This is a genomic window from Asticcacaulis sp. (assembly GCF_051954415.1).
Classification (GTDB): Bacteria; Pseudomonadota; Alphaproteobacteria; order Caulobacterales; family Caulobacteraceae; genus Asticcacaulis.
Map to the genome: position 1 here is coordinate 1 of NZ_JBQCHT010000025.1, position 57,546 is coordinate 57,546.

51 protein-coding genes and 1 pseudogene (1 of these 52 only partly in view) are annotated in these 57,546 nt (G+C 61.3%); 29 read left to right on the forward strand and 23 right to left on the reverse strand.

The window, feature by feature from the left end; genetic code table 11:
* The 4 genes from ACTHND_RS08485 to ACTHND_RS08500 form a co-directional block, all read right to left on the reverse strand.
* A partial coding sequence (locus tag ACTHND_RS08485; RefSeq protein WP_440177510.1) for an aminotransferase class I/II-fold pyridoxal phosphate-dependent enzyme occupies positions 1-445 on the reverse strand: 445 nt, incomplete at its 3' end.
* A gap of 15 nt (positions 446-460) precedes the next feature.
* Positions 461-1,255: a chorismate mutase gene (locus ACTHND_RS08490; protein WP_440177511.1), complete on the reverse strand. Its 795-nt coding sequence runs from the start codon at positions 1,253-1,255 to the stop codon at positions 461-463.
* A 94-nt stretch (positions 1,256-1,349) separates the two neighbouring features.
* A complete protein-coding gene (locus tag ACTHND_RS08495) occupies positions 1,350-2,468 on the reverse strand; it encodes a DUF2125 domain-containing protein (protein WP_440177512.1) in 1,119 nt (372 codons plus the stop codon).
* Positions 2,469-2,680: 212 nt separating this feature from the next.
* Positions 2,681-5,623: an ATP-dependent DNA helicase gene (locus tag ACTHND_RS08500; protein WP_440177513.1), complete on the reverse strand. Its 2,943-nt coding sequence runs from the start codon at positions 5,621-5,623 to the stop codon at positions 2,681-2,683.
* A gap of 204 nt (positions 5,624-5,827) precedes the next feature.
* Between ACTHND_RS08500 and ACTHND_RS08505 the strand changes: the two genes are divergently transcribed.
* Positions 5,828-6,829 (forward strand): ankyrin repeat domain-containing protein, encoded by a 1,002-nt coding sequence (locus ACTHND_RS08505; RefSeq protein WP_440177514.1) that lies wholly within the window; start codon positions 5,828-5,830, stop codon positions 6,827-6,829.
* A 210-nt stretch (positions 6,830-7,039) separates the two neighbouring features.
* On the opposite strand, the pseudogene ACTHND_RS08510 reads toward ACTHND_RS08505, so the two are convergent.
* A pseudogene (locus ACTHND_RS08510) lies at positions 7,040-9,934 on the reverse strand (hypothetical protein); the annotation flags it as partial.
* A gap of 215 nt (positions 9,935-10,149) precedes the next feature.
* Here ACTHND_RS08510 and ACTHND_RS08515 point away from each other — a divergent pair.
* Positions 10,150-10,380, forward strand: coding sequence for a hypothetical protein (locus ACTHND_RS08515; RefSeq protein WP_369682504.1), 231 nt, complete (start codon positions 10,150-10,152; stop codon positions 10,378-10,380).
* Positions 10,381-10,472: 92 nt separating this feature from the next.
* On the opposite strand, the gene argF is transcribed toward ACTHND_RS08515, so the two are convergent.
* The 6 genes from argF to ACTHND_RS08545 all read right to left on the reverse strand — a co-directional run bounded on the left by argF (position 10,473) and on the right by ACTHND_RS08545 (position 15,374).
* Positions 10,473-11,411, reverse strand: coding sequence for an ornithine carbamoyltransferase (gene argF, locus ACTHND_RS08520; RefSeq protein WP_440177515.1), 939 nt, complete (start codon positions 11,409-11,411; stop codon positions 10,473-10,475).
* A 166-nt stretch (positions 11,412-11,577) separates the two neighbouring features.
* The gene (locus ACTHND_RS08525) at positions 11,578-12,780 is read right to left on the reverse strand and encodes an aspartate aminotransferase family protein (protein WP_440177516.1); all 1,203 of its coding nucleotides are present in this window, start codon (positions 12,778-12,780) and stop codon (positions 11,578-11,580) included.
* A gap of 144 nt (positions 12,781-12,924) precedes the next feature.
* Positions 12,925-13,746, reverse strand: coding sequence for a TraB/GumN family protein (locus tag ACTHND_RS08530; protein WP_440177517.1), 822 nt, complete (start codon positions 13,744-13,746; stop codon positions 12,925-12,927).
* A gap of 89 nt (positions 13,747-13,835) precedes the next feature.
* Positions 13,836-14,735: a TraB/GumN family protein gene (locus tag ACTHND_RS08535; RefSeq protein WP_440177518.1), complete on the reverse strand. Its 900-nt coding sequence runs from the start codon at positions 14,733-14,735 to the stop codon at positions 13,836-13,838.
* Positions 14,736-14,751: 16 nt separating this feature from the next.
* Positions 14,752-14,943, reverse strand: coding sequence for a helix-turn-helix transcriptional regulator (locus ACTHND_RS08540; RefSeq protein WP_440177519.1), 192 nt, complete (start codon positions 14,941-14,943; stop codon positions 14,752-14,754).
* Positions 14,943-15,374, reverse strand: coding sequence for a hypothetical protein (locus tag ACTHND_RS08545; protein WP_440177520.1), 432 nt, complete (start codon positions 15,372-15,374; stop codon positions 14,943-14,945). Before ACTHND_RS08545 ends, ACTHND_RS08540 begins: the two co-directional genes overlap by 1 nt.
* A gap of 230 nt (positions 15,375-15,604) precedes the next feature.
* On the opposite strand from ACTHND_RS08545, the gene ACTHND_RS08550 reads away from it, so the two are divergent.
* From ACTHND_RS08550 to ACTHND_RS08570, 5 genes are read left to right on the forward strand one after another with little or no spacing between them, the layout of a single operon-like run.
* Complete coding sequence (locus ACTHND_RS08550) at positions 15,605-16,582, forward strand: glycosyltransferase family 2 protein (protein WP_440177521.1); 978 nt, start codon at positions 15,605-15,607, stop codon at positions 16,580-16,582.
* A complete protein-coding gene (locus ACTHND_RS08555) occupies positions 16,579-17,028 on the forward strand; it encodes a hypothetical protein (RefSeq protein WP_440177522.1) in 450 nt (149 codons plus the stop codon). Before ACTHND_RS08550 ends, ACTHND_RS08555 begins: the two co-directional genes overlap by 4 nt.
* A 44-nt stretch (positions 17,029-17,072) precedes the next feature.
* Positions 17,073-18,188 (forward strand): PA0069 family radical SAM protein, encoded by a 1,116-nt coding sequence (locus tag ACTHND_RS08560; RefSeq protein ID WP_440177523.1) that lies wholly within the window; start codon positions 17,073-17,075, stop codon positions 18,186-18,188.
* A gap of 11 nt (positions 18,189-18,199) precedes the next feature.
* A complete protein-coding gene (locus ACTHND_RS08565; RefSeq protein WP_440177524.1) occupies positions 18,200-18,754 on the forward strand; it encodes a sugar O-acetyltransferase in 555 nt (184 codons plus the stop codon).
* A 60-nt stretch (positions 18,755-18,814) separates the two neighbouring features.
* The gene (locus ACTHND_RS08570; protein WP_440177525.1) at positions 18,815-20,251 is read left to right on the forward strand and encodes a DHA2 family efflux MFS transporter permease subunit; all 1,437 of its coding nucleotides are present in this window, start codon (positions 18,815-18,817) and stop codon (positions 20,249-20,251) included.
* Between the two features lie 2 nt (positions 20,252-20,253).
* On the opposite strand, the gene ACTHND_RS08575 is transcribed toward ACTHND_RS08570, so the two are convergent.
* Positions 20,254-21,258, reverse strand: a complete 1,005-nt coding sequence (locus tag ACTHND_RS08575) for a PfkB family carbohydrate kinase (protein ID WP_440177526.1) — start codon at positions 21,256-21,258, stop codon at positions 20,254-20,256.
* A gap of 33 nt (positions 21,259-21,291) precedes the next feature.
* Positions 21,292-22,128: a 2-keto-4-pentenoate hydratase gene (locus ACTHND_RS08580; RefSeq protein ID WP_440177527.1), complete on the reverse strand. Its 837-nt coding sequence runs from the start codon at positions 22,126-22,128 to the stop codon at positions 21,292-21,294.
* A gap of 151 nt (positions 22,129-22,279) precedes the next feature.
* On the opposite strand from ACTHND_RS08580, the gene ACTHND_RS08585 reads away from it, so the two are divergent.
* Positions 22,280-22,735: a carboxymuconolactone decarboxylase family protein gene (locus tag ACTHND_RS08585; RefSeq protein WP_440177528.1), complete on the forward strand. Its 456-nt coding sequence runs from the start codon at positions 22,280-22,282 to the stop codon at positions 22,733-22,735.
* Positions 22,736-22,894: 159 nt separating this feature from the next.
* Positions 22,895-23,776, forward strand: coding sequence for a sigma-70 family RNA polymerase sigma factor (locus ACTHND_RS08590; protein ID WP_440177529.1), 882 nt, complete (start codon positions 22,895-22,897; stop codon positions 23,774-23,776).
* A gap of 112 nt (positions 23,777-23,888) precedes the next feature.
* On the opposite strand, the gene uxaC is transcribed toward ACTHND_RS08590, so the two are convergent.
* Both uxaC and ACTHND_RS08600 read right to left on the reverse strand, forming a co-directional pair.
* The gene (gene uxaC / locus ACTHND_RS08595) at positions 23,889-25,301 is read right to left on the reverse strand and encodes a glucuronate isomerase (RefSeq protein ID WP_440177530.1); all 1,413 of its coding nucleotides are present in this window, start codon (positions 25,299-25,301) and stop codon (positions 23,889-23,891) included.
* Between the two features lie 91 nt (positions 25,302-25,392).
* On the reverse strand, positions 25,393-26,436 hold the full coding sequence (locus ACTHND_RS08600) for a LacI family DNA-binding transcriptional regulator (protein ID WP_440177531.1): 1,044 nt from the start codon (positions 26,434-26,436) through the stop codon (positions 25,393-25,395).
* 156 nt (positions 26,437-26,592) lie between these two features.
* Between ACTHND_RS08600 and ACTHND_RS08605 the strand changes: the two genes are divergently transcribed.
* From ACTHND_RS08605 to ACTHND_RS08625, 5 genes are all read left to right on the forward strand, one after another.
* Positions 26,593-28,098, forward strand: a complete 1,506-nt coding sequence (locus tag ACTHND_RS08605; protein WP_440177532.1) for a UxaA family hydrolase — start codon at positions 26,593-26,595, stop codon at positions 28,096-28,098.
* A complete protein-coding gene (locus ACTHND_RS08610; protein WP_440177533.1) occupies positions 28,099-29,529 on the forward strand; it encodes a mannitol dehydrogenase family protein in 1,431 nt (476 codons plus the stop codon).
* Positions 29,530-29,582: 53 nt separating this feature from the next.
* The gene (gene moaB, locus ACTHND_RS08615; protein WP_440177534.1) at positions 29,583-30,152 is read left to right on the forward strand and encodes a molybdenum cofactor biosynthesis protein B; all 570 of its coding nucleotides are present in this window, start codon (positions 29,583-29,585) and stop codon (positions 30,150-30,152) included.
* A gap of 14 nt (positions 30,153-30,166) precedes the next feature.
* Entirely contained in the window at positions 30,167-31,387 is a 1,221-nt protein-coding gene (locus ACTHND_RS08620; protein WP_440177535.1) for a molybdopterin molybdotransferase MoeA, read from the forward strand.
* 76 nt (positions 31,388-31,463) lie between these two features.
* Positions 31,464-33,254: a protein kinase domain-containing protein gene (locus ACTHND_RS08625; protein ID WP_440177536.1), complete on the forward strand. Its 1,791-nt coding sequence runs from the start codon at positions 31,464-31,466 to the stop codon at positions 33,252-33,254.
* A 7-nt stretch (positions 33,255-33,261) separates the two neighbouring features.
* On the opposite strand, the gene ACTHND_RS08630 is transcribed toward ACTHND_RS08625, so the two are convergent.
* The gene (locus ACTHND_RS08630; protein ID WP_440177537.1) at positions 33,262-33,720 is read right to left on the reverse strand and encodes a group I truncated hemoglobin; all 459 of its coding nucleotides are present in this window, start codon (positions 33,718-33,720) and stop codon (positions 33,262-33,264) included.
* Positions 33,721-33,729: 9 nt separating this feature from the next.
* Complete coding sequence (locus ACTHND_RS08635) at positions 33,730-34,608, reverse strand: DUF3034 family protein (protein ID WP_440177538.1); 879 nt, start codon at positions 34,606-34,608, stop codon at positions 33,730-33,732.
* Between the two features lie 262 nt (positions 34,609-34,870).
* On the opposite strand from ACTHND_RS08635, the gene ACTHND_RS08640 reads away from it, so the two are divergent.
* From ACTHND_RS08640 to ACTHND_RS08650, 3 genes are all read left to right on the forward strand, one after another.
* Entirely contained in the window at positions 34,871-37,531 is a 2,661-nt protein-coding gene (locus ACTHND_RS08640) for a M1 family metallopeptidase (protein WP_440177539.1), read from the forward strand.
* A gap of 214 nt (positions 37,532-37,745) precedes the next feature.
* A complete protein-coding gene (locus ACTHND_RS08645; protein ID WP_440177540.1) occupies positions 37,746-39,365 on the forward strand; it encodes an MFS transporter in 1,620 nt (539 codons plus the stop codon).
* A gap of 149 nt (positions 39,366-39,514) precedes the next feature.
* A complete protein-coding gene (locus tag ACTHND_RS08650) occupies positions 39,515-40,759 on the forward strand; it encodes a Yip1 family protein (protein ID WP_440177541.1) in 1,245 nt (414 codons plus the stop codon).
* A 13-nt stretch (positions 40,760-40,772) separates the two neighbouring features.
* Here the strand turns inward: ACTHND_RS08650 and ACTHND_RS08655 are convergent, their stop codons facing one another.
* Positions 40,773-41,663, reverse strand: coding sequence for an alpha/beta hydrolase (locus tag ACTHND_RS08655; RefSeq protein WP_440177542.1), 891 nt, complete (start codon positions 41,661-41,663; stop codon positions 40,773-40,775).
* 136 nt (positions 41,664-41,799) lie between these two features.
* On the opposite strand from ACTHND_RS08655, the gene ACTHND_RS08660 reads away from it, so the two are divergent.
* From ACTHND_RS08660 to ACTHND_RS08675, 4 genes are read left to right on the forward strand one after another with little or no spacing between them, the layout of a single operon-like run.
* Positions 41,800-43,035: an acyltransferase family protein gene (locus tag ACTHND_RS08660; protein ID WP_440177543.1), complete on the forward strand. Its 1,236-nt coding sequence runs from the start codon at positions 41,800-41,802 to the stop codon at positions 43,033-43,035.
* Positions 43,032-43,664, forward strand: coding sequence for a hypothetical protein (locus tag ACTHND_RS08665; RefSeq protein WP_440177544.1), 633 nt, complete (start codon positions 43,032-43,034; stop codon positions 43,662-43,664). The genes ACTHND_RS08660 and ACTHND_RS08665 overlap by 4 nt, the downstream gene beginning before the upstream one ends.
* Positions 43,661-44,263 (forward strand): hypothetical protein, encoded by a 603-nt coding sequence (locus ACTHND_RS08670; RefSeq protein ID WP_440177545.1) that lies wholly within the window; start codon positions 43,661-43,663, stop codon positions 44,261-44,263. The genes ACTHND_RS08665 and ACTHND_RS08670 overlap by 4 nt, the downstream gene beginning before the upstream one ends.
* Before the next feature lie 2 nt (positions 44,264-44,265).
* A complete protein-coding gene (locus ACTHND_RS08675) occupies positions 44,266-44,565 on the forward strand; it encodes a winged helix-turn-helix domain-containing protein (RefSeq protein WP_440177546.1) in 300 nt (99 codons plus the stop codon).
* On the opposite strand, the gene ACTHND_RS08680 is transcribed toward ACTHND_RS08675, so the two are convergent.
* Both ACTHND_RS08680 and ACTHND_RS08685 read right to left on the reverse strand, forming a co-directional pair.
* Positions 44,562-45,194 carry a DUF4328 domain-containing protein gene (locus ACTHND_RS08680; protein ID WP_440177547.1) on the reverse strand — a complete coding sequence of 211 codons (633 nt, stop codon included), beginning with the start codon at positions 45,192-45,194 and terminating at the stop codon, positions 44,562-44,564. The genes ACTHND_RS08675 and ACTHND_RS08680 overlap by 4 nt on opposite strands.
* The gene (locus tag ACTHND_RS08685; RefSeq protein ID WP_440177548.1) at positions 45,152-46,066 is read right to left on the reverse strand and encodes a DUF817 domain-containing protein; all 915 of its coding nucleotides are present in this window, start codon (positions 46,064-46,066) and stop codon (positions 45,152-45,154) included. Before ACTHND_RS08685 ends, ACTHND_RS08680 begins: the two co-directional genes overlap by 43 nt.
* A gap of 106 nt (positions 46,067-46,172) precedes the next feature.
* On the opposite strand from ACTHND_RS08685, the gene ACTHND_RS08690 reads away from it, so the two are divergent.
* The 4 genes from ACTHND_RS08690 (at position 46,173) to kdsA (ending at position 49,651) form a co-directional block, all read left to right on the forward strand.
* Positions 46,173-46,919: a hypothetical protein gene (locus tag ACTHND_RS08690; RefSeq protein ID WP_440177549.1), complete on the forward strand. Its 747-nt coding sequence runs from the start codon at positions 46,173-46,175 to the stop codon at positions 46,917-46,919.
* An 86-nt stretch (positions 46,920-47,005) separates the two neighbouring features.
* Positions 47,006-47,992, forward strand: coding sequence for a KpsF/GutQ family sugar-phosphate isomerase (locus tag ACTHND_RS08695; protein WP_440177550.1), 987 nt, complete (start codon positions 47,006-47,008; stop codon positions 47,990-47,992).
* On the forward strand, positions 47,993-48,775 hold the full coding sequence (locus ACTHND_RS08700; protein ID WP_440177551.1) for a 3-deoxy-manno-octulosonate cytidylyltransferase: 783 nt from the start codon (positions 47,993-47,995) through the stop codon (positions 48,773-48,775).
* A gap of 12 nt (positions 48,776-48,787) precedes the next feature.
* Entirely contained in the window at positions 48,788-49,651 is an 864-nt protein-coding gene (kdsA, locus tag ACTHND_RS08705) for a 3-deoxy-8-phosphooctulonate synthase (protein WP_440177552.1), read from the forward strand.
* A 44-nt stretch (positions 49,652-49,695) separates the two neighbouring features.
* Here kdsA and ACTHND_RS08710 read toward each other — a convergent pair whose 3' ends face one another.
* Together ACTHND_RS08710 and phnD are read right to left on the reverse strand one after the other, a co-directional pair.
* A complete protein-coding gene (locus ACTHND_RS08710; RefSeq protein ID WP_440177553.1) occupies positions 49,696-51,219 on the reverse strand; it encodes a tryptophan halogenase family protein in 1,524 nt (507 codons plus the stop codon).
* Positions 51,220-51,307: 88 nt separating this feature from the next.
* Complete coding sequence (gene phnD, locus ACTHND_RS08715) at positions 51,308-52,306, reverse strand: phosphate/phosphite/phosphonate ABC transporter substrate-binding protein (protein WP_440177554.1); 999 nt, start codon at positions 52,304-52,306, stop codon at positions 51,308-51,310.
* 187 nt (positions 52,307-52,493) lie between these two features.
* Here phnD and ACTHND_RS08720 point away from each other — a divergent pair, with 187 nt between their 5' ends.
* The 4 genes from ACTHND_RS08720 to ACTHND_RS08735 all read left to right on the forward strand — a co-directional run bounded on the left by ACTHND_RS08720 (position 52,494) and on the right by ACTHND_RS08735 (position 56,918).
* Entirely contained in the window at positions 52,494-53,927 is a 1,434-nt protein-coding gene (locus tag ACTHND_RS08720; RefSeq protein WP_440177555.1) for a hypothetical protein, read from the forward strand.
* Positions 53,928-54,130: 203 nt separating this feature from the next.
* Positions 54,131-55,411 (forward strand): type III PLP-dependent enzyme, encoded by a 1,281-nt coding sequence (locus tag ACTHND_RS08725; RefSeq protein WP_440177556.1) that lies wholly within the window; start codon positions 54,131-54,133, stop codon positions 55,409-55,411.
* A 147-nt stretch (positions 55,412-55,558) separates the two neighbouring features.
* Positions 55,559-56,020: an Rrf2 family transcriptional regulator gene (locus tag ACTHND_RS08730; RefSeq protein ID WP_440177557.1), complete on the forward strand. Its 462-nt coding sequence runs from the start codon at positions 55,559-55,561 to the stop codon at positions 56,018-56,020.
* Positions 56,010-56,918 carry an NAD(P)/FAD-dependent oxidoreductase gene (locus tag ACTHND_RS08735; protein ID WP_440177558.1) on the forward strand — a complete coding sequence of 303 codons (909 nt, stop codon included), beginning with the start codon at positions 56,010-56,012 and terminating at the stop codon, positions 56,916-56,918. The genes ACTHND_RS08730 and ACTHND_RS08735 overlap by 11 nt, the downstream gene beginning before the upstream one ends.
* Here the strand turns inward: ACTHND_RS08735 and ACTHND_RS08740 are convergent.
* Positions 56,915-57,546: the 3' portion of an AraC family transcriptional regulator gene (locus ACTHND_RS08740; protein WP_440177559.1), read on the reverse strand. The gene runs 379 nt beyond the window's last position; the window shows 632 of its 1,011 coding nt (coding positions 380-1,011); its start codon lies beyond the right edge, outside the window — the gene reads right to left on this strand; its stop codon occupies positions 56,915-56,917. The two genes, ACTHND_RS08735 and ACTHND_RS08740, sit on opposite strands and share 4 nt — an antisense overlap.

Sequence of the window (57,546 nt, forward strand, 5' to 3'; positions counted from 1 at the left end):
CCACCAGTTCGAGCAGCTTTTCGATGCTGATACGCTGGTCCGGCTCCTCCGCCAGCTTCACCTCGGCCTGACAGGCGAGCGCCGAAATGCGATAGGCCAGGAAGCCATGCTCACCGGTGACGATATTATCGCCGGCTTCGAGATAGACCTGGTTTAGCAGCGCGAAGACCTCGTCCGAGCCATTGCCGAAGATCAGGCGCTCCGGCTCCAGGCCGTGATATTCGGCAACGGCGGCGCGCAGGGGCGCCGCATGGCCATCAGGGTAGCGGAAGAGCTTTTCCTTCGCCTTTTCATAGGCTTCTATTGCCTTGGCCGAACAGCCCAGCGCATTTTCATTGGAAGACAGCTTGATCGGTTCGGCCACACCCTCGATCTTCGACTTGCCGCCGACATAGGGGGCGATATCCAGTATGCCCGCTTTAGGCGCGGGTGCGGTCTTGGTCATAGTAGAGTCTCTAACTTAAATCCGGGGTGCGGCGCCGATAATGCCCGACAGGCTGCCGAGTGTTTTTGTCGTCAACCGCTCGTCATGTTCCTGCACATAGCCGATGAGGCCGAACAGCTTCAAGCCCTGGGCGGTGCAAAGCCATTCGGCAGCAAAGCCTCGCTGGCCAAGCGCTTCGATGATCTTGTTTTCGTGTTCGGCGGAATCGCTGACCCAGAAGGTCATGTCGTCTCCGGTGGGTTCCGGTGCAATGGCCGCCAGCGCCACGGCGTGCGGCCGGGCTGTAGAGAGTTCGGGGAGCGCGGCGATAATGCGCACCTTCGGCTCCGCCAGCAGGCGCGCCCACCAAGCGCCGCCGCGGGGATCGAGGCTCAGGACGGAGATGTGACGCACATCGCGCGCCGCCTGGATGGCCGCCGTCGCATCGTTGACATAGCCGAAACTGGGCGCAATGCCGAAGCGCTCACGCGCCCACACCAAGACCTCTTTCGAGTGTTCGGCGGTGCTCAGATTCAAATGAAGGCCCCCATTACTGGAGGCCCCCTGAATGCGCAGGTTTTCGGAAATCAGCTCGCGCCAGATGCGCACGACCACGCCATCGCTGGCGGCCTGACGCGGCATGGCCAGCAGCTTGCGGATCAGCATGGCTTCACGATCCGGACGCAGGAGCGACACCTGGGTGTTGGCCGGTTCTTCCTTTGCCTTGGCCTCACCTATGGCCTTACCCAGCGCCGCGCGGGCATCAACAAGACGCAGTAATTCCGCATCCAGGGCGTCAATCTGCGTGCGGAGGTCGGCAAGCGTACTCAATAAACCACATCCTATTAGGCGACAGGAAGCCGGGACTTTAGGCTTCCGCCACCTCTACCACAAGTCTTGTTTGGCAAAATGTCAGTATAAAAGCCTAGTAAGGCAGTATAGGTGCATCTGAAACTTTCAACGGGCCGATATAGGCGCCGCCATCATGAAATTCGACGTTGAATTTTTGCGGCCCCTGCGTCGCCAGGGTCATATTCAGCAAGGGCCTGGCAATCGTCATGTTTTCCTGAGAAATGAGGTTCAGCGCGCCCAGCACGTCGATCGGGTTGAACGTGCCCGACATTTCGATATTCAGCTTGCCCTTGACGTGCCCGGCCGTATCCGGGATCAGAAGGTCACTGCTGGCGCAGACATTGAGATCGCCGGCACTGGCCGCCTTGCAGTCCGTGGTAAAGGTATCGGCCGACAGAGGCGCCAGGCCGCCCTGCACCAGTTTCAGGCGAAAAGCCGAGACCTGCCCGCCCTTCGCCGCCCAGGTACTGGAAACGCCGGTGTCACGCAAAATCGAGACATGGCTGATCGCGCCCTCCACCTGCATCGACAAAGCCTTGCTGGCGCCGAAATCACCGGCCAGGCTCTTCGGCTGCCCCTGCGCGCCGGTGAAATTCAGCATGATATCGGCGCTGTCGGGTACATTGTTGGTCGGGCGCAAATGCGCTTCAAGCGTTTTCGCCGTGGTGAAGGGCAAGGGATAACCGGCATCCGAAGCGGCCAGGATCAGGTCATCGCCTTCAATGGCGACGGTCGGAACCGGTTTCGAGAGGTTGAAGGCGCTGGCCCGCAAGCCGTTGCCCATGACCGAGACCTTGCCGCGATCGATCCCGCCGGTTCGCCCGCGATAGAGGGTCAGGCCTTGCGGCGCCGCAGCCACCCAGTTATCCAGCGCATAGGCATTGGCCTCGGCACGGAGTTCGGGGGCGGAGAAGCCTTTCCCGTTTGGCGAGATGATGTTCAGGCGGTGGAAATCGATGACCATGCGGTACGGAAAACCCGTCACCTGGATGGGGTCAAAACTGGCCTGATAACCGGCGGCAATCAGCGCCTTCTGGTGTTGCAGCACCTGCGTCTGGATGCGCCCGGCGGTATAGAACCAGTAGCCGCTCCATGCCGCGCAGATCAGGGCCAGCAGCAGTACAGGACCGAACAGCCCCCAGCGGCTGGCCTTCTTTTGCGGCTTGGCGGGTAAGGTCAGGTCGTCTGTCACGGTGCGGTCCTCGGATTACCCCGCCTGCCCCATTTATGGGAAAGGTGGCATTGAGCGGAGCGAAACACAGTTCGGCGTAGCCAAATGACGGAAGGGGCAATTCCAAAGACAATAGCCCCTCCCACCATCGCAAGCGATGGTCCCCCCCTCCCCGTAAACGGGGCGGGCGAAGACCGATTGAGCATTAACCAAACACGCCGCCCTGAACAAAGTCAATTCGGATACAAAAACATCTCAATGGCAGCAATCGCCTCGGCCAGGGTGCATCTCTGCACCAGCACGCCTTCCGGCAGGCCGGAAAACAGGCGCGTCGGGGCGGCGGAATCGAGCATGACGAAGACACCCTTGTCGTCCTTGCGACGGATCAGACGGCCGAACGCCTGGGCCAGTTTGGCGCGCGTCAGGGCATCGTCATAGATCTTCTGGCCGAAATGCTGGCGGCGGGCACGGTGCAGTGTATCCGGGCGTGGCCACGGAATGCGGTCAAAGGCAATCAGCCGAAGGGCCTGGCCCGGTACATCGACGCCGTCACGGATGGCATCCGTGCCCAATAGGCAGGAATGATGCTCGGCGCGGAAGACGCTGATCAGGTCAGAGACATCGAGCGGATCGACATGCTGGGCATAAAGCGACAGGCCCTGCTCGCTCAAAGGTTTGTTAATCTGCTCATAGACCGCCTTCAGGCGGCGGATGGCGGTGAAAAGCCCCAGCGCGCCGCCCTTCGCCGCCACGAACAGGGCCTGCATAGCCGCCCCCACCGAGCGCGCGTCCTCGCGGCTGACATCGGTGACGACGAACAGACGCGCCTGTGAGGCATAATCGAACGGCGAGGCGACGCGGATCGCCTTGGCGCCCATGACCAGATGATTGGCGCCGGTGCGCTGACGGGCTAGGGCAAAAATGTCCCGGCTCTCCCCCTCTTCCACCTTAATGCCGTCGCTCAGGGTGGCGGAGGCCACCAGCACACCATGCGCCGGCTTGAGGACATATTCGGCCAGCGGCAGGGACGGATCGACATAATGGCGATTGAGGCAGACATCGACGACCCGGCCGCGGATCACTTCGGTCGAAAACCAGTCGATGGTCTGCGCCCCCTCCGGGGTCGGTTCATCATCCAGCGTCAGTTGCTGCAACAAGGCCCGCCACGCCGGCAGCAGCATCCGCGCCCGGCGCTCCAGCCCGCGCAGCGCACCTTCGATACGGATACGGTCGGCCGGCTCGATATCTTCCTTGCCGCTGCTTAAGCGATCTTCCAGTGCGCGGACCAGGGCCAGCAGGGGCGCCTCGATGGCCGCCAGGGCGCGCGCCGCGGTCTTCGCCGCCAGGGCCACGCCCTCCAGACACGGATGGGCCTCGCATTCGCCGCCCTGATCGGCATCCTGCGAAAAGCGGGAGCGAAGGCGCGCCTCACCCAGTCGGACATCAATCTGCCGGTAGACCTCGACCAGCAGGGCCTCGATCGGCCCCACCGGATCGAGACCGCCGCCATTTTGCGTGCGCACGGTGATGCGTTGCGAAAAACCCTCCGCCGGCAGGACAGCGGCGGCGCGCATCAGTTCCTGCATGGCCTGTTTCGAGGTTTCGTCGCCGGAGAGCAGGTCGCCCAGTCGCGCCTCCAGTCCGCGCCCGCGCCGCGACCGGCCTTCATTGCCGCGTATCCAGCGCCGCAGCTCGAAAGCCTCCAGCCCGGAAAGCCGCGTGGCGAAGGCGCTGTCCGCCGCCTCGAAGACATGGTGGCCTTCGTCGAAGATCAGCCGCGACAGGGCAGGCACCGCCACCTCGTCCTGCATATCCTCGCCGTTCAGTTCGGCTTCCATTTCAGCCCGCGCCGTATCCCGCAGATCATAGGCGGCCTGCGCCATGACGAGGGCGTGATTGGCGATGACCAGGGTGGCCGATTTCGCCTTGCGCACCGACTTTTCGATGAAGCAGACGCGATAATGGGGGCAGGCGGCATAGGTGCATTCGCCGCGCCGATCGACAAGCGCTGAAGGCGTCAGGGTCTGGAAGACATGGGCCGGCGATGAGGGCGGCAAAAGCGACGGCAGCCAGGTCGGGAAATCGCCGCTCATGATGTCGCCGTCGCGGCTATAGAGCACCCAGCGCGCCATCAGCACGGCCATAATGATCTCGGGCTGGCTGTGGGCGCCATTCAGCCTTTCCTGGAAATTGAGCAGGCAGAGATAGTTTTCCCGCCCTTTGCGCACCACCACCTGTTCGGCGCGCTCGTGCGGGCTGTCGAACAGGGCGCGGGTGTCGTTATAGATCTGCTTTTGCAGCGCCTTGGTATAGGTCGAGACCCACACCTGCCCTTGCGCCTTGCGCGCCCAGGCGTGGGCTGGCGCCAGATAGCCCAGCGTCTTGCCGACGCCAGTGCCCGCCTCCGCCAGCAGCATGTTGGGCTGGTCCTTGACGAATTTCGGCGCGAAAATATCCTTGGCCTTCATGGCGAATTCGCGCTGTTCCGGCCGCCGTTCATCGAGCCCGGCGCGGGCCAGATTGGCATCCAGTGCCGCACCGACCTCCTCTTCATTCAGCGAAACGGCGCGCGCCTGGCCTTCCGGCGGCTGATCCTCCCACTCTTCCAGCAGGGTCCAGACATCGAGCGCCGGCGGCGGCACGTAATCGGCCGGTATCTGGCTCTGGTCGAGCACAGCCTGAAGCAGAGGCGCCCACGGCCAGCCCTGCTTTTCCATCAGCCGCACACCCGATTGCGCCACCAGCCGGAAGCCGAGCGGCGTGGTCTTCAGGTCTTCACACAGGCGGGTGACGACATCGAACAACACCTGTGCTTGAGCCTCCGGCGTCTGGGGTTCCGGATAGCCGCAGGCCAGGGCCAGGCCGGCCACGGAGGGCGCGCAAAACTGGGCCGGGCGGACGAAGGCAAACAGTTCCAGGACGTCGAAATGGCGCGCCTCGCGGTGCTGGCGATTACCGAACAGGCGTGTCCGAACCAGGGCGGCATTGGCGACGATCAGGGGCTCACGGCCCCACAGTTCCCGCAGTTCATTGACGGAAAGCGCGCGGGTGTCCTCCCCCGCGATAAAGGCGCGCGTTGACGAATATCCCAACGCTCCTTTCGGCGCGTGGTCACGCCACCAGACCGGCGTCCCGACAGGCGTTTCAGGGGATTTAAGGGTTACGTCTTCACTCACAGACAAAGCTTAACGTGCGCCGGGGACGTGGCCAAGATGAAAAGGAACAAAATGTGAAACAGAATTTTTCTATCCGTAATGCGAAACAACGTCTGAAAATGCGAAGAAAAAGACAGCGTGCCATCCGCATTTTACCGGGAAAAGCGTTTGCCGCCTTTACCCTGTCTCAGGCGCATATTAGGTTTTCGTCAGGGAGGGAACCGAATGAAAAAATTTGCCATATTTGCCGCCGCCGGTCTTTTCGCCGGATGCCTGGTCGTGGGGACCATCGGTGCCGGGTCCGGACCGGCCGCTATTGCCGCCACCTACACCAAGGGCGGCGCCTGCGAAGCGGTCGTGAACACACCCAATGACGGCGTGGTCAAGCAGGCCACCGATCCGCGGCTTCGGGCGCGCGAGGATGTGTTTTTCAACAATGACGATGAACTGACCGCGCTCCTGGAAGACTGCGTCGATATCAATTCGCGCGATTCATCCGGCAATACGCTGCTGCACACCGCGATCGACGGCAACAAGCTTAGCGCGGTCAAGATTTTGCTGGCGCACGGCGCGCGGCTGGATATCAAAAACACATCCGGCAAGACACCTGCGCAATATGCCTATGACAGCACCATGAAGGCTTATCTCGCCAGCCTGCCGCCGCAACCGCCCGCAGCGCCAAAGGCGAAGCCCGCGCCGGTCAGTCCAGCGACCGCCCTGGCATCCAACCAGGGGCCTCATCAGGGCACGGACGAGATGGGATATTGCGAGCGCGCAGCCACCGCAACCACGAATGACGGCCGCACGCCGCAGAACCGCGCACGCCTGCGCGCCCGCGACGCCATATGGTACAATCATCCGGATGAACTGACCGCCTATATCGAGAACTGTGTCGGGGTGAACGACAAGGACAATACCGGCTCGACACTTCTGCACACCGCCGCTGAACGCGACCGGGTGGAAATGGCGAAAATCCTCGTCGCTCATGGCGCCAGCCTTTCAGCCACCGACACCTTCGGCAAGAATCCCGCCAGCTATGCCACATCCCCCGAAATGAAGGCCCTGCTGGGCGCGCCTAAGTCGGTTCAGGCCGCGGGCGATAATCCCAACAAACTGCAATGCGCCCAGAAGCACCAGGCCGACGCCGCCCTGTGTTCGGATACGGCCTGCCGGATGCGCGCCAACAGTCACTGGCAGAAGTGCCTGAAAACAGGCAGTTACTGGTAAAAGAAAGGCCGCGCCTTGGCAGCGCGGCCTTGAAGGATTTATCGCTCAATCGGCTCAGCCGGCCGATTCCGAACCGGCCGTCACCTGGCCGCCGTCGCTTATGGGCGTGAACCGCGCCACCGCATCATCCGCACGGGCGCGCTGCTCGTCGCTCAGTTGCGACCCCAGGTCGGCGGCGTAAGCCTTGGCGCCATCAGCGCCATTATTGGCGGCGATCTTCATCCACTTGTAGGCTTCGCTCGGGTTAAGCGGCACACCCTTGCCGCTCTGGTAGAGCTGGGCGAGATTATACTGGCCGTCGACGACACCGCGTTCGGCGGCCTTGCGGAACCACAGCGCCGCCGTCGGGCGATCCTGGTCGCCGCCTTCACCATTATAGAACATGTAGCCGTATTCGTTCATGGCTTCGGGCACGCCGCCTTCGGCCGCGCGCTTCATCCAGGTGCGCGCCTCGGCCTTGTCGGCGGTGACAAGCGTACCGCCCTTATAGAGGATACCAAGCTGGTATTGGGCCGGTGCATAGCCCTGGTTGGCCACCATCTTCATCAGATCGACCGATTTCGGATCGCGGGCCTGCAAGGCTTGCAGCGCCAGGTCATAGCGCGTTTTCAGTGCCTGCTGGTCCTGGACCGCCGGCGCGCTGACCGTCAGGGCCGACGCCGCGATGGGCGTGGGGGCTTTTTGCTCATTGGCCAGTTTGTTGACGACAACCCAGCCGGCTGTACCGACCGCAACCAGACCCATGGCCACCGAGGACGCCTTGACGGCATTCAGGAAGGTGCTGCCGCCCTTGGCTTTCGCAGCGGCTTCCGGTTTGACGCCCTTGGCCTTTGACGGACCGGCGCGCAGGAGGCCCAGCCCCAGCCCGCCCGACTTGCGGTCCTCATTGCCTTCTATGCTGGCGCGCACCGCCGCCCGTGCCGCCGCCAGGGCGTCACGCGTCGAAACCGAAACCGGCGTCGCATCAAAATCGCTCTCATCCTCATCATCGAACGGATTGCGCGCGGCCTCTGCCGGCACCTCGGCGTGAATCATCGGCTGCTGCGGAATGCTTTCCATATGCACGGCCTGGCGCGGCGCCGTCTTGCGCGACACCTCGATATCGGCAAACGGATCGCTGTCGTCGTCATCTTCAAGAGTCGAAAGCGGCGCCTGAAGCTGCGGCGCGGCTGATGACACTGGGGCCATCAGCGGTTCATTCATCACCAGATCGGCTTCCAGATCCTCTTCCTCAAACGGATCGAAATCAGGCTTGAACTGCGGCTCGCCGAAATCAAGCAGGCGGCCGGTCAGGTCGATAGCTTCCTCTTCGGCTGGTGCCTTGGCCGGTTCCGGGGCCTCCGCCCGCGTATCCTGCGGCGTGGCGGCGAATGGATTGGGCAGGCCGCCGTCCATATCATCATCATGACGGGCGGACGGCTTAGCCGGTTTCGCTTCGGCTTCGGCCAGGAGGCTTTCCGTCTGCACCTTGGCGAGCCGCGAATCGATACGGGCGCGCGTTTCTTCCAGCAGTTTCGCTGTGCGTTCCTCACTGGCGCGAATACGATCGGACAGGTCCGTGCGCTGGCGCTCGAACTGCTCGCCGACCGCACCGACGACTTCCGCGGCGCGGCGTTCGGATTCGGCCATCTTGCCGGTCAGGCGTTCGGAAATGCGTGCGATCTCGCCGCCGAGACGTTCCAGCGCCTGGGCATGGCTGCCTTCAATGCGGTTGAAGCGGCCATCGACCGTATCGGCGATGCGCTGGACATCACGGCTGACGCGGGTCAGGCCGTCATGATTGCTGGTCTCGACCCCCGCCATGCGGCGGTTGAGATTATCGGCAATGCGCAGCACGTCCTGGCCCATGCGCTCAATGGCACCGGCAGAGCGCTTTTCCGACTGCTCGATGCGCTCACCCACAACCTTGACCGCCAGTTCGATCGTTTCCTGCTTGCCCGTCTGCAAGGCGCTGAACAGATCCTGGCGTGATTCCTCGACGCGGCGCGACAGGTCGGCGGCCAGTCCGCTCAGGGACTTCATGGCTTCCGGATCGGTGACATCGCCGCCCGCTTCCACCTGGCTCAGGCGGCCCTCAAGCGCCTTGAACGCCTGTTCGAGCGTGCGAATGGCGCCACTGGTATTGGCTTCGGCGGCATCGAGACGATGCGCCAGTTGCGCCACCACCTTGTCTATCAATCCTTGCGCCGCGCGGTCGGGATCACGCAGTTCCATCTGCGACAGGCGATGCGACAGGCCGACCATATCCTCGCGCACGCCGGTCAGGCTGTCGCGGGTCCGGGCTTCGCCTTCATACAATTGGTTGGCCAGCTTGCCGAGCGTGGCCTCGACGGCGCGGACCGTTTCGTTTACCTGCGGTGAAGCCAGTTCCTTCTCGATTTTCGCAGCCCGTTCCCGCGCTTCACGCACATGACCGGACAAGCCTTCGAGACGCTCGGCCTGGGCGTCGATCAGGCGCTCCGCCTGCTCCAGCCGCTCGGCGAACAGGCCGTGATCCTCCTCGGTGCGCGCCAGTCGTTCAAACGACGACACAACCGCTTCGGACTGCTCTTCGATCCGGCCCTGGACCTCGGCGTGCGCCGCTTCGCTGCGCTCCAGCCGGCTCAAAACCGATTCGACGGCGTGGGAGACGCCGCGCACGGCGCTGGCCGAACGCGCTTCCGAATTTTCCATGCGCGCGCCCAGAGATTCAAGCGCGCGAGCCACCCGACTGAGATCACTGGAAGCGGCCTCGTAACGCGCCTCTTCAGCGGCATAACCGTCATCATAAGCCGGGCGCTCGTCAAAGATCGAACGACGGCGCAAATCACGCGAACTGAGGGGCTGTGCGGCGGATGAATAGGGCGTGGCCAGCTTGCGCGGCGCATCCTTGTGTCTCTGGGCCATGCGCCCTCCCGTTTCGGGTTCGTTATAATTATCACGATAAACAGGGCGCTCAGCACGCGCGCTTTCGCGGCTGATCAATGCCCCGACATCCTCGCCTTCGAGAATCATCTGATTGAGCCATTCGCCGAGAGTCAGGCCGGAGCGGCGCGCCAGATCCTTGGCGACTTCGCGCGCCCTGGCGTCAATACCCTTCACACTCCACGGTGCGTTCGCGCTCATGCGATTCCCCTAACTTCGTCAGGTGGCGAGCGTAGACAACATTATGTGGGGTGTAAACACCTTGTTAACCACTATATATGGCAGGACGTTAATCTTCTGGGGAAAACTGGCAAGACCAGTCACCGAATGCGGGAAATGCCACAGTCAGGCGGAAATGCGCGATAAAATCGCCCCGCGGCCTTGCCCGAAATGCCGTTCCACGACATATGCGACGGATGGAACTGACCTTATCCCTTACCGTGATTCTCACGATTGTCAGCGGGCTTTTTACCGCATTGTTCGGTTATCTCGGCGCCCGGCCGATGGACCCGAACAAGGGCCCGCGCATGGTGCCCTGGCGCTTCCTGATGCTGTTGACCTTTACGGCCGCCCTGCTGCTGGTCGTGCATCTGCTGAACCTGGTCGGCATCCAGACCAAGCCGCCGGAACAGTTCCCGCACCCTTAAATATGGCCGCGATTTTAGCCGCCAGCCTTGAGACGAATAATAGCCGGCAAGCGACGCGGGTACATTTAGTACCCGCTAGCGCAGACTGCGTATTAGTCGGCCAAGGATGGCGCGCTAAAACACCAGGCCAGGATGGCTTTTTGAGCATGTATCCGGTTTTCAGCCTCGTCCCAAATGACCGATTGCGGACCGTCTATGACATCCTCGGTCACTTCCTCGCCGCGGTGGGCCGGCAGGCAGTGCAGGAACAAGGCATTGTCCTTGGCCAGCTTCATCAGGTCGGCATTGACCTGATACGGCTGGAAGGCTTCGAGACGCTCGTCGTGATCGAGATCACCCATGCTGACCCAGGTATCGGCCAGCACGACATCGGCGCCGCGCACCGCTTCTTCCGGATCCTGCGTGACCGTAACGTGGGCGCGCGATTCTGAGGCAAAGACCATGGCGTCCTGGGACGGTTTGTAGGCCGCCGGGCAGGCGATTTTCAGGGTGAAGCCAAAGCGCGCCGCGGCATGGATCAGGCTGTTGCAGACATTGTTGCCATCGCTGATCCAGGCGAGAGTCTTGCCCTCGATGGCGCCGCGATGCTCCTCGATCGTCTGGATATCGGCGATGATCTGGCAGGGATGCGAGGCGTTGGTCAGGCCGTTGATGACCGGCACGGTCGAAGCGGCAGCCAGACGCACCACGTCATCGTGCTCATTGGCGCGGATCATGATGGCATCGACCATGCGCGACAGCACTTTCGCGGTATCCTCGATCGGCTCGCCGCGGCCGAGCTGCATGTCGTTGGAGGTCGAGATGATGGCCTGACCGCCAAGCTGACGGATGGCGGCATCGAACGAAAAGCGCGTGCGCGTCGAGTTCTTCTGGAAGATCATGGCCAGCACGCGATCCCTCGCCGGCACGTCGGCATCCGGCTTGCCCTTGGGCCAGTCGCGGCGCAGGCGCTTGCGGGCGTGGGCGTCATCGACGATGGCGCGCAGCTCTTCGGTGGTCAGGTCGCAGATATCGAGAAAATGCCGGGTCATGGAGGACTCCCTCAAATTTATTTTCTCTTCGCCCGCCCCATTTTATGGGGAGGGGGGACCATCGCTTGCGATGGTGGGAGGGGCTAAGGACGATGGAATTGCCCCTTCCGTCACGACGCAAGCGCCGTGCCACCTTCCCCATGAATGGGGCAGGCGAAGATATGGATTATGCGGTTTCTTTTGCCTTTTCGCGGGCGGCGACAAACGTCTTTTCCAGACGCTCCAGCGCCTCGCGGGCATCGGCCTCGGTAAGGTTCAGCGCCGGCAGCATACGGATGCAGTTTTCACCGCCGCCGGCCACCAGCAGGCCGTTATCCCGCGCCAGGGCCATCATTTCGCGGTTGTTCGGCTTCAGCTTGATGCCGATCAGAAGCCCCTTGCCACGCACATCCGCGATCATGTCCGGATAGGTCTGCTTCAGTCCCTCAAGCTGCTGCTTGAGATAGCCCGATACCTTGACGACGTTTTCCAGCAGTTCCGGTTTCGAGATTTCACCGAAAGCCGCGAGACCGACCGCCATAGCGAGCGGATTGCCGCCAAAGGTCGAGCCGTGCGAACCGACCACCATGCCGGACGCCGCCTCACGCGTGGCGAGGCAGGCGCCGATCGGGAAACCGCCGCCGAGCGCCTTGGCGATACACATGACATCGGGCGTGACGCCGGAATGTTCATAGGCCCACAGCTTGCCGCTCCGACCCATGCCGCACTGGATTTCATCGAAGATCAGCAGCAGACCGTTTTGATCGCACAGATCGCGTAACATTTGCAGTTCGGCGTCGGTCAGGGCGCGCGCGCCGCCCTCGCCCTGAACCGGCTCGACCAGGATGGCCGCGGCCGTCGGCGCTTCGGCGGCCGTGCGCAGCGCGTCATGATCATCGAGCGACACATTGACGAAGCCCGGCAGGCGCGGACCGAAACCTTCCAGATAGGTCTGGTTTCCGGCAGCGGTCACGGCGGCGTAGGTGCGGCCGTGGAAGGCGCCCTGGAAGCCGATGATATCGATGCGCTCGTCGTGGCCTTTCGAGGCATGGTACTTGCGCGCCAGCTTCAGGGCGCATTCAACCGCCTCGGTGCCGGAATTGGTGAAGAACACCTGATCGGCAAAAGACGACGCGCACAGCTTGCCGGCCAGTTCGTCCTGGCCGGGAATGCGGAAGATATTGGAGACGTGCCACAGCTTCTGCGCCTGCGTATTCAGGGCATCGATCAGGACCGGATTGGCGTGGCCCAGGCCATTGACGGCTATGCCCTGCACGAAATCGAGATATTCGCGGCCTGATCGGTCATACAGTCGGCTGCCTTCACCGCGTTCCACCTCGATAGGCGCCCGCGCATACACACCGAACAAATGATCTTCCGACTGAGCCATGGCAATACCCCAAAAACGGCGAAAACCCTGCGTACCTCACGCAAGGGAAAGAAGGCGTCTAAGCTGTTGGGGGCTTAGGCGGGCCTTTTGTCGAATAATCACCGTAATGTCAACGATATTCACAGGGCGTGGTGGGGCGTTCGTTCACCCCGCCACCACCGGCCTGGTCACGGAATCAAGCCGCGTCACCGAGTATCCGTTTCGCCGCAATTGCGCCACAAGCCCATCCGGGCCGATCAGGTGCGCGGCGCCCACCGTAACGAAGGTTGTCCCTTTTTCATTCAGCGCCTTTTCGATGGTCGGCAGCCAGGCCTGGTTGCGCTTCACGATCAGGGCGTCATAGCCCGCCGGATCGGCCTCGGCCAGCAGGGCAAGGGTGTCGGTCAGGGATTTCTGGTCGCCGGTGCGCCAGGCTTCGACCGGCAGCACAAAACCATCATCCGTCACACCCTCGGCGGTGACGCGTCCGGCTTCGGATGCGCCTTTATCAAGCCCCACCGTCATCTTTCGCATGGCGTCCGCACGGTGATAAAGCGCGGCATCCGGACGCAGCGTCACCACATCGGCCGGCAGGACATCGGGATAGGCGCCGACCTCGAACAGGGTGGTATCGGCATTATCGAAGGCCGTGAACAGGCGCCGGTCCATCCAGCCGGATGCGATATCACCCCCGCTGCTGAATCCGCCGAACAGATAGACCGTGGACTCACCGGCCTTCATGACCCACAGCAAGGGCGATCCCGTGGGGCCGGCCCCGGCCTCGGCGGTATCCGGATCGGCGGCCGGCGTAAAGGCCACGGTGACCGCGTCGGGATTGTGCGAGCGGTGCCACCACATGCCGAGCGGCGGCACGACGATGGCGATACCCATGGCCGCGCCCATGATGATTCCGGCTTCCACCAGCCAGCGGGTTGACCGCTTTCTCTTTTTGAAAAAGACACCGTCCGCGTAATTGACCGCCCGCATTTCCGACCTCCGGTTATATATTTCGGAGGCACCCCTGCAAGCCTTGGGCCAGCCTTAAGATTGCATTAAGGATCAGATCGGGACAGGCATTATTGCACGCGCTCCGCCTGAATACCGTGCTGTTTCAACATGGCGATCACGCTGTCCGGCCCGACCAGATGACCGGCGCCGACCGTGATGAAAACCGTGCCTTTTCCCGCCAGTATCTGCTCGATTTGCGGCTCCCAGGCGGCGTTGCGCTCGACGATCAGGCGCTGGTAGCTCTTCGGGTCTTCGGCCTGCATCTTGTCGATCATCAGGCGGGTCAAGGCTTCGGTATCGCCCTGCTTCCAGGCATTAAAAAGATCGCCGAGATCCTGCGGCATGGTCTCTATATCGGTCAGTGTGGCGCGGAGTGCGGTCAGCTCATCAGCCTCGGTTTCCGGCACCAGCGCCTGCATTTGCGAATCCATCGTCTCGAAACCATGAACAGCTTTTCCGGCCTCACGCGCCCGCTTCATCAAGGTCACATCGACGCCGGTATCGGTGGCATAGCCAAGCTGATTGACCTCCTGCATGGTGATGATCAGGCCGACGGCCCACTTGCGCATGGCTTTCAGCGCCGCGGCGTTCAGCCCCATCGGCTTCAATAACGCATCTACGCGCGCCAGCTCTTCCGTCGTGAGGCCGCTGCTCATGTCGCCCTGGGGATCGAACATGTATTTCTGCGCGATCGCACCGGCGGTCGCCTTGTTGTCGAGGTCGGGAATCTCGAACCACACATCCTGGGCGCTGTCGAAGCGGTTCTGGATTGCCGGCGTCAACCAGGGCGTCTCCGGGGTCATGACGTGGATCGACCCCAGCAGATAGATGGTCGAATCCGCGTCCCTGATCACCCACATGGCGGGCTTGACCTGAGTGGCCGGTGCTTCCGCATGGGTCATCGGCGCGAAAGCGCAGCCAAGGAGAGCGGTGACCGCCAGCAGGCCGGTTTTCAATCTGGAAAGCATGAATCCCCCAAGCGCCTCAAACGGGCATAAATATATCTTCTATCCGCAAGGCGAACAGGTCTGCAATTTTAAAAGCCAGCGGCAGGGACGGATCGTACTTTTCCGTCTCGATGGCGTTGATGGTCTGGCGTGATACAGCCAGCCGATCGGCCAGGTCGGCCTGCGACCAGTTGCGTTCGGCGCGCAGGATTTTCAGGCGGTTTTTCATCAGCGATATTTCAGCCAGGCATTGACCTGCCCGATCAGCAGGCCCAGCACGAACGGCGCCATGCCGGATACGCGCCCGATCAGGAAGCCGTCGTTTGCACCATCCATGCTGGCGATAAACTGGCGATAGAGGTCCGGCAGAAAAATCGGAAACAGGCCGGTGATCAGGAACAGCACGAAGCCGATGACAAATCCGCTCTGCGCGGCATAGCGCTTCTTGGCAATGCTGAATTCATCGGTCGTGGCTGCCTTCAGTTTGCGCACATAAAGGATCAGCATGATCAGGACCGGCAGGGCGCAGATATCTATGATGAGGCCATAAAGCGGAAACGATGCTTCCCGACTCCAGCTCAAATTGAACCCGCCCAGCAGCCCACCGATCAATGCCGCCACGGCCACCCCGCCGGCAAATTTCCATTTCGATCCCGTCATGACCAACCTCCCGATAAATGACAAGGACGCTTTACATGTTTGATTTCGACATGTCAAGCATACTTGTCATTACATCAAGAGACCTTGTCATCAAGACCCATGCCTTAAAGACCGTTAAGCCTGATGCCACACCTGAAATTTACCCTTTTGTGGCAATGTTCGCCTGGCATGAACCTTGCCGTTCACGGCTTTCCGATCTTCTTTCAAGTCCCAAGGCGTCCATTTCCTCCATGCCCGACAGCAGCCCGCACGCCTTTACATCCCGGAATGCCGAGAGCGATCTGGCGCGAGTCTGCGTCATCATCCCGACCTTCCGCCGGCCGCAGGGACTGGAGACGGCGATGCGCTCGATCCGTGCCCAGGCGGACGCGCCGCCGCTCAGCCTGATCGTCTGCGACAACAGCCCGGAAGCCTCGGCGCGTGCCTTGGTCGAAGGGTTTGAGGCGCCCTTCCCGGTCACCTATATCCACGAGCCGAAAACCGGCGTCGCCAATGCCCGCAACAGCGCCGTGGCCGTCTGTGACAGCGACTTCATCGCCTTTCTCGATGACGATGAGGAAGCACCGGCAGACTGGCTGAACCGCCTGATGGCGGCGCAAAGGCAATTCGATGCCGATGTCGTTTTCGGCCCGGTCACCGCGCGCATTCCGGAAGCCACACGCCACAATCGTCCCTATTACGAGCACTTCTTCTCGCGCTTCGGACCGGCGCAATCGGAAATCCTGCCGCACTATTATGGCTGCGGTAATTCCCTGCTGAAGAGCGCCGCGCTCACCTCGAAAACGCCTTTCAGCACCCTGCAGAATGAAATGGGCGGCGAGGACGATATCCTCTTCACCGCCATGAAGGCGGAGGGCCGGATCATGGCCTGGGCCGCCGATGCGCCTGTTTTTGAAGATGTGCCGCCCACGCGCGCCACGCTGGCCTACACGCTGAAACGCGGCTTCGCCTACGGCCAGGGCCCCAGCCATTCGAGCGGCGTCAATGGCCGGCTCCTCGCCTGCGCCGGCTGGATGGCACAGGGCCTGGTTCAGGCCGGGCTGTTCGGCGTGGCCAGCCTTGTTCTCTTCGCCATCCGCCATCCGCGCCGGGCGTTCGTGCTCGACAAGGCGGCGCGTGGCCTCGGCAAGACCCTGTGGTTTGCGCCATTCAAGATGAAATTCTACGGGCAGACTCTTCTCAAAAAAGACGAAAAGACAAAGACATGACCCTGATCAACTGGACACCGGAAACACAGCGCGCCTTCACGAAGGAAAACCTGCTCTTCACGCACAGCATCGCCGACAGCGAGTTGTTCAGTGAGGAGGCGCTGATCGCCCTGATCGACCGCTATCCGCGTGACAGCGTCGAGGTCTTCACCATGGGCTATGACCCGGCGGTTTTCGGCGAGTGGTATCTCGGTCGTAAGACGGCGCTGCGCCGCCTGTTCAGCCTCAATCCGAGCCTGGCCAGATCGCCGAAGCTACTTGAGCCGTTCAAGATCGTCTTCGCCCGCGCCTACAAGCTGCTGAGCGGCGGCTTCAAGGGCCACAAAAGCCCGCTGACACCGGCCTTTTCGCTCGATCCGCAGCAACCCGGCACAATCATCTATGACGACGGCATCACGCCATTTGCCTCGCCCGTTACCAGCCGGAAGCGCGAAAAAGTCGCCTGATATTTTGTTCTTGATTTGTTCTTATTTCGGCGTAGGGTGCGGCTATGCCCGCGCCTCCACCAGATACACGCACAAAAAGTGACGACGCCCTGCCCGACCTGCCGCGCAAAGGGCGCGGCTCGGTATCCAACCGGCCGAGCCACCGCTTCGGCGTGGCTGATCGTTACGAGATCGATGACGGCTGGAGCGATCATGACCGCGAGGAGTGGGTGAAGGCCCGGCGGAAGACAATCCTGGGCATCGATACCGTCCGCCGTATTATCAGCCGCAACAGCTCACCCGATATCCATTTTGATCGCTCGATAAACCCTTACAAGGGCTGCGAACACGGCTGCATCTACTGCTTCGCGCGCCCGACACATGCCTATCTCGACCTGTCGCCTGGCATGGATTTCGAGACGCGCATCTTTCGCAAACCCGATGCCGCCCAGGCCCTGCGGCGCGAACTGTCGGCACGGAACTATACCCCTGCGCCCATTGCGCTCGGCATCAATACCGACGCCTATCAGCCGACGGAAAAATCGGAGAGACTGACGCGCGGTATTCTGGAGGTGCTGCATGAATTCCGCCATCCGGTCCATATTGTCACCAAATCTGCCCTGATCCAGCGCGATATCGATATCCTGGCCGCGATGGCAGATCTCAACCTCTTCAAGGCCACCCTGTCGATCACCACGCTTGACCGCGACCTGGCGCGCCTCATGGAACCGCGCGCCGCCACACCTTCACGCAGGCTCGATACGGTCCGCGCCCTGACCGATTCCGGCATCCCGACCAGCGTTCTGATGGCGCCGGTCATTCCCGGCCTCACCGACCACGAGATCGAAAAAGTCATGGAAGCCGCCGCCCATGCCGGCGCCACGCGAGCCGGCGGCACGCTCATCCGCCTGCCGCATGAGATCAAAGGGTTATTCGAGGAATGGCTGCGCACTCATTTCCCAGATCGCGCCGACAAGGTGCTCAATCACATCCGCGAATGCCGGGGCGGCAAGCTTTACAATGCCGAATTCGGCAGCCGGATGCGTGGCGAAGGCGCCTATGCCGACCTGATCCAGAACCGCCTGGAGAAGGCCATCAGGCGGTATGGACTGGATAAGCCCGGCCGGCCGCTTGACAGCAGCCAGTTTCGCGGCGGCGATCCGCAAATGCGTTTGTTTTAGAAAGACAGCGAATGAACGACGACCGCACGAAAACAATCTCCCGCCGGACCCCGGAATCGGCGGCCATGGTTGCCAGCGTCAAACGCGCGATGGCGATGACCGCTGCCCTTAATCGCCTGACCTATGACGATACAGCACAGATACGCGCCCTATTCAGCGAACTGATCGGTGCGCCTCTGGACGATGGTTTCTCGCTGATCCCGCCATTCTATACCACCGGCGGCGACAATCTCCGCATCGGTCGAAATGTCTTCATAAACCAGAACTGCACGATCTATGATCTCGGCGGCATCGATATCGGCGATGAGGTGATGATCGGGCCAAATGTCAGCCTGATCACCTCAAGCCATCCGATCGAGCCATTCCGGCGGCGTGATGCGGTCATCGCAAAACCGATCGTGATCGGCAAAAATGTCTGGATCGCCGCCAATGTGACGGTTATCGGCGGCGTGACCATAGGCGAAAATTCTGTGATTGCCGCCGGTTCCGTTGTCACCAGGGACGTGCCCGCCAATATGCTGGTGGCCGGCAATCCGGCGCGGGTCATCCGCTCGATCGCCGAATGACGGTTGCATGAGTGATTCCGCCGGCCCATAGTTGCCGGGGCGAAACCAGGGATTACCGGATTGACCAAAGCCGAACGCACCCCAGAAATGACCCGGCGTATCCTGCCCTGGCTGGTCGCCGTCGCCTTTTTCATGGAGGCGCTCGATACCACCATCCTCAATACCGGCGTCCCGGTCATCGCCAAGGCGCTGGCGGTTACACCGCTCAGCATGAAGGCCGTGCTGTCGAGCTATACGCTCAGCCTTGCCGTCTTCATTCCGATCAGCGGCTGGATGGCCGATCGTTTCGGCACGCGCACCGTGTTTGCCGCCGCCATCGGTCTGTTTACGCTCGGTTCGCTGCTGTGCGGTCTGTCGACCAATATCCATATGCTGGTGGCCTGTCGCGTCCTGCAGGGCATGGGCGGCGCCATGATGACGCCGGTAGGGCGGCTGGTCATGGTCCGCACTTTTGAGCGCACGGACCTGGTCCGGGCCATGAGCTTCGTCGCCGTGCCGGTGCTGATCGCGCCGATGCTGGGCCCCCTGGTCGGCGGCCTGATCGTCGATTACCTGCACTGGCGGGTGATCTTCTTCGTCAATGTGCCGGTTGGCCTGATCGGCATGGCTATGGTCTGGCTCAAAATGCCCGATTATCGCGGTGCGGCGCGGCCGCTTGATTTCCTCGGCCTGATCCTGTTCAGTTCCGGTATTGCGCTGCTTTCCTATGTGCTGGAGGTTTTCGGCGAACACCGGCTGGGCATTGGCGGCATACTGGGCCTGCTGGCCATCTCCCTGCTGCTGATCCTGGGCTACGGCCTGCACGCAGCGAAAACGGCCTTTCCCTTGCTGAACCTGACGCTGTTTCGCCTGCGCACCTTCGCCGCGGCGGTCAGCGGCAGTTTCATCACCCGCCTCGGAATCGGCGGAGCGCCCTTCCTGCTGCCCATGCTTTACCAGATCGGCCTGGGCCTGACACCGGTGCAATCGGGGCTTTTGATCATGCCGCAGGCCCTGGCCTCGATGACCACAAAGACCCTGCTGCCGCGTATCCTGGAGCGCTTTGGCTACCGCAGCATACTGGTTTTCAATACCCTGGCCCTCGGCGTCATGCTGATGCTGTTCGGCACGGTCGGCGGCAGCACGCCGATCTGGGTTATTGTCCTTCAGGCACTGATTTACGGTGTGCTGACCTCGCTCCAATTCACCAGCATGAATACGCTGGTCTATGCCGATGTGCCGCGTGACCAGTCGAGCGGCGCCAGCACCATAGCCAGCACACTCCAGCAATTGTCGGTATCGTTCGGCGTGGCGGCAGCGGGCCTGACCACGCTCTTCTTCCTGCCAGCCGACGCCATCAGCAATCCGGCGCTCATGATTGACGGCCTGCACAAGGCGTTCTTTGTGCTGGGCGGCTTTACCCTGGTCTCCGCCCTGATCTTCAGCCGCCTCAAACGCGGCGACGGCGGCAGCGAGTCAGGGGAAAAAGACCTGCACCTCGATGAGGCGAAAGGATAAATCTATCGCTTCACGTCGAAGCCGTCGTCGCTCAGGAAGGCGTCGAGATCGGCCGGCGTGGCCAGGCTGGCATCACCCGGCTGGGCGTGTTTCAGGCAGGCGCAGGCTATACCGTAATCGAGCGCCTTTTCATCATCGGCGTCAGTCAGCAGGCCGTGCATGACGCCGGCGGCGAAGGCATCGCCGCCGCCGATTCGGTCGATGATGCGCTCGATATTGTGCGTATCGGTTTCCAGAGACTGGTCACGCGTATACATCAGACCCGTCAGGCGATTATGATCGACATTGACCTGTTCGCGCCGCGTGCAGACCAGGCGTTGCAGATGCGGGAAGGTGGCGAAGGCATGGTCCGCCGCCGCGCGCTCGTCATTGAAACGCTGCCCCGATACCAGTTCGATATCGCGGTAACCGCCGAAGATCAGGTCAGCTTCAGTCATCAGTTGCGTTATGTAGGCAGGGGCGTCGGCGCTCCATTCGGCCCACAGCTTGGGGCGGTAATTGCAGTCGAACGACACCTTCACGCCAGCCTTGCGCGCCGCTTTCATGGCGGTGAGCGCTGCCGTCACGCAGTTCTCGCCGAGCGCCGCCGTGACACCGGAGACATGCAGCCAGCCGGCGCCCTTCAACAGCTTCGGCCAGTCGAGCGCGCTGAAATCGGCCAGGGCGAAGGCCGAACCGGCGCGATCATAGACAATATCCGACGGGCGATGAATGGCACCCGGCGTCAGGAAATAGAGACCCATGCGCTGCGGAGCCTTGGTTACGGCAGAGGTATCGACCCCCCAGCGGCGCAGTTCATTGACCGCCGCCACGCCCAGGGCATTATCGGCCACCACGCTGACCATGCGCGTCTCGTGGCCCAGGCGCGCCAGCCCGACCGCCACATTGGCCTCCGCCCCGCCCACGACCGGCTGCAGGGGCGACAGGCTCTCCAGCAGATGACCACCGGTGACGGTCAGGCGGATCAGCAGTTCGCCGAAACAGACGAAGGGGGCGGTCGATGGCATTGGGTCGCTTCCTGTGTGTCTTGTGATATGGCTTTAGGCGATTTCCGGCGCGCCGGCGGCAAGCGCTACGGTCTTCAGCCTTATTACCACATCCGTGACACCGCTGAAGGTAATAACCGAGGTCTGACCGGGCCGGATGCGATGGACGCCGGTGGTCTGGCCGGTCGAGATCAGCAGGCCGCGCGTCAGCGGACGGCCGCGCCCGGCCAGGTGCCCTGCCAGCCAGGCCAGGGCCTGGAAGGGGCCGCCCGGCATGACGAACAACCCGCCTTCGCCGACCACCTGGCCATCGATCTCGGTCTTCGACCTGTAGTTTTTCAGGGCTTCGGGACCAACCGTGTCGAGCGTCGTGTCGGAATCGATTTCCAGCAGGCGCGGCCCCAGGATTTCACCGAAATTATTGCCGAAGTCGGAGGCGGTAACCGTTGGGCCCAGTTCGTTGATCTTCGGAAAAGGCGAACCAGCCACTTCCACGCCGGCATAGAGACCATCGCACAGGCGCAGCGCCTCTTCTTCCGTATATTCAGTCTTTTCCGGATCGGCGTCGTGATCGATGCGCAGGACGAACTCGGCCTCGACCGCCCCGAAACCGTCGCTGAAAATCGGATAGGTCAGGGGCTCGCCCCGGTATTCATGGAAGCTGTTGGCGAAGATCGGTCCGGCCATACGCTCGCCGTGCTGCGCCTGAAAATCGGGATGAATGCGGGCGATTTTCCAGCCGACCAGTTTCTGGTGCCACTGATCGATGGCCGCATCCTGGATGGCGTAGGCATCGGCCATGCCGGCCGGCAGGTCGCCGGGATAATCCGGCAGGGCGGTCGCCGTGCGCCGGGCGGCAGTGAAACGATCGGCGATGGACTTGTGGGACATGATACTGGGCTTCCTTCCGGGCCGTGAACCTAAAAGATACCGGTGTCATGTTCAATCGAAATACGAAAGTCGCACAAAATATTGCCCCCGCATGTCACAGCGGCGGTGCCTGGCTCGTCATACTGGCAGACCCCAACCGAAGGAGACTGCCATGACCCACTTCAATCGCCTGAACCTCGCCGCTCTGGCCGCCGATGGCTATAACGGCCTGATTGCCACTGAAACCTATCTGCACGGCGCGCTTGACCTCAAGCTGCTCAGCCTGGTCAAGCTGCGCGTATCTCAGATCAATGGCTGCGCCTTCTGCCTGCACATGCACTATGAAGAGGCGCTGAAAGCCGGCGACACCCCTGCCCGCCTGAACCTGCTGCCGGCCTGGGAAGAATCGCGCATGTTCACGCAAAAGGAACGCGCGGCGCTGCTGTGGACGGAAAGCCTGACCCATATCGATGTCGATCGCGCCGAGGACGAGACCTTTGCCGAGGTCAAGGTGCAGTTCAGCGACAAGGAAATGGCCGACCTGACTTTGGCGGTTGCCATGATCAATGCCTGGAACCGCCTCGCTGCTTCGATGCGGAATTTGCACGCGAACGATAAGCCGGCGTAAGATGTAAAAGATCTCCTCCTCTTGGAGGGGGAGGTGGCGCGTAGCGCCGGAGGGGGTAAGTTCGGTGCGTGTAAACTTTACCCCCTCTGTCTTTTTGCGGGGCGCAAAAATCCAGCTCCCCCTCCAAGAGGGGGAGATTTATACAGATCGGTCGTCATCATGATCCCTCAATCCGATATCCACTGGTTTGAAGACGAGCGACGCTATCTGCAAGGCGTCGCCTACCGGATGCTGGGCACGGTCAGCGAGGCCGAGGACGCGGTGCAGGACGCCTTTCTGCGTGTGCGCGAAACCCCGCCTGAGACCATCGACAACAAACGCGCTTATCTTACCCGGATCGTGACGCGCCTCTGCCTCGATATCCTGAAATCGGCGCACAGGAAACGCATTGATTATGTCGGACCGTGGCTGCCGGAGCCGCTGCACGATGTCAGTGATTTCACCGGCTCGCCGGCGGCCGCCACAGACCTGGCCGATGATCTCTCCATCGGCCTGCTCTATGCCCTGGAACGCCTGACGCCGCTGGAACGCGCCAGCTTCCTGCTGCACGATGTCTTCGATATCGGCTATGACGAGATTGCTCGGACGCTGGAACGCTCCGAAGACAATTGCCGGCAACTGGCCGCTCGTGCCCGCCAGCATGTCCGGGCGTCGCGGCCGCGTTTCAAGGTGACGCCCGATGACGAGCGCCGCTATCTCGAAGCGTTTGTCGTGGCCTCGCAAAAGGGCGACATGGCGGCACTGGAAGCCCTGCTGGCCGATGATGTGAAGCTCTACAGCGACGGCGGCGGCAAGATATCGGCGGCGATCAATATTCTCGACGGCAAGCGCCGGGTGGGGGCCTTCATGGTGGGCATCTACCAGAAGTTCCGCAACCACACGACCGCAGCCTTGCGCTATGAACGCGTCAATGGTGGCCTGTCGCTGCTGACTACCCACACCGATGATTACACTGATGTGCTGAGTGTCGAAATCAGCGACGGCCGGATCACGGCTGTCTGGTTTCAGCGCAATCCGGACAAGTTGACACGGGTGAACTGACCTTCTCCTCCCTACGAAGTGGGGAGGTGGCATTTGCGTAGCAAATGACGGAGGGGCGCCTCTCCACCACTTCGTGGTCCCCCTCCCCATTTAAGAAATGGGGAGGAGATTTTTACAGCTTATACGCCGCTTTCGGCAGGTTATAGGTCAGGTCCTGGATGACCTGGGCGGCGTCTTCGATCGGCAGACGATGCTCGGCCACAAGGCGCGCCAGGAAGGCGGAATCAATGCGCCGGGCGACATCATGACGCGCCGGAATCGACAGGAAGGCGCGGGTGTCGTCATTGAAACCGACCGTGTTGTAGAACCCCGCTGTCTCGGTCACCTGCTCGCGGAAGCGCATCATGCCTTCCGGTGAATCGTGGAACCACCAGGAGGGACCAAGCTTGAGCACCGGATAATGACCGGCCAGCGGCGCCAGTTCACGCGCATAGTTGGTCTCATCGAGCGTGAACAGGATGATCGTCAGGTTCTTTTCATTGCCGAACGCATCGAGAAGCGGCTTGAGCGCATGGACATAACCCGTCGGCATCGGGATATCCGCGCCCTTGTCACGGCCATACCTGTCGAACACCCTGGCATTGTGATTGCGGAAGGCGCCGGGGTGGATCTGCATGGTCAGGCCGTCATCGAGCGACATGCGCGCCATCTCGGTCAGCATCTGGGCGCGGAACAGTTCGGCGTCTTCGGCGGAGACATGCTTTTTCAAGACACGATGGAACAGATCCTTGGCGTCGGAATGCGAGAGATTGGCGGTCTGCGCCGTCGGATGACCGTGATCGGTCGAGGTGGCGCCGTGAGCCATGAAGACATCGCGGCGTTTGCGGTGGGCGGCCAGATAGCCCTTCCAGCTATGGACATCTTCACCGGTCAGGTCGGCGAACAGGGCCAGCTTCTCGTGGAAATCTTCATGCTCCGGATCAATCACCGGATCAGGGCGATAGGCGGTGACCACGCGGCCTTTCCAGCCGGAAGCCTTGATCTTGGCATGATGCTCCAGCGTATCGGTCGGGCCTTCGGTTGTGGCCAGCAGTTCGATATTGAAGCGGTCGAACAGGGCGCGCGGGCGGTAGGCGTCCGAGGCCAGCAGTTCGCCGATGCGGTCGAAGTAAAAGTCGGCCGTGCTTTCATCGAGCGCCACCTCGAAGCCCATGATTTCGCCGAAGACATGCGACATCCACATGAAGGACGGTGTGCCGCGGAACAGGTGCTGGTTGGCGGCATAGATGCGCCAGGCGGCGCGGGCATCGGCACCGGAAGGACCGGCCTTCGAGCCGACGCCTACCGCATCCATATCGATGCCCTGGCTATACAGCATCCGATAGATATAGTGATCAGGCGCCAGGAACAGTTCTGTGGCGTTTTCGAAGGGCTGGTTATTGGCGAACCACGACGGATCGGTATGGCCGTGCGGCGACAGGATCGGCAGAGCCTTCACGCTGGCATAGAGATCACGCGCAATGGCGCGCTGGGCCGGATCACTGGAAAACAGGCGGTCGGCGTGAAGAAAAAGCGGTTTGGACATGTTATTGACCTTGGGGATCGACCCTGAGAGATATTTGCCGCCATAGGTAACCGGTGTCATTACGTTTGACAACAGGCTTTTTTAGCCAGCCTTAAAGACGGGCCGTCGATTCCCGCACAACCAGGCCGGATTCAAAGATGATTTCGTCCCTGCGATCGTCTTCATCGGCCAGAAGCGTGGCAGCGGCGGCGCGGGCCATATCGCGGCTTGGCAGGTTGACCGTGGTCAGCGGCGGCGACACACGCAGGGCCATGGGGCTGTCGTCATAGCCGCAGATGCTGAGGTCGGCCGGAATGCGCAGCCCCAGTTCAAAGGCGGCCTTGTAGGCGCCGATGGCCATTTCGTCATTGCTGGCGAAGATGGCGGTCGGGCGGTTGGGCCGGTCGAGAATTTTCAGGGCCGCGGCATGGCCTGACTCGAAGGTATAGGCCCCCTGCGCCTCCAGTTCCCAGTTTATATCCAGCCCGTGGGCCTGAAGCCCCTCACGGAAGCCGGCGCGCCGCTCAATAGCCGAGACATAGCCTTCGGGCCCCGTGATAAAGCCGATCTGCGTGTGGCCAAGTTGCGCCAGATGCTCGCCGGCGGCGCGGCAGCCGATGCGCTCTTTCGACAGGACCGCATAACCGCCGGTCGTGGTGGTCGGCTGCACGGCAGACACCCGGACATAGTCGACCTCCAGTTCCTCCAGCAGGGCCAGCAGGCGGCGATCCTCGGAAATCGGCGGCAGGATGATCACGCCCGCCAGGCGCTGCAACTCTATGAAATCACGGATATCCTCGATAAAGCGGTCGCTGTGGCGGTCGCACGGGTGAACCACCAGTTCGCTGCCAGAGCCGCGCAGGGCATCCAGCGCCCCCATCTGCATGTTGACGACATATTGTGCGTTCGGATTGTCGTAGATCAGGCCGATCAGGAACGACCGGCGGAAAGCCAGGCCGCGTGCCTGCGGGTCGGGTCGGAAACCGATGCGCTCGATGATGGCGTTGACGCTGTCACGCGTTTCGGCCCGCACACTCGGCGACTTGTTGATGACCCGCGACACCGTCTTTTTCGACACGCGCGCCAGCCGCGCCACATCATTGATCGTCGCCTTCTTGCGGCGCTGGATGAATTCCTCGATAGCGTCTTCGGACATGGAGTATGGGGCCTGATCGTCTTGTTGGGGCTATGGGTAGCGGGCTTCGCGGCGACTGAACAGTTATTTTCTTGAAATGCCAGATTGAAAAGATTGCATACTCGGTTTATGACACCGGTATCATTATTTGTAAAACCCATCCTGGAGTTAAAGTGCATGGCGGATGATCCGGCAGGTGTATCGGTGCCCTGGCTGCGGGTCAGCGCGGGCGATTCCGTCGCGGTGGCCCTCCAGGATCTGGCGGCGGGTTATGTCATCGCCATCGATGGGCGCGAGATTGTTTTGCACAACGATGTACCGAAGGGCCACAAAATCGCGCTGAAGGATATCAAGGCCGGCGATGAGGTCATCAAGCTCGGCTTCAGCATCGGCCGCGCCTCGCAGGATATCGCCGCCGGTGAGCATGTTCATGCCCATAACCTGGTGACGGGCTTAAGCGGACTTGAGGCTTACAGCTATCAGCCGGCGCCCGTTACGACGCCGCCAGCCCTGACGGAAGCCACTTTCGAGGGCTATCGCCGCGGTGATGGCCAGGTCGGGATTCGCAATGAAATCTGGATATTGTGTACGGTCGGCTGCGTGGCCAAGACCTCGGAAAAGCTGGCGCGCATCGCCTCCGAACGGTTCAAGGGCCGCGTCGATGGTATCCACGCCCTGACCCATCCGCTCGGCTGTTCGCAACTGGGCGATGATCTCGATCATACCCGTAAGCTGCTGGCCTCGCTGGCCATGCACCCCAATGCCGGCGGCGTGCTGATCGTCGGTCTCGGCTGCGAAAACAACCAGCTTTCGGCGCTTATCAAGGAAATAGACCGCCCGGCCGATCGCCTGAAATATTTCGCGGCCCAGATGGTCGAGGACGAACACGAAGCGGGGCTGGAAGCGCTGGAAGAACTGGTGGCCGTGGTCGAAAAAGACCGGCGCGAACCCTGTTCCGTCCGTGACCTAGCCATCGGCGTCAAGTGCGGCGGCTCGGATGCCTTTTCCGGCCTGACCGCCAATCCGCTGGTCGGGCTGATCGCCGATCGCGTCGCCTTTGCCGGCGGCAAGGCGATCATGACCGAGATCCCGGAGGTTTTCGGCGCCGAACGCGGCCTGATGAACCGGGCGAAGGACGAGAAGGTCTTTCATCAGGTCGTCGATGTGGTCAACGACTTCAAGAATTACTTCATCGAGCACAAGCAGCCGGTCTTTGAAAACCCCTCGCCGGGCAACAAGGCCGGCGGCATCACCACCCTGGAGGAAAAATCGCTCGGCGCGGTGCAGAAGGGCGGCCACAGCCCGCTCAATGCCGTCATGCGCTACGGCGAGCGCGCCCGCGAACGGGGGCTTTCCCTGCTGGAAGCGCCCGGCAATGATGCGGTATCAAGCACAGCCCTGACGGCCGCCGGCGCGGTAATCGTCCTGTTCACCACCGGCCGCGGCACGCCGCTCGGCTTCCCGGCCCCGACGCTGAAAATCGCCTCCAACTCGGCCCTGGCGACGCGCAAGCCAGGCTGGATCGATTTCAACGCCGGCCAGGTGCTGGAAGGCCGGACGCTGGAACAGACCGCCGATGACCTGATGGACCTGATCATCAAAACCGCTTCGGGCCAGCCGGCCTGCAATGAAACAAACGATGAGCGCGAAATCGCCATCTGGAAAAACGGGGTAACGCTCTGAATGCGCCTTTCACTTGATACACTTGCCACCGCAAACGCCACAAAGCCGGGCTATGATCCGGCATCGCTGGATATTGGCGTCGTTCATTTCGGCCCTGGCGCCTTTCACCGCGCCCATCAGGCAGCCTATTTCGATGCCCTGGCGGCGAAAGACGCGCGCTGGGGCATCTGCGGCGTGTCGCTGCATTCGGCCGGCGTGCGCGATGCCCTGAAATCGCAGGACGGCCTCTACACCCTGGCCATTCTTGATGAGGACGTCAGCTACCGCATCATCGGCGCCATGCGTGAAGTCCTGGTCGGCCCGGAGGATATCGAAGCGGTTATGATGCGCCTGACGCGGCCTTCGGTCGAAATCGTCACCTCGACCGTGACGGAAAAAGGCTATTGCCTGGCACCGGATTTCTCGCTCGATCTCCAGCACCCGGACATTGTTCATGATCTGACCAATCCCCGGACGCCAAAATCCTTTATCGGCTATGTCGCGGAAGGCTTGCGCCGCCGCCGGCAGGCCGGGCTAAAGCCCTTCGTGCTGATCCCCTGCGACAACCTGCCGAAGAATGGCAAGCGCCTCAAGGAAGCCGTCACCGTCTTTGTCGGTCAGTCTGACCACGACCTGGCGAAGTGGGTTCACGATACCCTGCAATGCCCTTCCACCATGGTCGATTCCATTACGCCGGCCACCGATGACGCCCTGCGCGCCCGCGTGGCAGAAGCCACCGGTCTGGAAGACGCCTGGCCGATCCAGCGCGAAGCTTTTACCCAGTGGGTGATCGAAAAGCACAGCCACGAAAACGGCCCGGACTGGCAGGGCGTCGGCGTGACCCTGACCGACAATGTGCCGGCCTATGAGCGTGCCAAGCTGCGCCTGCTCAACGGCCCGCACTCGACCCTGGCCTATATGGGCCTGCATCGCGGCTACGAAAGTGTCTCCGAGGCCATGCAGGATGCTGAGCTGGCCGATATCGTCCGTAAACTGATGATTGAGGATGTGGCACCTTTGCTGGAAGCGCCCGAAGGACTCGATCTCGTAGCCTATAGCGAGGATATCCTCGCCCGATTCCGCAATCCGGCCATTGTTCACAAGCTGGCCCAGATCGCCTGGGACGGTTCCCAGAAACTGCCGATCCGTATTCTGAGCAGTCTTGTTGAGGCGCTCGATCGCGGCCAGGATATCCGCCGCCTGTGCCTGCCTCTGGCGGCGTGGATGCGGTTTGTACGCCGGAAAGCGGTCACCGGAGAGGCGATCACCGATCCGCTGGCGGATGAACTGATCGCGCTTGGCAAGACCTGTGACGACACGGTGGCGGATGTTGGCCGCTTCCTCGCTTTGCGCGCCGTCTTCCCGGAAGCGCTGTCGACGGACGCTCCTGTGATCGCCGGAATCGAAAGCGCCTATGCCGAACTCCTCAGGCGCGAAGCCGTTTTCGCTTGAGATAAAGGAACCCAGCGCCTAAATCTGCTTTAAAGACAACAGATGAGGCCGGCATGAGCGAGATTACGGAAGCGGACAAGACTTTTCTGGGCGGTGGCCGCATCGACGAGACGCGGCTCTTCCGGCCGGTCAGCCTGGCCGTCCTGACCATTTCCGACACGCGCGACGAGGAAAGCGATACCTCCGGGGATGTGCTGGTCAAGCGCATCGAAGCGGCCGGCCACAGCGTCGTGCGCCGTAATATCGTGCGTGACGATATCGACGCCATCCGCGCCAAGGTGATGAAATGGGTCAATACCGGTGAGATCGACGCCATCGTCACCACCGGCGGCACCGGCATTACCGGCCGCGATGTCACGCCCGAAGCCATCGAGCCGCTGCTGACCAAGCGTATCGAGGGCTTCTCGACTATCTTCCATATGCTGAGCTACCAGACGGTCGGTCTCTCCACCCTGCAATCGCGGGCGCTGGCGGGCATCATCGACGGCGTGTTCATCTTCTGCCTGCCGGGCTCGAACGGCGCGGTCAAGGACGGCTGGGACAAGGTCATCCGCTGGCAGCTCGATAGCCGCCATGGGCCATGCAATATGGTCGAGCTGATGCCCAGACTGAAAGAAAAGTGACTCAGGGAAAAATAATGAAAAACGTTGCGGTCGATGCGGCGCTGGCAGCGGTCAGGCTGGGCGCGATTTCCCCGGCGGCAGAGCGTGTGCCGCTGGCTAAGGCCATGGGCCGCGTACTGACCGAAGCCGTTTTGGCCGGGCGCGATCAGCCGCCCTTCAACGCCTCGGCCATGGATGGCTATGCCGTTCGCAGGGAATCGCTGAAAGCAAAAACCAAACCGATTACCCTGCATGTGGTTGGTGAAAGTGCGGCGGGCCGCGCCTACACAGGTACGGTGGCCGCGGGTGAGGCCGTGCGCATTTTTACCGGCGCGCCGGTGCCTGCTGATTGCGACGCCGTCGTCATTCAGGAAAATGTCGTGCGCCAGACAGACATGATCGATGTCCTGCTGGATGGCCGCAAGCCCGACGGACCGTCTCATATTCGCAAGGCCGGCCAGGATTTCAAGGCGGGCGACACCCTGCTTGAGCCCGGTCAGCGGCTTGATCCATGGCGCCTGTCCCTGGTCGCAGCGGCCGGTCTGGATACGGTGCCGGTCTGGCGCCGTCCCAAGATCGCCGTCCTGTGTACCGGCGATGAACTCGTCCTGCCTGGCCAGACGCCGAAACCCGACCAGATCTACGAATCCGCCTCCCATGCCCTCATGGCATTGATCAAGCAATGGGGCGGCAAGGCCAGTTATATCGGCGTGGAAGGCGACGATGCCAGGGCCCTGCACAAGGCGCTGAAGAACACGAAGGCCGACCTGATCGTCACGGTCGGCGGGGCCAGTGTCGGCGATTACGACCTGGTGCGCCCGGCGCTGGAAAAGCTCGGCCTGCAACTCGATTTCGCCTCCGTGGCGATCAAGCCCGGCAAGCCGACCAGTTTCGGCCGCCTGACCGATGGCACGCGGATATTGAGCCTGCCGGGCAATCCGGCCTCGGCCTTCGTGACGGCGCAACTGTTCCTGAAAGCCTGGATCGAGGCATCACTGGGAATGCCGGAAACCAGCCCGTTCATCACCGCCGTGACACAAGGCCCGCTCTCTGCCGCCGGCCAGCGCGAATCCTATCTGCGGGCAAAGATCGGCAGTTCGCTGCAAGGCCAGTTGCAGGTGACGGCGTTTGATGACCAGGATTCCTCGCTGGTCAGCGTGTTTGCCCGCGCCGATGCCCTGATCCGCCTCCCGGCCAACACCCTGCCGCAGAACGCCGGTTCTCGCGTCGAGGTGCTGCCGCTCGATCGGCTGTAGTGGTTCAAAAGCCACGGCAATCAGCATAATCCACCGTCCACTGGACGAACGTGGTTCGCACATGCACACATAGGGCATGACTCCGACACAAAATGCCTCCAGGCTCGACATCGCCGCCGGTTTCGCCAGCGATATCGGCAAGCGCGAAGAAAACCAGGATTTCGCCGCCCTCTGCCTGGAGGACGGCCAGCGTCATCACGGCGCGGTGGCCGCATTGGCCGATGGCGTTGGCGGGCGTAAGGGCGGGCGCGTGGCGGCCGAGCTTTCGGTGCGCACCTTCATTGATGATTATCTCGGCCAGTCGGAACTGCTGTCCCCGCAAAAAACGGCGGCGCGGGCCCTGGAAAGTATCAATTACTGGCTGTTCCGCGAAGGCCAGAAGAACGAAAACCTGAAAGGCATGTGCGCCGCCTTCACTGGCATCGTCATCAAGGGGCGGCGGCTGCACAGCTTCCATGCCGGCGATACCCGGCTCTATCGCCTGCGCGCCGGCCAACTCGAACAACTGACGCAAGACCACAAACCGGAAGGGCCGGACGGCAGCCCCTTCATCACCCGCGCGGTCGGGGCCGAGGAAGCCATCCGCATCGATTATGGCGCCCACGATATCTTCCCGCATGACCGGTTGATGTTATGCTCGGACGGCGTCCACGGCTTTGTCGGCCAGGCGCAAATCCTGAGCCTGCTCGACGGCCGCACCGCGCCGGAAGAAACCGCCCAGCGGCTGGTCTGCGCCGCTATCGCCCACGGCGGCGACGACAATGCCACCGCCCTGGTGATCGATGTCATCGACCTGCCCCCGGCCACGATCGAAGACCTCAACCTCGCCATCGCCCGGCTGCCGATCATCGAACCGCCCCATGTCGGCGACCTGATCGACGGCTTCAAGCTGGAAAAGCAACTGGCTGATGGCGTTTACAGCCGCGTCTTCCGGGCGCGCGACATGCGCGAATTCCGCACCGGCATCAGCCCCCATGTCGTGCTGAAATTCCCAAAGCCCCACACCATCGGTTCGGAAACCTCGGCGCGCTCGGCCTTCATGCGCGAAGCCTGGGTGGCCAGCCGCGTCCAGCACATGTGGATCGGGTCGGTGCTTGATATCGCGCCCGGTCGCCAGACCTGCCTCTATGTCGCCCAGCCCTATTATGTCGGCGAAACCCTGGAACACCGCCTGCTGCGCGCGCCGAAAATTACTCTCAAGGAAGGCGTCGGCATCGCCACCAAGCTAGCCAAGGCGCTGGGTTCGCTGCACCGCGCCGGCATCATCCACCGCGATGTCAAGCCGGAGAACATCATCCTGACGGCGGATGGCGGCTTCAAGCTGGTCGATCTCGGCGTGGCGCGCATTCCCGGCATCGACAAGGACAGCCTGTTCGTGCCGGGCACCCCCAGCTACAAGGCGCCGGAACTGTTCGACGGCAAACCCGGCGACGAACGCTCGGACATCTTCGCCATGGGCGTGACGATCTACCGGATGTTCACCGGCGGCGCCTACCCCTTCGGTGAAATCGAGAGCGGCCAGACGCCCCGGTTCAACAAGCCGGAAAGCCTTGCCAGCCGGCGCCGCGACCTGCCGGCCTGGCTCGACAGCGTCATCCTTCAGGCCTTGGCGCCCAATCCGGCCGATCGCTTCCAGGACGGTTTCGAGATGGCCTTCAAGCTGGAGACCGGCTCGCATGGCGCGGAGCCCGATTTCTTCCGCAAGCATTCCTGGCTGGCGCGCAATCAGGTCGGCATCTGGCGCGGTATCAGCCTGTTCCTGGCCGTCTGCCTGGCGATTTCCGTCATGACGGCAAAGACAGGCATCCCCCTGCCACCGTGGGCTCAAACGGCCCTGTCGGAACTGGCCAAACGCATCTTCGGCTAGTCTTTCCTTATCCTTTGCCGGGGCCGGTGACGATCTCGCGGTGATGCGGCGCCATGGCGGCCAGCAGCCTGTTTTGCGCCCGGAAGGGGACATGGTTCTTGTCCATCGCCTTTTGCAGGCTTTCGACCAGGGCCGTGAAATCCTCTTCGCGGATGCCAAGCTGCGAATGGGCCTCGGTCATGTCCTTCCCGGTGTACTCACAACCACCGCCCATGACGTGGCAGAATATCTGGATCAGACCCGTCTTGATCTGGTCGCGCTTGGCGGCGACGAAGAAATCATGGGTGCGCGGATCGGCCAGTACATTGACCATCAGGTCATCAGTGATGCGCACCAGTCCGTCATGGCCGCCGAACGCCTGATAAAGGCTGCCATCGGGCGAGATCACCGGGAAGGGATCGGCGTTTCGGGGTTCGGCAAGGGCCGGCGTGGCGAAAAGCAAGACGGTTAAGGCAAAATATTTCATGATCAATTCCTAAAAGCCGACCTGCAGGGAACCATAAAGCCCGCTCTGGCGCCGCGTCACGATATGGCCGAGATCGGCATAGGCAAGAGTAAGGGACAGATGCTTGTTCAGGGCGTAGGCGGCAAATAAATCGACGGCCGCGCCTTCCTTGGCCACCGCCAGATTGTCCGGCTTTGTGCGTACCTCGGCGCCGATCGCCAGGTGACGATTGACCAGGTAAGCCACGGAACCCTCGGCCTGCAGGTGATTGTCATCATCGATACCGCCGTAGCCGAGAATGCCGAACTGATTGGCCTTGGTGGCGCGCAGGGTGCCGTTCAGAAGAATGCCATGCGACAGGTAGAGTTTGGTGGCGCTGACATAATAATCGACGGAGCGATCATCCCGCGCGCCCAGTGCCTTGACGAGGGCGCCGTTTCTGTTGTGCTTGACCTGCGCGCCGATCGAGACCTGCGGCCACCAGTGATCCTGGTCGAGAATGGCATCGCCAATGACGCGGACCTTTACGCCAACCGTCTCCTGCGAGATCGTATAGCCGTAGCCGAGACCAAGCGCGGCGCCGACGCCCTGCGTGTCGAAATCCTGCCGCGCATAGGACAGCTCGACGCGGTTATAGAGCCCGAGCAGCGCGCCTTGCGATGTGATGCGGTAATCCTGCGTATCGACGGAGGTGTAAAAAGCGTTGGCGCCCACCTGATCCTTCGTTTCATAGCCGCCGATGACCGCCCAGGGCGTCAGGCCGCCGCCGGCCGCGCCTTCCACCTGCGATACGCCGCCGGTCAGCAGCAGCTTGCCGCTGGCATAGGTGAAAATCGACTCCGCCCTGGCGGCAGGTGCGCCGGCAAGCAACGATAGCGCCAGCAGGGCGCCGAACAGGTGATGCTTCAAAATGGATCCCTTGAACTCTGGTCCGGTTCAATGAGGGCATTCAGCCGCAACTTCTTTAAGGCTTGCTTTATGTGGCAGCGTTTCTGAAGAAAACGCGCACATTGCGGCCTTTTTGCCACGTCCGGACACCCCGGCATTACAAAAACTTAATGTGCAGCCGACGGAGGTCATGCTAACCCTGCCGACTGGTTACATTCTCAATTATCGCGCCGCATCCAGGGGTCGCCTAGCTCCGCGCCGCGCTTACAAACCCGGATTTCACATGCGCCCATTGCTTTTTGCCGCCAGCCTGCTCCTTGCCTCGACCGCGCTCACCCCCGTAGTGACCCTCGCCGCGCCGGCGGCCACGGCCATTGTCGCCGATGCCAATGCGCCCAAGGGCAAGCTGCCCGACGCCGCCACACCCTTGTCCTACAGCCTCAACCTGACCATCGTGCCCTCCAAGCCGCGCTTTTCCGGCCATGTCGAGATCGATGTCAATGTAAAGGCCGAAACGAAATCGCTTTACCTGCATGGCCGCGATCTGAAGATGTCCAAGGTCGTCGCCATGGTGGGCGGCAAGCCGGTCAATGCCAAATATACCCAGGTCGATGACCTCGGCGTCGCCCGCCTCGATTTCGCCAAGCCCCTTCCCGCCGGCCGCACCACGCTGGTATTCGATTACGACGCCCCCTTCACCAATGATGCCGCCGGGCTTTATCGCGTTCAGGTCGGCGGCGACTGGTATGTCTGGTCGCAGTTTGAATCGATCGATGCCCGCGGCGCCTTCCCGTCGTTCGACGAGCCGGGCTTCAAGACACCGTTCAAGGTGCAGATCACCACGGAGAAGGGTCTGGTCGCCCTCAGCAACGGTCCGGAAGATGGCTCGACCACGGCCGGCTCGATGATCACCCACTCCTTCTACCGCACGGAAAAGCTGCCCACCTACCTGGTGGCCTTCGCGGTTGGCCCCTTCGCCGTGGCCGAAGGCGTGGCTCCGCCCAACCCCTACCGCAACTACGCCCTGCCCATTCGCATTGTCGCCACCAAGCCGAACGCCGCGAAGCTGAAATATGCGCTCGACGAAACGCCGTCGATCGTCTCGCATCTCGAAAACTATTTCGGCCAGGCCTTCCCCTTCCCGAAGCTGGATCAGGTCGCTTCGCCGATCATGCCCGGCGCCATGGAAAACGCCGGCATCGATATCTACGGCGATAATATCCTGCTGCTCGATTCCGGCGCCTCGACCGTCCAGAAGCAGGAATTCGGCATGGTGGTGGCGCATGAACTGTCGCACCAGTGGTTCGGCGATTACGTCACGCCCGCCTGGTGGGATGATATCTGGCTCAATGAGAGCTTCGCCAACTGGATGGGCTATCGCATCGGCAATGAATGGCGTCCGGAACTGAATATCGGCGTCGGCGCCATCGATGAAGCGTTCGGCGCCATGGATACCGACGCTCTGAAGGTGGGCCGTCCGATCCACGAAAAGATCACCAATAACAGCGATATCGACTCGGCCTTCGACTCCATCACCTATGGCAAGGGCGGCCAGGTCGTGGCCATGGTGGCCGGCTATCTCGGCGACGAGACCTTCAAGCGCGGCGTGCGTCTGCACATGTCGCGCCACCCCTACGGCAACGCCACTTCCGATGAATTTTTTGGTGCCCTGGCCGATGCGGCGCAGGAACCGGGCGTCCTCGACGCCATGAAGAGCTTCGTCAACCAGCAGGGCTTCCCAACCGTCGATTTCAGCCATCAGGGCGGCTGGCTGGTGGCGACGCAGTCGCGCTATGCCCGCCTCGGCACCACGCTTGATCCGCAAAGCTGGACCATCCCGCTCTGCCTGCGTCAGGGCGAGGAACGCAAGTGCTTCCTGATGGCCCAGCCCCAGGGCACGCTCGGCGCCGATGCGCCCGGCGCGCTGATGCCCAATGCCGGCGGCACCGGCTATTACCGCTTCACCCTGACGCCGGAAGACTGGTCAACCCTGATCGCCACCGGCGACAAGCTGCCCGCCGGCGAGGGCCTGGCGGCGCTCGACAGCCTGTGGGGCCAGTTCTATGCCGGCAAGCTGGCCGCGCCGCAACTGATCGAGGCGGCCAAGGTCTTCGTCAACAACAAGGACTCCAACGTCGCCACCGTCAGCGCCGATCAGTTCGACGAACTGGTGACGCGCGGCATTATCCCCGAAGCCGGACTGCCGGACTATCGCCGGGTAATGGATGAAATCTACGCGCCGCGCCTGGCCGCCATCGGCTTCAATCCGAAGGCCGGCGCGCACCTCTCCGATGATCCCGACACCCAGAAGCTGCGCCAGCGCCTGGTGGTGGCCGTTTCGGATGCGGGCCGCGACCCGGCCGTGCGCAAGCAACTGCTCGATGCCGCCAATGCCTATCTCGGCGGTGACAAGACGGCGCTCGACCAGGCGTTCCTGGCGCGCGGCTTCAAGATCTATGTCGAGGAAGGCCACCAGCCGGCGGCCAAGGCCCTGTTCGACCGGATGCTGACTGAACAGGACGAAGTCGTCCGTTCGGCGGTGCGCGGCGCCATCACCTCCGACGCCGATGCCGCCACGGCCACCTGGCTTCTGGGTGCGCTGAACGAGCCCCGCCTGCGTGTGCCGGACAAGCTGGCTCTGGTCGGCGGCCTGATGAACAATGCCGCCACGCGCGACATGACCTATGACTGGCTGAAGGCCAATTATGACAGCTTCTCGGCGGGCGCCGGCATCTTCTCGGCCGGCCGCATCGCTTCGCTGCCGCATAATTACTGCGATGCCGGCAAGGCGGATGAAATCGAACGCATCATGCGCCCGAAGGTGGTCGCCGCCGGCCGCGGCGAACTGTCCTTCAACCGGATGCTGGAAGACATCCGCTCGTGCAGCGTCCTGAAAGACGCCAAGGGCACGGAAGTCGTCACGGCGTTGAAAGACGCGAAGTAGACGAAAGCCATCACCCACAAAAACCCTCCGGCGATTTCGCGTCGGAGGGTTTTTTCACGCCTGTTTTTCTGGGCCGAGGCTAATCTCTTGCCGATACGCCGCGCCTGTGCCATTTCTGCTTTCAAAGAGACAAAAGTCACATCCGGTAATCGGGTGCATAAGCAAAGCAAGGGGTTGAGACGTTATGGGCGAAACGGCGCATAAGAAACAAAGCATGTGGCTGGTGATCGGGGCATCATCGCTCGGCACCATCTTCGAATGGTTCGATTTCTACATTTTCGGCACACTGGCCGCCATCATGGGAGCGCAGTTCTTCGAGGTGAAGGGCATCAACCCGACCACCTCGTTCATCTTCGCGCTTCTGGCCCTGGCGGCCGGCTTTATCGTGCGACCCTTCGGCGCCATGGTTTTCGGCGGCATGGGCGACAAGGTGGGCCGCAAGCACACCTTCCTGATCACAATGATCATCATGGGCCTGTCCACCTTCCTGGTCGGCGTCCTGCCCACCTATCACCAGATCGGCATTGCCGCCCCCATCATCCTGATCGGCCTGCGCCTTGTGCAGGGCCTGGCCATGGGCGGCGAATATGGCGGGGCCGCCACCTATGTGGCCGAGCATTCGCCGGATAACAAGCGCGGCCAGATGACCGCCTGGATCCAGACCACGGCCACGCTCGGCCTTCTGCTGGCCCTGGTCGCCATCGGCGTGACCCAGCACTATGTCAGCGAGGATGATTTCAAGGAATGGGGCTGGCGGCTGCCGTTCCTGTTCTCGATCGTCCTGCTGCTGGTCTCGATCTGGATCCGGATGAAACTCAATGAGAGCCCGGTCTTCCAGGCCATGAAGGAAGAGGGCCGCACGGCGAAATCGCCGCTTTCCGAAGCCTTCCTGAAATGGTCGAACCTGAAAATCGTGCTGATCGCGCTGTTCGGCCTCGTCATGGGCCAGGGCGTGGTGTGGTATACCGGTCAGTTCTACGCCCTGTTCTTCCTGCAGAAGATGCTGCACGTCGACCTCGCCACCTCCTACTGGCTGATCGGCGGCGCGCTGGTCATCGCCACGCCCTTCTTCATCTTTTTCGGCTGGCTGTCAGATCGCATCGGCCGCAAGCCGATCATCCTGGCCGGCCTGGTGCTGGCGGCCATCGGTTATTTTCCGCTGTTCCAGATGCTGACCGGCGCCGTCAGCCCGGCGCTCGAACACGCGCAGAAAGCCTCTCCGGTCGTGGTCGTGGCCGATCAGGCCGCCTGCGCCGTCCAGTTCGACCCGGTCGGCAAGGCGAAGTTCCTGCAATCGTGCGACATCGCCAAGTCGTATCTCGCCAAGGGCGGTATCAGCTACACCAATGAAGCCGCCCCCGCCGGCACGGTGGCCAGCGTCCGCATCGGCCAGACCGTTATCCCGTCCTTTGAAGGCACCGGCCTGGCCGCGGAGGCTGTGAAAGCGGCGCAGACCGATTTCGCCAAGTCGGTGGGCGACGCGCTGAAAGCCGCCGGTTATCCCTCTAAGGCCGACACCGCGCAGATCGACTTCCCGAAAACCATAGGCATCCTGACCCTTCTGGTCGTTCTGGTCACCATGGTCTATGCCCCGATGGCAGCGGCCCTGGTCGAAATGTTCCCGGCACGTATCCGCTACAGCGCCATGTCCCTACCCTATCACTTCGGCAATGGCTGGTTCGGGGGGCTGCTGCCCTTCATCACCTTTACCATCGTGGCGGCGACCGGCGGCATCTATGACGGCCTGTGGTATCCGGTGGGGATTGCGGCCCTGACCGTCCTGATTGGCCTGTTCACCATCAAGGACAACCGGCATATCGATTTTAAGGAATGATGACTTCACGAAAACGTTGAAACGAAAGGGCCTCCGGTTGATTGACCGGGGGTTCTTTTTTGGCCATGCTCGCCTTATTGGGGCAAAAGACTGACTGTGCCCCGCCAGTGCCAGCGTATGTATTATCCACTGACAGGGCGATCCCACACATGACCGACGACTCCGTTCCCCCCGTGCAAGCGCCGGACCCCAATCCCTATGCCAATCCCAAAAACCCCAACAATCTGATCGAACGGGTGCAGGCCATCCTGCTGAAACCCTCGCCGACCTGGGATGTGATCGAGCGCGAAACCCCGACCGTCCAGCAGCTCTATACCAGCTATATCATGCCGCTGGCCGCCATCGGCCCGGTAGCCAGCGCCATTGGCGGCGTGGTATTTGGTGTGGGCGCGCTCGGGTTTTCCTTTCATACGCCTCTGCTGATGGCGATTGTCGGCGCGATCCTGGGCTACGTGCTCTCACTGATCATGATCTATGTGGTGGCGCTCGTCATCGATGGGCTGGCCCCCAGTTTCAACGGCCAGAAAAACTTTATCCAGGCGCTCAAGCTGGCGGCCTATGCCTCGACCGCGACCTGGGTGGCCGGCATTTTCGGTCTTTTGCCGGCGCTTGGCATCGTGGTTTTCCTGGCCTGGATCTACGGCATCTACCTGTTCTATCTTGGTATGCCCAAGCTGATGAAGAACCCCGCCGACAAGACCATAGTCTACATGATCGTGGTCGCCGTCATCTATTTCGTACTCGCCCTGATTGCCGGTGCCGTCGTCGGCACCGTCACCAGCGCGGGCATGATGGCAACCGGCGGCATGGGGCATATGGGCGGCTTCGCGTTCAATAATCACGCCGTCGTCGCGCCCAATGTCTCCAGGATGGAAGAGGCCGCCAATCAGATGGAGGCCGCGGCCAACCAGATGGCCGCCCAGGCTTCAGCCGCCCAGACCGGCCAGTCGGTGGTCAAGCTGGCCGATGCCTCGGCGCTTCTGGCGCTCCTGCCCCCGTCCTATAACGGCGCCGCCCGCACCGATGACAATACCAGTTCCGGCGGCGCGGGCGGCATTGCCGTTTCCACCGCAAAGGGCACCTATCATATCGGCGACGGCACGGTGAATGTTACGGTCACCGACATGGGCACGGTGGCCGGCATCGGTGCCATGGCGGCGGCAATGAACCTGAACTCATCGAGCAGCAGCGCCACCGGCTACGAAAAGGTCACCACCGAAAATGGCCGAATGGTCACAGAGAAATGGGATAATGCGAACAAGCACGGTGAATATGCCATTGTTTCCGATGGCCGCATCAGCGTGGCGGCGGAAGGGGATAATGTCGATATGGGCACCCTGAAAGCGGTGGTCGCCAGCGTGGATGTCGGCCGCGCGAAAGCCCTGACACAATAACATGACACAGTAGTTATTTGGCGATGACGATTGCCGGATCGACATCAGTCTCCGGCAATCCCAGAAACTTCCAGTAATAAGGATAAACGCCGTCACGGGTCAGGGTATTATGCTCTGACCCGTGCATTCTTACGAACACCTTCGGATCATTGGCCAGGGCATACAGGCGCTCGCCCTGCCGAAAAGGAATAACGCTGTCCTTGTCGCCATGAGCGATCAGCACGGGCATATGGACGTCCCTGATGCGTTCGCGGTTCAGGAACTTGTCCTTCATCAGAATCGATACCGGAATGAACGGATAACGCTCGGCCCCGACATCGCTCGCGGCGGTAAAGGGCGCTTCGAGGATCAATGCCCGCGCCGGTCGCTGCGTGGCCACATAGGTGGCGACTCCGGTGCCCAGCGAATGGCCATGAATGACGATGTCGGAATCCCGAAACCCTTTCGCTTTCAGCCAGTCATAGGCCGCCAGGCCATCGATCAGCAGTCCCTTTTCCGATGGCGTGCCGGTGGAGCCGGAATAGCCGCGATAGGCCAGCGCCAGATAACCCACGCCCTGCTTGTGCATCCGGATATAGCGCCACTTGCCCATCATCAGCGTACCGCTCTGGCCATGCAGGAACAGGATGACCGGCCGGCCTGGCCGCGGCGCTTCATAGAGCGCCTGCAGGGTTTCGCCATCAGGCGTATGGATGCGTATGTCCTGCAGGGCCAGGCCCTTTATGGCGAGGGCTTCGGTCTCCGATTCGGGAAAGAAAAGCAGGTGACGCTGCTCGATATAGAGATACCCGACCGCCAGCAGCCAGGCGGCCAGACAGGCGCCCGCCAGACCAAGGCCGGTCAGGCGCAAAAGCCGCCAGGCGAAAGCCAGGCCGCGTGGTTTTTTATCGATTGTTTCGCTCATACCCGCCCCTTTTCACATGATTTATCGAAGCTTTGATGACGGGCGCAATCCTGAAATATATAAACTGGTTTACATTTTAAACTTGTTGATATATCTGTCGCCGCATTGGGGCAATCGGCCCTGACGGGAGGTCATTATGTCTGTGACGACAAAACTGTCTGTGAGTACCCATTCCGAGCGTTTTCACGATCTCGATGCCGTGCGCGCCGGCGCGCTTCTGCTCGGTGTCGCCCTGCATACCAGCATGTCATTCATCGAGCCGCAGGTCTGGCTTATCAAGGATGCCAGTTCCTCCGCAGGACTGGGCGTGCTGTTCTATGTCATTCATATGTTCCGCATGATGACCTTCTTTGTCATGGCGGGCTTCTTCGCCCACATGCTGATGGACAAGCACGGCCTTGGCGGCTTCATCAAGAACCGGCTGATCCGCGTCGGTGCGCCGCTGGCCATCTTCTGGCCGATCGTCTTTGCGTCGATCCTCGCCATCATGATCATCGCCTTTGCGCCACCGCCGGGCGCACCAGCCGTACCTGCGGCCCCGCCACCCCCATTGTCAGCCGGAACCTTTCCCCTGACGCATCTGTGGTTCCTTTATGCCCTGCTGTGGCTCTATGGCGGTGCCATCGTTCTCAAGCTGATCACCGACGTACTGCATATCGGCGGCATTCTGGGCCGGGTGTTTGACGCTGTCATCGGCTTCCTGACGCGTACCGATCTGATCGGTGCCGTCCTGATCCTGCCGGCCTTTGCCGCGCTCTATGCCAATCCGTCCTGGCTGATGTGGTTCGGCATCCCCACCCCGGATGCGGGCGTTATGATCAATACCCCCGCCCTGGCGGCTTTCACCACGGCCTTCGGTTTTGGCTGGTTCCTGCATCGCTCGCCGGACCTGCTTAGCCATCTGGCGAAGCGCTGGTGGGCACACCTGCCGGCCGCAACGATCGGCACGGTCATCTGCCTGAACATGGTCGGCATTACGCCCGTTATAACGCCCGCGAAAGGCAGCGAACATCCGCTCTATCTGGCGCTTTATCTGCTGACCGGCTGGTCGTGGACCCTTGGCCTGATCGGCGCCGCCCACGCCTTCCTCAAGCGTGAAAACCCAGTGTTGCGCTATCTGTCGGACGCCTCCTACTGGATCTACATCCTGCATATTCCGGTCGTAATGGGTCTGCAACTATTCGTGCGCAATATGGCCGGTCCGGCGGAACTGAAATTCGCCGGGGTTTTGCTGGCCACCGTGATGATCGGGCTCGTGACCTATCAAATTATGGTACGCTATACCTTCGTAGGGGCGATTCTCAATGGCCGACGCCGTAAGGTGAAGCGCGCAAGCCTGGGCCAGGAGGCCGTATTAGGAGATGGGGCATGACTGAACCGGGCGAGGACGTCCATAAAGACCTTGCCTTCCTGAAGGCCCTCATCAGCGAGGGCCCGAAGGCGCAAGGGGCGGCCGGCATCGTCTTCCTGACCGCCGGCCTGGCCTATGGTGTCGATTGCCTGGCCTACTGGGCGCAAGGCACGTTCGGCTGGCCGCAGACCGGCCTGATCGCGTGGGCGCTGATCCTGTTTCCTATTGTCATATCCGTCCCCGTTATCATCTACGTGACCTGGCAAAGCCGCAAAAATGGGCCGCAGGGTGTTGCCACGCGCGCGCTCAATGCCGCCTATGGCTCCGCCGGCCTGGCCAATCTCGCCATCGCCATCGTCTTCGGCTATGTCGCCAGCACGCAGAAAAACATGCTGATCTGGCTGCTCTATCCCGTGGTGATCTGCGCCTTCCTGGGCGCGGTCTGGTATGTCGCCTACATGATCCGACGCAAGCTGTGGCTGGTGGGCGTTTCCGCCGGCTGGTTCGTCACCACGGTGGCCCTGGGCCTGCTGATCCGCCAGCCGCAGCCCTATCTGCTCGTGCTGGGCATCGCCCTGATCGTCCTGATGGGCGGGGCTGGCTGGACCATGATATCGCTGGATCGCCGCCAGCAGGGAGGCGACGCATGAGTGAGGATATTCAGTCCGATCTGGCTTTTGTGAAGGCGCTGGTCAGCGAAGGCGCGCGGGTGCGCATCTCAGGCGGCGCGCTCTATCTGACCGGCGGTCTGTGCTACGGCCTGCAATGTATCGTGCAGTGGATTCATCTGGCCGGCATCGTCAATATCGGCGGCATCGGCAATCTGATCGCCGGCATCCTGCCCACCGTCGTCTTTCTGGCCGTGATGGGCGTCATCCTGTGGCGTGATCGCAAGGTGCCGAAGAACGGCGTGGCGACCCGCGCGCTCAATGCCGCCTTCAGCAGCGCCGGCCTGGCCAATCTGTTCATGGTCTTTGTGTTCGGTTATGCCGCCATTACCGAAAAGAGCATTCTGATCTGGCTGCTGTATCCGATCACGGTCTGCGCCTTCCAGGGGGCGGTATGGTTCACCGCCTACATGATCCGCAGGGAGGCATGGCTGGCCATCATATCCATCGGCTGGTTCGTCACCACCCTGGCACTGGGCCTGCTGATCGGCACGCCGCATTATGTGCTGGTTCTCGGTCTGGCCCTGTTTGTCATCATGGGCGGCGGCGGCTGGTACATGATGCAGCAGGCGCGGAAATAGCTATGGCCGGCTTCGATATTAACAAACTGGATGACGCCATTCACGGGCGCCTGCGTCTGGGCGTAATGGCCTATCTCATGGACGCCGAAGCCGCCGATTTCAACGAGCTGAAGGCGGTGCTGGAGGCGACCCAGGGCAATCTGTCGGTTCATCTGCGCAAGCTGGAAGAGGCGGGCTATGTCGAGATCATCAAGAGCTTCCAGGGGCGCAAGCCGCTGACCCGCGTCCATATCACGCCGGCCGGCCGCAAGGCGTTCGCTGATTATCTGGAAGCCCTATCAAACCTGGTGGCCAGACGTTAAAATACCTGTTCTACCTGCGATGGTGTACGTGCTTTTTTCTGAAAACTGGCGATACGTGAATAAATGAATAAGGCCATGGCTTGGTGTATGGCCAAGCTTGATAGTATGGCGGCGCTAACGACTAATGGAATTTCACTGCCATCTTTGCCTGCCACGTTGATCGCCATTCCGACAATTTCGCTGACGATGGTGAAAATCCACCAGATTAATATTATTGGTGATGCCTTCTGTGTCTTCCAGTTTTCCGGGTCGCGGTTGGCCCGATAGAGTTCTGAATAGACAAGATATGGCTGCCATAAGGCGGCGAATGGAATGAAATGCCACCCGACGGCCCAGCCAGGCGAGAACTCCATTGTTTTGGATGTTATCTCATGTGTATTTTTACTGGTCCGGTATATCCAGAACATTTTTACAACGGTGATTGTCAGCGGCGTGACGAAGAGGCTACGGCGCACCAGATTATATACGGCAAATATCTCTGGTGGCATCTCCAGATTTTCGCCGCGAATGACTGCCAGAGCCAACACGGCACCTACAAGCGCAGCGGAAAAAATCTGAAAAGCAATTATCGTGAATAACAAGGCGGTCAAAACGCGCGGCTGCCTGTAATCCGAAGTCTCCTTAGCCAAAATCTGTACCCCCCTACCTGTTCAGCCTCACCCTCTGGTATTTTCGGCTTGAACACAAGAGTCACCGTCACAAAGCTGATAATCAGCAGCAGACCCCAGGCACCCATCTTCTGGATCGAGACCAGATGCCATGCCTTGCCGGGATAGCTCCAGGTATGCGTAAAGGTGCCGATATTTTCCGCCAGCCACAAGAAGAAGGCGGTGAGCGTCCCCGCCAGCAGATAGGGCATGGAATGTACCGTCTGGTCGATGCGGAAAAAGACAAAACAGCGGAAATAGATCACGAAAATCGCCGCAAAGATCACATAGCGGAAATCGAACAGGAAGTGGTGCGTGAAGAAATTCACATAGATCACCAGGGCCAGCAGATAGGTCACCCACGGTTTCGGGTAATGCGAAAAACGCATGTCGAACACGCGGATCGCGCGGGCGATGAACGAGCCGACGCTGCCATACATGAAGCCGGTAAACAGCGGCACCCCGCCGATATGGAAGATCGACGGTTCCGGATAGGTCCATGAGCCCATATGGGTCTTGAAGATTTCCATGATCGTGCCGGTGACATGGTAGAGGAAAATCACCTTCACCTCGCCGAAGGTCTCCAGCCGCGTCCACAGCAGCAGGCACTGAATGCCGATCGCGGCCGCCAGCAGGAAATCATAGCGATAGATGGGGCTGTTTTTCGGCCAGACCAGATGCGTGACGATCATCAAGCCCAGCATACCGGCCCCGAAGAGGCACGACCACGCCATTTTCATACCGAACAGGACAAACTCTCGCAGCGGCCCCGGCAGCACCAGCAGGGTGCGCCTGATCCAGCGCCGGACCGGCTGCAGAAAGGGGGCAAGGGGGTGAAGGTGTGTTGAGTTCATGCCGTCATAATGGCGGAATTTTCTCTATGTTCCAGAGGCGAGCAGCACCTTTTTACCATTCCTGACAGGCTCTGGTTTGTGCGCGTGAAAATTGTTATGCAAAGCCATGCACGTCATTTCCATACCCGCCGGCGAGCAAAGCTATGTCACGCGATGGTGGTCGGCCATGGCGATGAATAGCGTTGCCCTGATCATCGCCCTGTGGGTGGTTCTGGCCTATCAGCATAACCGGTCGCCGCTGGATATGGCCTTGATACCCGCCCTGGCTGGCATAGCCGTTCTGCCGGCTGTGGCTTGGAAGCGTTTCAGGCTGATCGACTACGGAGATGCGGAAAAACCGAGCCTGGCCACCGGATTTTACGCCTTGCTGCTGTCGATAGGCGTACATGCCATTGAGGATCAGACGCTGCTGGATCGCTCGGCTGGCCTTTGGGCTGGCGTGATGGTCGGACTGATCCTGTCGGCTCTGATCCTTTGGTTTGAACGGCCTGTGAAAGCCTTTTGGGCTTTTGTAACGATTGCTGTGTTGATCTTTGCCGCGTGGGGCATGGCGCAGATCGTAAACTGTCTGCTGGACAACAGCCCTGAAGTTGCCGTGCAAACCGGAATTGATAGCCGATACGCTACCGAGCCATTCTGTACCCACGGTGGCCGTTATAGTTCCGGCTCGTGTGTGGGCAAGTTCGCCAAATATGCGGTCCTTTCGCCCTTGCCTTACGGCTTGCCCGCGCAACTCAGTGTCGATAGCGGTTGGTATCGTCGCGCACAGATCGGTGACCGCGTTTGCATCACAGTGCATTCAGGGCGTCTTAGGGCGCGCTGGTATAGCTTTGATCTCTGCCCACGGGCGTGATTTCGTGCCCGCTTCAATCTGCGCATTTGGATTGTCCCCCCTTGCCAACCTTGCTAAGAGGGGCGCGCGCACCATATGGATTGACTATGACCTTAAGCCCGCCTTCTGAAATCAACAGCCGCACCGAGATTCTCGCCACCGGCGCGCGGGTGATGCGCACGGAGGGCGAGGCGCTGCTTTTGTTTGCCGGTTCGCTGTCGGAATCTTTCGTGCGGGCGGTCGAGGTGATGTACGCCGTCAAGGGCCGGGTCATCCTCTCCGGCATGGGCAAGTCGGGCCATATCGCCGCCAAGATTACCGCGACGCTCGCCTCCACCGGCACGCCGGCGCAGTTCGTCCACCCGGCCGAGGCCTCGCACGGCGACCTCGGCATGATCACGCCGGATGATGTGGTCGTGGTGCTGTCGAATTCCGGCGAGACCTCGGAACTCAGCGATATCATCCACCATACCCGCCGCTTCCAGATCCCGCTGATCGGCGTTGCGTCGCGCCCGGATTCGACCCTGCTCAAGGCGGCCGATATCGCGCTGGTCCTGCCCAATGCGCCGGAAGCCTGCGCCATCGGCATGGCGCCGACCACCTCCACCACCATGACCCTGGCGCTCGGCGATGCTCTGGCCGTGGCCATCATGGAGAAACGCGGCTTCCAGCCGACTGACTTTAAGACCTTCCACCCCGGCGGCAAGCTGGGGGCGCAATTGCTGCCGGTTTCCGGACTGATGCACACCGGCGAGGCCCTGCCGCTGGTCACCGAGCAGACGCCGATGGGCGAGGCCCTGTTGGTCATGACCGCCAAGAGCTTCGGCGTGGTCGGCATCACCGACGCCAATCGTAAACTGACCGGCATCATCACCGATGGCGACCTGCGCCGCAATATGACCGGCCTGATGGACAAGACGGCCAAGCAGGTCATGCACGCCGGTCCGCGCACCATCCGCCCGGATGCCCTGGCCGCCGAGGCGCTGGGCATCATGAACGACAAGAAGATCACCTGCCTGTTCGCGGTCGATGACCACAACAAGCCGGTCGGCCTGATCCATATCCACGATTGCCTGCGTGCGGGAGTAGCCTAAGTGAAGACCATTATCCTGATCCCCGCGCGCTATGCCTCCACCCGCTATCCCGGCAAGCCGCTGGTCAAGCTGACCGGCAAGGACGGCGTGCCAAAGTCGCTGATCCAGCGTTCCTGGGAAGCGGCCAGCGCGGTCCAGGGCGTGTCGTCGGTCTATGTCTGCACCGATGATGACCGCATCCGCGACGCCGCCGAAGCCTTCGGCGCAAGCGTCATCATGACCTCGGAATCCTGCGCCAACGGCACCGAACGCTGCGCCGAGGCCATGCACAAGCTGAAAGAGTCGGCCGATCTCTACGTCAACCTGCAAGGGGATGCACCGCTGACCCCCGCCTGGTTCGTCGAAGACCTGATCCGCGAGATGAAGACCTATCCCGACGCCCAGATGGCCACGCCGGTCCTGCGCTGCGACGCCCAGACCTATGCCAATTTCGTCGAGGATCGCCAGAATGGCCGCGTCGGCGGCACGACGGCGGTGTTCGACCGCCACATGAATGCGCTGTACTTCTCCAAGGAAGTCATTCCGTATACGGACAAGACCTTCAGCGAGGGCGACACCATTCCCGTCTTTCACCATGTCGGCGTCTATGCCTATCGTGGTGAGGCGCTGAACAGCTATCTGAAATGGCCTGTCGGGCCGCTGGAAACCTATGAGGGGCTGGAACAACTGCGCTTCCTGGAAAACGGCACGGCCATCCGCTGCGTCGAGGTCGATGGTCGCGGCCGCGTGTTCTGGGAACTGAACAACCCCGTCGATGTCGCCCGCATTGAACAAGTGATTTAAGGAAGTAAGCTCATGTCGATCCAGCCGCAGCACGTCAAAACGAAGACCTTCGAGATCGGCGATTTCGGCCAGCCGAAGATCACGGTCGGCGGCGACGAGCCGTTCGTCCTGATCGCCGGCCCGTGCCAGATCGAAAACCTCGATCACGCCCTGATGATGGCCGAGAAGATCGCCGAAGCCTGCGCGCCTTCGGGCACGAAATTCATCTACAAGTCGAGCTATGACAAGGCGAACCGCTCATCGATCGGCACCGCGCGCGGTATCGGCATGGAGGAAGGCCTCGATATCCTGGCCGCCGTGCGGGAAAAGTTCGGCTGCCCGGTCCTGACCGACGTGCATGATGCCGGCCAGTGCGAACCGGTGGGCAAGCAGGTCGACGTCATCCAGATCCCGGCCTTTCTGTGCCGCCAGACCGACCTGCTGCTGGCCGCCGGCGCCACCGGCCGCACCATCAATGTCAAGAAGGGCCAGTTCCTCGCCCCGTGGGACATGAAGAACGTCGCCAACAAGATCGCCAGCACGCGCAATGAACGCATCCTGCTGTGCGATCGCGGCACCAGCTTTGGCTATAACACCCTTGTCAGCGACTTCCGCGGGCTGCCGATCATGGCCCAGACCGGCTATCCGGTGATGTTCGACGCCACCCACTCGGTGCAGCAGCCCGGCGGCCAGGGTACCACCTCCGGCGGTCAGCGCGAGTTCGCCCCAGTGCTGGCCCGCGCCGCCTGTGCGGTCGGTGTCTCGGCGGTGTTTATCGAAACGCATGAAGACCCGGACCACGCCCCTTCCGACGGCCCCAACATGATCTATATCGACAAGATGCAGGAACTCATCACAACGCTCCGCGCCTTTGATGATCTGGCAAAAGGGAAATAGGGATTGGGGTGCGGGGTCCGAGGCCCCACCTCTTCTCTTCGTTTTCAGCCCGCCGCGCGCATCTTCAGCAGCACATCCAGAAATTCCGCCTGGCTCGGCATGGCGCTGACCGTCTGCTGCAAGGCTGCCCTTACCTCGCGCATATGCCCCGGCAGCGCCGACAGCGGCACGTTGGCCGGGAGGGGTTCGAGCGCTTCTGGTAAAGAGCCCTGGCCCAGCATGACCGCCATCCAGCCCTGCAACGGGAAGGGGTGGTCTTTCGGTATCGATACCCGGCCGGAGCGGGCAAACAGCTCCATGTTTTCGGCAACCTTGTCAGGCACCTTCATCTCCCGGCAATGCCGCCAGAAGGGCGTATCGTCGCGCTGCGTCATCTTGTAGTGCAGGATGATGAAGTCGCGGATACCCTCGAACTCGTCGGCGACAATCCTGTTGAAAGCGTCGCACTGCGACGGATCAAGGCCGGTGTGCATCAGCAGGCCCAGCAAGCGCACAATGCCCGTCTGGATCATGTAGATGCTGGTCGATTCCAGCGGCTCCAGGAACCCGGAAGACAGCCCTATGGCAATGCAGTTACGGTCCCAGACCTTGCGACGCTTGCCGGTGACGAATTGCAGCCGGCGCGGCGTCGCCAGGGGCGGCCCTTCCAGCGCTTCCAGCAGTCTTTGCTCGGCGGCATCATCGCTGATGAAATAACTGGCATAGACATAGCCATTGCCGGTGCGGTGCTGTAGCGGAATGCACCAGCGCCAGCCGGCGGCATCGGCCGTGGCGCGCGTATAGGGCGCCGGCGGCCTGACATTCTGGCTCGGCACGGCGATGGCACGATTACACGGCAGGTAGTGGCTCCAGTCCTCATATCCGGCCTTGAGCGTCTTCTCGATCAGCAGGCCGGCAAAACCGCTGCAATCGACAAAAACCTCGCCAGGTATGACCAACCCGGACTCCATCGTTACAGACCGGATATCGCCCGTCTCGCTGTCCTGCGTGGCCGTGACCACCTTGCCTTCGATGCGCGTGACGCCGCGCGCTTCCGAATAGGCGCGCAGGTAACGCGCATACAGGGTGGCATCGATATGGAAGGCATAGCCCAGCGGACCGATGCGTGGCGTGTGTCCCTTTTGCGGCAGCACGAAACGGCCCTGCCGCGCCGCCAGGCAGCCGAGGTTGTAATCGTCCAGATGCAGCTTCTCGCCCGCCGCCAGCCGTTCACGGGCATGGTGCATCCACACCCTGGGAAAGTTGGGATTGGCGACATCCGGACCGAAATTGGTAAAGGGATGCATGTACTGCTCCCCGAGCCCGCCCCAGTCGGCGAATTCGATGCCGAGCTTGAAGGTGGCTTCGCAGGCGCGCATGAATTCGGGAACATCGATCCCCAGCAGGGTATTAAACAGGTTGATCGATGGGACGGTGGCCTCGCCGACCCCGATCGTGCCGATCTCCTCGGATTCGATCAAGGTGATCCGCGTCTCAGGCCGCAGGGCCTTGACGAGCGCGGCGGCCGTCATCCAGCCGGCCGTGCCGCCACCCACTATGGTGACGGTCTTTATGGTCTGAGCAGACATGTTTCCCCGGATATATGTCAGACATTATTACAAGCCCGACACATAAACATGTAACCGCGTTATTGACAATCGCGCCCGAACCGCGAACTCATGAGGCCGGCCGCGCATCGGCGGGCGCCTGCGGGGCGGTCGCGGCGTCCGCGGCACGTTTGTCAGCACGCGCCTTTTCCAGACGTTCTTTCGCCCTGGCGATCAGCGCCTTGTTTTCCGCCCGTTCGGCCTGCATCAGCTCGACCGACGCCTTCATCAGCCGGATGGGGATGAAGTGGTCGTCATCTTCCGGCGCGAAACCTTCCAGTTCCAGCGCTTTCAGGATATTGCGCTGCCGGTCGCCTTCCGCGCCCGGCGACCGGCCATAGCTCAAAAAGAAGGAGCGCAGCTTTTCGCGCGTCACCGGATCCAGATCGTCCCGATAGATCAGCACGTCTTCCGGCAGGGCCTCTGATGCCCAGATGACCTTGACCCTGGCAAAGCGCGCCGGCGCGCTTTTCTGCAGGGCCTGGAGGATATCGGTATCGACGGCCGCGGCATTCAGCTTGCCGGATATCACGCCGTCGATGTTTTCATCTGCCGTGGCGGTCGTCACCGCTTTGAAGCAGGTCTTCATATTGATCCGGTTCGGCTGGAAGAAATAGTAGAGCGGCGCCTGTCCCGAAGCGGCGGCCCGGCGTTCACCAAGGCCCAGGGTGAGCTTGCGATTGCATTTCAGCAGGTCTTCCGCTTTCAGTTTCGAGGCCGCGGGCACAATGATCAGGCTCTGATAGGCGCTAACCCCTTCCGCTTCGGCGAAAACAGCGCCATGGCCGCGCCCCAGCACTTCCGCGCCGGTCAGGTTGGTGAACCAGCCGGCCTGCGCTTTTTTCGTCTGAAACGTCAACACCTGGGCGTCGTAATTGGCGGAGGGGACAATTTTCACCTTCAGGCCGGTCTGTTTTTGCAGATCAGCCACCACAGGCGCCCACAGGGCCTGGGTTCTGGCGTCATCGCTGGAGAGGACGGAGAAGGCGATTTCGCGGCGGGCCTCAATACCGTTGCCCAGGCGCTCGCACGCGGACAGGCCAAGCGTCAACAAAACGACAGCAACCATCCAGACTTTACGTGACAACGCGCTCACGATCATAAATGCCTTATCCCCCAATTCTCACTGCCAGACTGAATCATATGGGACATTTCACCGTACTGGCAACCGATTTGATCACCGATAAAGAAGGTTGATTTGTCCCACCCCTTATTGCCGTGGGGAACCGGATGAGTTAAGGCGGAGCGAGGCCGGTATGATTGTATCGGCAGTAATGAGGCTGGTCATGCAAATTCATAGGCGACATCTGTTGGCCGGACTGTACTTCCCCCTGCTGGCGGCCGGCGTAAGCGCTTGTGGCGGCAGTGGCGGAAGCAGTAGCAGCAATAGCGGAGGCGGCGGTTCTTCAACCTCATCCTCCAGTGCCTCATCCTCTTCCAGCACAGCAGTCGCCTATACAGGCGGCACAGAATTCACAATCGAAATGCAGGTGGCCAACAGTTTCCGTCACAGCAACCCGATTGGATTGAGCAATGGCCATATTGTCACGGGTTGGACAGACACTACCGTCGCTGGTGACCGGGCCGAGGTCCGCGCCCAGATTTATACCACCGACGGCACCAAAATCGGGGGCGCGATTGCCGTCAATACACAGACCAGCGATCAGCAACAAGAGCCAGCTGCTTCACCACTGGTCAATGGCGGCTTCGTGTTTGTGTGGGCCGATTCCTATGCCTTGGAAGAGCCTGACCCAACCCTTTCGCTGCCCGCTGCTCCTGCGGACGATTTCGGCGGTGTGCGGGCGCAGATTTTTGATGCGAACGGCGTGAAATCAGGCAGTGAAATCCGCGTCAATACCAGCCTGCCAGGATTGCAGCGCGGTGCCACAGTGACCGGTCTCGTGAATGGTAATTTTGTCGTCGCATGGCAGGATTCAGATGGCGATTCGGACGATGATGCGGTGAAAGCTCAGATGTTCAGCGCGGCTGGCGTAGCCATCGGAACGGAGTTTCTGGTCAACACCAACACCACCAGTTTCCAGACCCGCCCGGCCATTTCCGCCCTGACCGGCGGTGGCTTCGTGATTGTCTGGCACGATAATAGCCAGACCTTGGGCGACGTCAGTCGCCTGAGCGTCAAGGCACAGATCTATGATGCGACCGCCAACCGGATTGGCGGCGAATTCCTGGTCAATACAACCACCACCGAACAGCAATGGTTTGCCAGTGTCACCGGCCTGAGTGGTGGCGGCTTCGCAGTAACATGGGAAGACACTAGTCTTATGGGGGGAGATGCCAGCATCGGATCGGTCAAGGCGCAGGTCTTTACCGCTACCGGTACAAAGGTTGGAGCCGAGTTTCTCGTCAATACCAACACTACGGGCAATCAATTCAGTCCCAGCATCGCCGCCTTGCGTGACAACGCCTTCGTCATCACCTGGCAGGACAATAGTCAGACGCTGGGAGATACGGCCGTAAGCATCATCAAGGCACAGATTTTCACCGGTACGGGCGCAAAAACCGGCGACGAATTCCTTGTCAACATGCCCTCGGTCGATACCAAAATATACCCCTTTGTCAGCCCTCTTGCTACCGGGGGTTTCGTCATAGCCTGGAAAGAATTTAGCGGTATTCTGCTTGATCCCGCCAGTTCGGAAAAAACCAAGGCAAGGGTCTACACACCTGCATAGATTGCCCTGTGGAAAATTTCAGGGTTAAATCAGGTTTATCCCTTTACATGCGCAACTATTCCACTATTTTATGCGCCACTTCCGGCGGACCCCGAGTTCAAATGGTCCTGCCTCATTTTCTTCGCAAAGAGATTGTATCTTTGAGGGAATTGAGGCTCAGGCATCGCTGCTAACGCCGGTCTGGGTTTAACTTATCTAAGGGTATGCTGGTGGAAAACTACCAAACAGCCCTGGACCTGGTCCGCAAGCAGCCTCCGGAACGTCCCGTCGCCCTCGTGCGACGCGCGCCCGTCACAGTTGCCGCGCAATGGTTTCAGGCAAATTTCAAAGGCGATGTCTTCTACGCCGTAAAGGCCAATCCGTCCGTGTGGGTGCTGGAAACCCTGTGGGCGGCTGGCGTGCGTTCGTTTGACGTGGCGTCTATCCAGGAAGTCGAGCTGGTCCGCTCCACCCTGCCCGCCGCGCGTCTGGCCTTCATGCACCCGGTCAAGAGCCGCGTGTCGATCGCCCGCGCCTATTTCGATTTCGGCGTCCGCACCTTCTCGCTCGATACGCATGAGGAACTGGCCAAGATTCTGGAGGCCACGGGCAATGCCAAGGATCTGAACCTGGTCGTTCGCCTCGCCACCTCAGGCGAAGGCTCAAACCTGCCGCTGACCAACAAGTTCGGTGCCCAGACGCACGAAGCCCCTTCCCTGCTGCTGGCCACCCGCCAGGCGACGCAGGACATGATGGGGATTTCCTTCCACGTCGGTTCGCAGTGTATGCGCCCGACCGCCTATGCCGCCGCCATGGCCGCCGCCTCGCGGTCGCTGGTCCGCGCCGGTGTATTTGCCGATATTGTCGATGTTGGCGGCGGTTTCCCGTCGGTCTATCCCGGCATGATCCCGCCCGCGCTTTCGGAATATATGGACACCATCAATCGCGCCTTTAACGACATGAAGGTGCATGAGGAAACCCAGCTCTGGGCCGAACCCGGCCGCGCCCTGGTGGCGGAATCGACCTCGGTCCTGACCAAGGTGGAACTGCGCAAGGGCGACGCCCTCTATCTCAATGACGGCTCCTACGGCAACCTGTTCGACGCTACCCACGCCAAGTGGCCGTTCCCGGTGCGCCTGCATCGCCCCGACGAGACACATGACGACGAACAGTTGAAGCCCTTCCGCTTCTATGGCCCGACCTGTGATTCCATCGATTCCATGCCCGGCCCTTTCTGGCTGCCGGCGGATGTCAATGAAGGCGACTATGTCGAGATAGGCATGTTGGGCGCCTATGGCGTCACCATGGGCACGCGTTTCAATGGTTATGGCGAGACGGAAACCGTCTTCCTCGATGACGCGCCGATGGCCTCGCTGTTCGGCCTCGGTCCGCGTAGCCTGACCAATCCGCGTGGTTTTGTGGAATCCGATGACAACAAGGTTGTCCGCCTCAACCGCCCGAAAGGCGGCAAGCGTGGCAAGAAGCGCGTCAAGGCCAAGGCATAACTTGTAGGGCGTGGGGTCTGCGACCCCACACCTTCTTCTACCAAATAAAAAAGCCTCGCCTTTAAGGCGTGGCTTTTTTATTTGGCAGGACAGGATTCGAGCCACTGCCCCTTGTTTTTTATCAAATCATGCAACATATAAAGTTACATGAAACAAGACAGCAAGCTTTCCGGCATCCTGCACGTCCTCCTCCATATGGACAGTGTCGACGGTCCCACCACGTCCGAACGACTGGCCACTATGATGCACACCAATCCGGTGGTGGTGCGCCGCATCATGGCCGGCCTGCGGGATCACGGCCTTGTCCACTCTGAAAAAGGTCATGGGGGTGGCTGGACCATCGCGCGTGACCTCAATCAGGTCACCATGGCGGATATCTACAGGGCCATAGGTGCGCCCGAAGCCTTCGCCCTGGGGCATCGCAGCGAACAGCCGCATTGCCTGGTCGAACAAACGGTCAATGCGGCGCTTGATGATGCCTTTGCCGAGGCCGAAGCCCTGCTGATGACACGTTTTGCCAGCGTGACCCTGGGCCAGCTGGCCGCTGATTTCCGGCAGCGCCTGACGGCGCGCCACCAAACGCTTGAGGAACAAACCCATGATCTATGACGTCCTCATCATCGGCGGCAGTTTTGCCGGCCTGTCCGCCGCCATGCAACTGGCACGCGGGCGAAGAACCGTCTGCGTGATCGATACAGGCCTGCCGCGCAATCGCTTCGCCGACCACTCGCACGGCTTCTTTGCGCATGATGGTGACGCGCCGCTGGATTTGATCGGCGCTGGCCGTAGCAAACTCCTTGCCTACCCCAATGTGACCTTCAAGTGTGGCGAAGCGATCCATGCCCGCCGCGAAGGCGAGGGCTTTGCCGTAGACATCATGGGCGGCCATACGCTTCTGGCGCGCAAGCTGGTACTGGCCTTTGGCGTGCGCGATCATTTGCCAGATCTGCCGGGGCTAGCAGAACGCTGGGGCGAGTCGGTGCTGCATTGTCCGTACTGTCATGGTTACGAATTTGGTGGTGGTCCGCTCGGTGTGCTGAGCACGGCGCCCATGTCGAGCCATCAGGCCATGTTGATTCCGGACTGGGGAGCGACAATCTTTTTCCTGAACGGCGGCGCCATGCCCGACAGTGAAACGCGGGCGCATCTGCAATACAGACAGGTTGCCATCGAACCCTTGCGTGTCGTGGCTCTGGAGGATGCCGGTATCGGCTTGACGGGCATCCGGCTGGAAGATAGCCGAACCATCCCCCTCAGGGCCCTTTACCTGGCCCCGCGAACCGAATTGAACAGTTCGATCGCTGTACAACTGGGTTGTGCGCTGGATGATGGTGTATTCGGGCCTGTGATCCGCGTCGATGCCATGGCTCAGACCACGGTGCCTGGTGTCTTCGCCGCAGGTGACATCGCCCGGTCGATGCACAATGCGACGTTCGCATCGGCCGATGGCGTTATGGCGGGGGCAAGCGCGCACCGCTCGCTAATCTTCGAACCCTTGGGCCTTTAACCTGCGTTCGGCCCCTTGCGACGTGTCTGCGACGGCGATTCCCCGAACAACTGCGTATAGTATTGCGCAAAGCGGCCGGCGTGCGGGAAGCCATGATCCGCCGCCACCTCGGCGATCGGCCGCGTATCGTTCGGATCGCTCAGCGCCTCACGCGCCATTTTCAGGCGCAGGGTGCGCAGGTAAGCGTGCGGCGTCACATCCATATGCTGGCGGAAGCTGGTTTCGAGGGTGCGGACGCTGATATTGGCCGCCCGCGCCACGGTCACCATGCTCGGATTGCTGCGCGCCTCACGGTGCATGAAATCGCGCGCCAGGCGCAGATAGTTCGGCATCGGGCCGCCTTTATTGGCCTGCATACGTTCGCTGTAGCGATGCGGAATGCTCTCCAGCAGCAGATGACTGAAGGTTTCGACCAGGCGATGCTGGAGCGAACCCGACAGGTCGCGGCTCTGGGCGGTGAAGGCATCCGAACACAGGGTCTCCACCAGGCGCGACAAAACCCGCGCCTTGGGTGTAGCCAGATCGATCACCGGACCCAGATGCAGGTCACGCTCGACCGGCAACTGGAGGATATCGAACAGGAAGCGCTGCACCCACGCATAGGACAGCTTGATGAGATAGACCTCGC

Bases quoted from the DNA above. Each gene is read 5' to 3' on its own strand.
- ACTHND_RS08650 (WP_440177541.1), top strand. From the start codon at position 39,515: ATGACCGACGACTCCGTTCCCCCCGTGCAAGCGCCGGACCCCAATCCC.
- ACTHND_RS08725 (WP_440177556.1), top strand. From the start codon at position 54,131: ATGCTGGTGGAAAACTACCAAACAGCCCTGGACCTGGTCCGCAAGCAG.
- argF (WP_440177515.1), bottom strand. From the start codon at position 11,411: ATGACCCGGCATTTTCTCGATATCTGCGACCTGACCACCGAAGAGCTG.
- ACTHND_RS08630 (WP_440177537.1), bottom strand. From the start codon at position 33,720: ATGAAATATTTTGCCTTAACCGTCTTGCTTTTCGCCACGCCGGCCCTT.
- ACTHND_RS08535 (WP_440177518.1), bottom strand. From the start codon at position 14,735: ATGCTTTCCAGATTGAAAACCGGCCTGCTGGCGGTCACCGCTCTCCTT.
- ACTHND_RS08625 (WP_440177536.1), top strand. From the start codon at position 31,464: ATGACTCCGACACAAAATGCCTCCAGGCTCGACATCGCCGCCGGTTTC.
- uxaC (WP_440177530.1), bottom strand. From the start codon at position 25,301: ATGTCCAAACCGCTTTTTCTTCACGCCGACCGCCTGTTTTCCAGTGAT.
- ACTHND_RS08620 (WP_440177535.1), top strand. From the start codon at position 30,167: ATGAAAAACGTTGCGGTCGATGCGGCGCTGGCAGCGGTCAGGCTGGGC.
- ACTHND_RS08690 (WP_440177549.1), top strand. From the start codon at position 46,173: ATGCACGTCATTTCCATACCCGCCGGCGAGCAAAGCTATGTCACGCGA.
- phnD (WP_440177554.1), bottom strand. From the start codon at position 52,306: ATGGTTGCTGTCGTTTTGTTGACGCTTGGCCTGTCCGCGTGCGAGCGC.
- ACTHND_RS08685 (WP_440177548.1), bottom strand. From the start codon at position 46,066: ATGAACTCAACACACCTTCACCCCCTTGCCCCCTTTCTGCAGCCGGTC.
- ACTHND_RS08530 (WP_440177517.1), bottom strand. From the start codon at position 13,746: ATGCGGGCGGTCAATTACGCGGACGGTGTCTTTTTCAAAAAGAGAAAG.
- ACTHND_RS08660 (WP_440177543.1), top strand. From the start codon at position 41,800: ATGTCTGTGACGACAAAACTGTCTGTGAGTACCCATTCCGAGCGTTTT.
- ACTHND_RS08550 (WP_440177521.1), top strand. From the start codon at position 15,605: ATGCCCGACAGCAGCCCGCACGCCTTTACATCCCGGAATGCCGAGAGC.
- ACTHND_RS08555 (WP_440177522.1), top strand. From the start codon at position 16,579: ATGACCCTGATCAACTGGACACCGGAAACACAGCGCGCCTTCACGAAG.
- ACTHND_RS08610 (WP_440177533.1), top strand. From the start codon at position 28,099: ATGCGCCTTTCACTTGATACACTTGCCACCGCAAACGCCACAAAGCCG.
- ACTHND_RS08545 (WP_440177520.1), bottom strand. From the start codon at position 15,374: ATGACGGGATCGAAATGGAAATTTGCCGGCGGGGTGGCCGTGGCGGCA.
- ACTHND_RS08505 (WP_440177514.1), top strand. From the start codon at position 5,828: ATGAAAAAATTTGCCATATTTGCCGCCGCCGGTCTTTTCGCCGGATGC.
- ACTHND_RS08735 (WP_440177558.1), top strand. From the start codon at position 56,010: ATGATCTATGACGTCCTCATCATCGGCGGCAGTTTTGCCGGCCTGTCC.
- ACTHND_RS08580 (WP_440177527.1), bottom strand. From the start codon at position 22,128: ATGTCCCACAAGTCCATCGCCGATCGTTTCACTGCCGCCCGGCGCACG.
- ACTHND_RS08695 (WP_440177550.1), top strand. From the start codon at position 47,006: ATGACCTTAAGCCCGCCTTCTGAAATCAACAGCCGCACCGAGATTCTC.
- ACTHND_RS08665 (WP_440177544.1), top strand. From the start codon at position 43,032: ATGACTGAACCGGGCGAGGACGTCCATAAAGACCTTGCCTTCCTGAAG.
- ACTHND_RS08565 (WP_440177524.1), top strand. From the start codon at position 18,200: ATGAACGACGACCGCACGAAAACAATCTCCCGCCGGACCCCGGAATCG.
- ACTHND_RS08645 (WP_440177540.1), top strand. From the start codon at position 37,746: ATGTGGCTGGTGATCGGGGCATCATCGCTCGGCACCATCTTCGAATGG.
- ACTHND_RS08675 (WP_440177546.1), top strand. From the start codon at position 44,266: ATGGCCGGCTTCGATATTAACAAACTGGATGACGCCATTCACGGGCGC.
- moaB (WP_440177534.1), top strand. From the start codon at position 29,583: ATGAGCGAGATTACGGAAGCGGACAAGACTTTTCTGGGCGGTGGCCGC.
- ACTHND_RS08515 (WP_369682504.1), top strand. From the start codon at position 10,150: ATGGAACTGACCTTATCCCTTACCGTGATTCTCACGATTGTCAGCGGG.
- ACTHND_RS08590 (WP_440177529.1), top strand. From the start codon at position 22,895: ATGATCCCTCAATCCGATATCCACTGGTTTGAAGACGAGCGACGCTAT.
- ACTHND_RS08575 (WP_440177526.1), bottom strand. From the start codon at position 21,258: ATGCCATCGACCGCCCCCTTCGTCTGTTTCGGCGAACTGCTGATCCGC.
- ACTHND_RS08585 (WP_440177528.1), top strand. From the start codon at position 22,280: ATGACCCACTTCAATCGCCTGAACCTCGCCGCTCTGGCCGCCGATGGC.
- ACTHND_RS08525 (WP_440177516.1), bottom strand. From the start codon at position 12,780: ATGGCTCAGTCGGAAGATCATTTGTTCGGTGTGTATGCGCGGGCGCCT.
- ACTHND_RS08640 (WP_440177539.1), top strand. From the start codon at position 34,871: ATGCGCCCATTGCTTTTTGCCGCCAGCCTGCTCCTTGCCTCGACCGCG.
- ACTHND_RS08710 (WP_440177553.1), bottom strand. From the start codon at position 51,219: ATGTCTGCTCAGACCATAAAGACCGTCACCATAGTGGGTGGCGGCACG.
- ACTHND_RS08560 (WP_440177523.1), top strand. From the start codon at position 17,073: ATGCCCGCGCCTCCACCAGATACACGCACAAAAAGTGACGACGCCCTG.
- ACTHND_RS08720 (WP_440177555.1), top strand. From the start codon at position 52,494: ATGATTGTATCGGCAGTAATGAGGCTGGTCATGCAAATTCATAGGCGA.
- kdsA (WP_440177552.1), top strand. From the start codon at position 48,788: ATGTCGATCCAGCCGCAGCACGTCAAAACGAAGACCTTCGAGATCGGC.
- ACTHND_RS08730 (WP_440177557.1), top strand. From the start codon at position 55,559: ATGAAACAAGACAGCAAGCTTTCCGGCATCCTGCACGTCCTCCTCCAT.
- ACTHND_RS08605 (WP_440177532.1), top strand. From the start codon at position 26,593: ATGGCGGATGATCCGGCAGGTGTATCGGTGCCCTGGCTGCGGGTCAGC.
- ACTHND_RS08600 (WP_440177531.1), bottom strand. From the start codon at position 26,436: ATGTCCGAAGACGCTATCGAGGAATTCATCCAGCGCCGCAAGAAGGCG.
- ACTHND_RS08540 (WP_440177519.1), bottom strand. From the start codon at position 14,943: ATGAAAAACCGCCTGAAAATCCTGCGCGCCGAACGCAACTGGTCGCAG.
- ACTHND_RS08655 (WP_440177542.1), bottom strand. From the start codon at position 41,663: ATGAGCGAAACAATCGATAAAAAACCACGCGGCCTGGCTTTCGCCTGG.
- ACTHND_RS08670 (WP_440177545.1), top strand. From the start codon at position 43,661: ATGAGTGAGGATATTCAGTCCGATCTGGCTTTTGTGAAGGCGCTGGTC.